Source organism: Pseudarthrobacter sp. SORGH_AS 212, from assembly GCF_030818145.1.
Lineage (GTDB): Bacteria > Actinomycetota > Actinomycetes > Actinomycetales > Micrococcaceae > Arthrobacter.
In genome coordinates this window covers 1,318,266-1,374,262 of sequence record NZ_JAUTAA010000001.1, presented here as the reverse complement: position 1 = coordinate 1,374,262, position 55,997 = coordinate 1,318,266, and the positions used below count along the sequence as shown (strand labels likewise).

Genomic DNA, 55,997 nt, shown 5'->3' with positions numbered 1-55,997 from the left:
GTGGAGAGGGTGTCGAAGTAGCCGGTGCCGACTTCGCGCTGGTGCTTGGTTGCGGTGTAGCCGCGGGATTCGGAGGCGAATTCCTTCTCCTGGAGTTCGACGTAGGCGCTCATGCCTTCCCGGGCGTAGCCGTGGGCAAGATCGAACATCGAGTAGTTCAGGGCGTGGAATCCGGCCAGGGTGATGAACTGGAACGTGAAGCCCATGGCGCCGAGTTCGCGCTGGAACTTTGCGATGGTGGCGTCGTCCAGGTGCTTGCGCCAGTTGAAGGACGGCGAGCAGTTGTAGGAGAGCATCTGGTCCGGGAACTCGGCCTTGACGGACTCGGCGAACTTGCGGGCCAGTTCCAGGTCCGGGGTGCCCGTCTCCATCCAGATGAGGTCGGAGTACGGGGCGTAGGCCTTGGCCCGGGCGATGCAGGGTTCGATGCCGTTGCGGACCTTGTAGAAGCCCTCGGCGGTGCGCTCCCCGGTGATGAACTCCTGGTCCCGCTCGTCCACGTCCGAGGTGATCAGGGTGGCTGCCTCAGCATCAGTGCGGGCGATGACGACGGTGGGGGTACCGGCGACGTCGGCCGCCAGGCGGGCCGCGTTGAGGGTGCGGACGTGCTGCTGGGTGGGGATGAGTACCTTGCCGCCGAGGTGTCCGCACTTCTTCTCGGAGGCGAGCTGGTCTTCCCAGTGCACGCCGGAGGCGCCGGCCTGGATCATGGATTTCATCAGCTCGTAGGCGTTCAGCGGGCCGCCGAAACCGGCTTCGGCGTCGGCAACAATCGGGACCAGCCAGTCCTCAACGGTCTGGATGCCCTCGGAGAATTCGATCTGGTCCGCCCGGAGCAGGGCGTTGTTGATACGGCGGACCACTGTGGGGACGGAGTTGGCCGGGTAGAGGGACTGGTCCGGGTAGGTGTGGCCGGAATTGTTGGCATCGGCGGCCACCTGCCAACCGGAAAGGTAGATGGCGCGGAGGCCGGCCTTGACCTGCTGCACTGCCTGGTTGCCGGTGAGGGCACCCAGGGCGTTGGTGTAGCCGCCGGTCTTGTGTTCTTCGGTGAGCTGCTTCCACAGCTTCTCCGCACCGCGGCGGGCCAGCGTCTGCTCTTCGGTGACGCGGCCGCGGAGGCGGACGACGTCGGAGGCTGAGTAGTCCCGGGTCACACCTTCCCAGCGGGGGTTGGCGGACCACTCGAGCTCAAGTGCGGCGGCCTGCTGGTCGGGCGTCTGCGAGGTGGGCTCAAATGCTGCAGTCATCGTTGATCTCCTTGATTGAGCTCCGGATGGGGTAGGTGGGAACCGCGTCATTGAGGTTCCCACCGGCTTTCCGGTGCGGTGTTTCTTTCCGTGTGAACTACTTTTCAGCACTTTCAACCCCCTTTCTAGATGAAACCTATGGAAAGAAATGCACTTCTTCACGTATTCTTCAGAAATGTCGCCTTCAAGTTGGAACAGGGACGTTTCCCAGCCGCCGTCAGCCGCCGCAGCGGGACTCGATGTCATTGCGCTGGGCCGCCGCGTCCGCCATCTGCGTAAACAAGCCGGGCTCACGCTCGATGGCCTGAGCGCCGCCGTCGGGACCGCCCCCAGTCAGCTCAGCCTGATCGAAAACGGCAAGCGTGAGCCCAAACTGACCCTTCTGCAGCACCTGGCCGCGGCACTGAACGTCAGCATCGACCAGCTCCTTGGTGCCGAACCGCCCAGCCGGCGGGCGGCCCTGGAAATCGAGCTGGAACGGTACCAGCGCGGACCGCTGTACGAATCCCTCAACCTGCCGAAAATCCGCATCAGTTCGCGGCTTCCGCTGGATGTGCTCGAGGCCCAGGTGGGGCTCCTGCACGAGCTGGAGCGGAAGATGAACGAGCAGGTGGCCACCCCGGAAGAAGCCCGGCGCGCCAACGGTGAGCTGCGTGCCATGATGCGCGAGCGCGGCAACTACTTCCCGGAGTACGAGGCCGAAGCGCAGAAGGTCCTCAAGGAGGTGGGCTACACCGCCGGCCCGCTGAGCCAGCACGTCATCGCGGACATCGCCGCGCACCTTGGATTCGCCCTGTACCACGTGGGCGATTTGCCGCATTCCACCCGGTCCGTGACCGATTTGAAGAACCGCAGAATTTACCTGACCCAAAGCCAGCGGCAGGACCACGACCCCCGGTCCGTGCTGCTCCAGGCGCTGGGACACTACGTTCTGGGCCACGAAACGCCCCGCAACTATGGCGACTTCCTGGCCCAGCGGGTGGCGACCAACTATTTCGCCGCGGCGCTGCTTCTTCCCGAGCAGGCCACCGTGGAATTTCTGCAAAACGCCAAAGCCGCCAAGGAAATCGCGGTGGAGGACATCCGGGATGCGTTCGCCGTTTCCTACGAGACCGCGGCGCACCGGTTCACCAACCTGGCCACCAGGCACCTGGGTATCACCACGCATTTCCAGAAGACGCACCAGAGCGGGATCATCTACAAGGCCTACGAGAACGATGGCGTGAACTTCCCCCAGGACCACACCGGCGCCATTGAAGGGCAGCCGTCGTGCAAGGCCTGGACATCCCGTGCCGTGTTCGACGTTCCGGACAAGTTCAGCGCCTATAGCCAGTACACGGACACGCCGTCGGGTACGTACTGGTGCACCGCGCGGACCGAGCGGTCGGCCACGGGTGAGTTCTCGCTCAGCATCGGGGTGCCCTACCAGCACGTGAAATGGTTCCGCGGGCGTGAGACGACAGCCCGGGCCACTTCCAATTGTCCCGACCCGAACTGCTGCAAGCGTCCGCCGGCAGCCCTGACTTCGGAGTGGGCCGGGAACGCCTGGCCCTCTGCGCGGGCCCATTCGCACCTGCTGGCGGCCATGCCGCCCGGCGCTTTCCCCGGCGTCGACGAGACCGAGGTGTACAGCTTCCTGCAGGCCCACTCGGGGAGCTAATCAGCGTGGGCAGCCGCGACGACGGCAGCCGTCGGCGCCCCGTTGGGTGTCGCGCGCATGTCCAAACTGATGATTTCCAACAGGATGCCCTGCACAGTCCGATACGATTCCGGGTTACCGGACCACTGGCCGGAATCGTGGAGGAAGTGCAGGAAAAGCATCAGTGAATAGGTGGCCACGACGCCGTCATGGACGGTATGGATAATGAGGGCGGCCAATCTTTCAGCCACCTCAGCCGGTTTGAGGGCAGTGATGGAACGGTTCTCACCAATTTCGGGGTAGAAGCGGAAGAAGAGAATCAGGCTCGCCAGCACTTCTTCGACATCTGTGCGGAATGGATGCTGGACATACCAACAGATGAAGGCCGGAGCCAGGGATTCCAACTCCCGGATATTTCCGGGTGCCGGGCTAGTCACCCTGGGAATGGCGGCCTTGAAAGGGTCTCCAGGCTGGTTCCTTTGAGACTTGGTTTGTGCCGCCCGCCGGCGCTGATTCCTGCCCACAGATCCCCGCTTTGCTTGCTGTTCAGGTGTACCCAAACAGTAGGAAGGACGCGGTCCGGCCTGCTATCACCGGAAGCGCGTATGTGGATAAGACCCCGGAGCCCTGATCCAACGCCCGCTCAGCAGTGGTGGGTTTGCCCGCGACGCGCGCTCACTTTCCTGGGGAGAGTGAGCGGGCGTTTGGGTGGGAGCCGCCGTAAATGAGCGGGCGTTGCTAGCCGTGGAGGGCGCGGTACGCCGCGGCGGCGGCCGGGTGCAGGGGGATGCCGGCGGTGTTGATCAGCGTTTCCGGGCTGAGGAACTGCACTCCCAGGCTGGACTGTGGAATCAGTTCGCCGGCGTGGTTGACCAGCAGTTGCACGGTCCGCTCGACGGTGCCGGCGTCCAGGTCGGCGCGGCACAGCAACAGGTTGGCTGTCCCCACCGTCCAGACGGCGGGCACACCCGGGTAGCTTTCCGCGGGGATGAACACGCGGTCGTACTGGGCACCGTGCCGGGCGCGCAGCTCCGGCAACAGGGACGAGAGGTCCAGCAGCGCCAGCGGCACCTCCCGCTGCGCGGCGGAGATGGCGGCCGTGGGCACGCCGCCGGACCAGAACAGGGCGTCCACGGTACCGGCCTTCAGGGCCGCGAGGCCGTCGTTCAGGCCCAGGCTTACGACGGCGACGCTGCCTTGCGCCGCCGGCCCGGCCTCCGCCGAGGTGCCAAGGCCCGCTGCCGCGAGCAGCCGCGGTGTGGTGAGCGACGTCCCCGAACCCGGCTGGCCCACTGCCACGGTCCGCCCGGACAGCTGTGACAGCGAAGTGATGCCGCTGCCTTTCCGCACCACGCAGTGGACGTAGTTTTCGTAGACCTTCCCCAGCGCGGCCAGCGGCGCGGCGCCCTCGGCAGCCGTGGTTCCCGGCTCCACAGCAGGGCCGGCAACCGCATCGGCCAGGGACACGGCAAGCGTGGCCCTTCCATCCCGCAACTGCGCCAGGTTGTCCAGGCTGCCGCCGGTGGCAACGGCTACAGCCTTTCCGGCTATGTCATGGCGTTCCAGGGAAGCGGCCAGCAGAGTGGAGAACTCAAGGTAGAAGCCACCTGCCTCCCCGCCCGCCACGGTCAGCAGCCCGGGCCGGTTCCCGCTGCAGGCGGACAGCACAGACGGGACGAGGGCCGTTGCTGCCAGGCCTGCCCCGGCTTTCAGGAGGGACCGCCTGGGCAGGACGGCCCCGGTAAGGCCGGACGCCCTGACCTCAGCCACGTCCATCCCCGCCTTCGGAGCGGTCCTCCAGCACCGGAACAGGAAATTCGAGCCGGGCTGACAGGCCGTGCGGTGCCGCCGTTCCCAGGACCAGGCGGCCACCGTTGGCCGCCGCCAGTTCACCCACGATCGTCATGCCCAGGCCTGTTCCCCGGACCGAGGCGTGCTGGGGCGCCCGCCAAAACCTCGTGGACGCCTGGGCGAGGTCCTGTTCGGAAAGCCCCGGGCCGTCGTCGTAAATTTCCACTGTGACCGTGGAAAGCTCAGCCCGGACGGAAGCAGTGACGGTGGCTCCCGGGGCGTACTTGACCGCGTTGCCCACGAGTTCGCCCACCATCTGGGCGAGCTCGGCCGGCTCGCACGCCACCAGGACGGGGGCCTGCGGCGGGGGAGCGAGGACCAGCCGCATACCGGCGCGGCCCGCAGCGGGGGCAGCCCGCTCCATTTCCTCCTGCAGGACGGGGTAGGGGTCGATCGGCGCAGCAACGGGCCTGGCCTCCGGGCTGTTGAAGGCCCTGACGGCGTCTTCACTGGCCCGGTGCTCGGCGGCGGCCAGCTTCAACACGTCGTCCAGGATCTCCTCCACCCGCTCCAGCTCGGCCACCGCGCTGGCGGCGACGTCGTGTTCCCGTTCGGTCTTCAGTTCAAGCTGGAGTACGTCCAGCCGCAGCCGCAGCGCGCCGATGGGGTTCCGCAGCTGGTGCGACGTATCGGCGATCAACTGGCGCTGCGACTCGATGCTGTCGCTGACCGTACGCGCCATGGCAGTGAAGGACCGGCTCAGTTCGCGCAGCTCCGGCGGACCGTCCTCAGGCAGCCGCCCGGACCGGCCCGTGCGGCCCAGCTCGGTCACCGCGGAATTCAGCCGCAGGACGGGACGCAGCACCCACCCGGTGACACGGGCGGCGGCAAGCAGCAGGACCGCAGCGAGGGCGACGGCGGCCGCCCCCACCACAAGCCAGCGCTGCTGCAGCTTCGCCCTGGCGGCATCGAGGTTGACGTCCATGGCCACGCCGCCCAGCACCTGGTTGGCGCTGCCGAAGGGGCGGAAGATCACCTGAGGGCCGGAACCGAGCGGCTCCAGCGGTGCCAGTGCGGTGCCGTTGACGTTCAGCCGGGCCAGGGACAGCGCATCCTGCACGTCGGCACGGGCTTCACTGAGCCCTCCCGAGCTGAGCGTCTCCTGCTGCAGCCGGACCACGATGCCCTCGGCATAGAGGGCGGAGTACGTGTCCATCTCGCGCTGCAGCCGCGCGGTATCGCCGTCGCCGGCCGCATCGAAGGCCACCTGCGCCAGCCGGTTCAGGGACGCCACCCGGTTGATCTGGACCTCCTGCGTCAGCTCCCGAGCCGCCGAGGACAGGATGGTCCCGGACACCAGGAACACCACCACCAGGCACAGCACGCTGAGGACGCCAAGGACCCGCAACCTCATGCGGGATCTGCCTCCACCCGGTAGCCCACGCCCCGGACGTTGATGATGAAACCGGGTTTCTGCAGTTTGGCCCGCAACCCGGTCAGGTGCACATCCAGGGACCGGGACGAAGCGAGGAAAGCATCACCCCACAGGGCATCAAGGATCTGCTCCCGGGTCACCACGGAGCCGGCGTGCCGGGCCAGGAGGGACAGGAGTTCGAATTCCGTGGCCGTCAGCGGGAGGACCGCGCCGTCCCTGGATGCGATGCGGCGGCCCAGGTCAATGTCGAGATCGCCCAGGACGATGGTGTCCGGCACGCTTCCTGTGCGGCGTCCGGCCCGCCGGGTGACGGCCTCGATCCGTGCCAGCAGTTCCACGAGTTTCACGGGTTTGACCAGGTAGTCGTCGGCGCCGGAGCGAAGTCCGAGCACCACGCTGCGTTCGTCGTCGCGGGCGGTGAGGATGAGGATGGGGCAGTCGGTGATCTGGCGGAGCTTGCGGAGGACGTCCAGGCCGTCCATGTCCGGCAGCCCGAGGTCCAGGAGGATCACCTCGAAGTCCCGGTGGACCAGCAGGGCGTCAGCTCCCCGCGCCACCCTCGTGGTCCGGTGGCCCGCCGTCGCAACACCCGCCGCCAGCGCACCTGCCATGGCGTCGTCGTCCTCGACGATGAGCACTTCCATGGCCATGTTCCTTCTCTTTGGGGACGGGCGCGGGGCGGGACAAGGGTCGGGTGCGGGGACTAGTCTGCCTTTGGAGATTACCGCCTCACGGGGAACCGGCGCTTGGGAACCGGGAAATGCCTATTCCTAAGGAAGTGTTAGGAAACCCGCTTCCGCGTTGGCTGTGCCGTGGATCACCCATAGTTTGGTGGAGGTCCTCCGCGCTTTCGGGAGACCGTCACACCAAGGAAGGTTCATGATGAGCACCGAACAAGCAGCGCCGCTGACGGGGGCGGCCCAGTCCGAGGCGGCACAGACCCGCCGGGCCGTGGGCAACATCCTCAAGGGCTCCGCCGGAAACCTGGTGGAGTGGTACGACGTCTACATCTACACGGCGTTCCTGGCCTACTTCCAGCCGCACTTCTTCAATTCCAAGGACCCGCTGCAGGGCGCCCTCGAAGGCATGGCCGTCTTCGCCGTTACCTTCCTCATGCGGCCCATCGGCAGCTGGTTCTTCGGCCGTTTCGCCGACCGCCGGGGCCGGAAAGCCGCCCTGACGCTGAGCGTGACCATGATGTCCGCCGGTTCCTTCTTCATCGCCATCTTGCCCACCAAGGACGTTATCGGCGTTTGGGCCCTGGTCCTGCTGGTCCTGGCGCGCCTGGTGCAGGGCTTCTCCGTGGGCGGCGAATACGGCACCAGTGCCACCTACATGTCCGAGGCCGCCACCGCCAAGCGCCGCGGCTTCTTCTCCAGCTTCCAGTACGTCACCCTGATCGGCGGCCAGATGCTGGCCCTGCTGGTCCTGGTGGTCCTGCAGAACGCCCTGGGCAAGGACGCCCTGACCGAGTGGGGCTGGCGCATTCCGTTCGCCATCGGCGGCGTGGCTGCACTGGTGGTCCTGTGGCTGCGGCGCTCCATGGAGGAAACCGTCTCCGCCAGCCAGGTGGAAGCGGCCGCAAACGCCAAGGCATCCGGCGAGGCGCAGCCCGGCACGCTCAAGCTGCTCTTCACCAAGCACTGGAGGGCGCTGCTGATCTGCATCGGCGTCACCCTGGGTGGCACCGTGGCGTTCTACACGTACACCAACTTCATCCTCAGCTTCATGAACAACACCAGCGGCATTCCCAAGGAAACCACCTCGGTCATTAACTTCTGGGCCCTGTTTATCTTCATGCTGCTGCAGCCCGTCTACGGCATTATCTCGGACAAGATCGGCCGCAAGCCGCTGCTGCTCTGGTTCGGCATCACGGGCGTGCTGTTCACCTGGCCGCTGATGTCCGCGCTCGCCGGCACCAAGGACCCGATGGTCGCGTTCCTGCTGATGATGGGCGGCCTGCTGATTGTGGGCGGCTACACGTCCATCAACGCCCTGGTGAAGGCCGAACTGTTCCCCGCCTCGATCCGGGCCCTCGGCGTGGGGCTGGGCTACGCGCTCGCCAACTCGATGTTCGGCGGCACCGTCCCGCTGATCGGCGCAGCCCTGCAGAAGGCCGGCCAGGTGGAACTGCTCTTCACCTACGTCACGGTGGCCATCGGCGTATCGCTGCTGGTCTACATCTTCGCGCTCAAGAACAAGAAGTCGACGCACCTGGACCAGGAGCAGGGCCATGCCTGGGACGCCGGCACAGCAGCCAGCGCGGACGACGACGACGATCGCCTGGCTGCCGCCAAGCGCTGAGCTTCCGCAGGACGCACCGGCGCCCGTTCCCCGCTGAGGGGAACGGGCGCCGTCGCCGTTAAGCGTCGGTGCGGTCCTTGCCCCGGTGCCGGCAGGCGGAGGTGCCAGGGGCTGCCCGGGGAGGGGCCCGTCGTCGTGCGCTGTCCGGTGCTGCCGGGTGCGCCTAGCTGCGCCCGCTGCGGCGCCCGGCCAGGGAAGCGTGCGCCCGCATCATGCGGGGAACCACCAGGTAAACGGCCGTGGGAACCACCACCAGCGTGAGGGCCAGGGCCTTGAATACCGGGTGCCACCCCTCGGTCAGCGGAGCCGAGGCCATCATGCCGACGGCTACCAGCGGGAAAATCGCCAGCCAGGTAATGAGAGCCCGGACATGGACGGACGGCAGGGCCGGCGGCGAAGCCGGTGCCGACGATGCGGGGGTCAGAAGGGCGGGGCCGGGAGCGGTCTCCATGGAAATCTCCAACTAGATAGTTGCTTTTGTTGTGAACCGAGAATATGCGCGCCGGACAGTAATTGCAACTACCTGGTTGGAATTGCGTAGAATGGAGTCATGGCCTGGAACACCGAACGCACCAAGGAGCTGCTGCTGGCGGCTGCCACCGAGGAATTCAGTGCGAACGGACTGGCCGGTGCGCGGGTGGACCGCATAGCCGCCGCGGCCGGGGTCAACAAGGAGCGCATCTACCAGTACTTCGGCAAGAAGGATGAGCTGTTCGACGCCGTCCTCGCCGCCGAAATGATCCGCGTCATGACAGAGGTCCCCATCCAGGGCCACGGTCCTGAAGCCTTCGGCGACTACGCCGGCAGGCTCTTTGACCGGCACACCACGGACGGCGTGCTGCCGCGGCTGGTGTTCTGGGAAGGGCTGGAGCGGGGCAGGGAAACCGTCAGCAGGGCTACCCGCACGGACCACTGCGCCATCAAGGTGGGGCAGGTGATGGAGGTGCTCCCCGGTGTGGGCCGAGAAGACGCAGCCGACCTGCTGATCACCGTGGTCACCCTCTGCGACGGGTGGCCGGTCCTGCCCCAGATCGACGCGCTCCTGGCGGGCAACGGCCGGGACCGGGCCGCCCGCCGTCGGGCGTTCATCGTGCGGACCGCAACGCTGATGGCCGGCGCCCTGCTGGAGGACGCAACAGCAGGCCGCCCCGCCGTGCAGGCGGTGGCGGCAGCCGCGGACTGATGCGTGCAGAACTCCATGGCCCGGGCCTGAAGGCTGGGTAAAGCCCGCTGAAGCGGAATCCGGCCGTCACTGTGCTGCACGGGTGGGCGGCGCCACATAACAGGGACTGTGGAGCCGTGCGGACTATATTGGGGCGTGTCAGCACACCACCACCAACGCGGGAGTCTGCACCCATGGCCAAGGAACTTGCCACCCAACTCGTTGAACAACTCCAGGCTGCCGGCGTGCAGCGGATCTACGGGATTGTGGGGGACAGCCTCAACCCCATAGTGGACGCCGTCCGGCAAACCGGCGGTTCGGCCGAGGGCGGCATCGACTGGGTCCACGTCCGGCACGAGGAGGCCGCCGCCTTCGCCGCCGCCGCAGAGGCACAGCTCACGGGCCGCCTCGCCGTCTGCGCCGGTTCCTGCGGCCCCGGCAACCTGCACCTGATCAACGGGCTGTACGATGCCAACCGCAGCGGCGCCCCGGTGCTGGCCATCGCCTCCCACATCCCCAGCAAGCAGATCGGCAGCAGCTTCTTCCAGGAAACCCACCCGGACCGGCTCTTCAACGAATGCTCGGTCTACTCGGAACTGGTCAGCACCGCCGAGCAGGCGCCCCGCGTCATGCACAGCGCCATCCAGCATGCGCTGGGACTGGGCGGAGTCGCCGTCGTGACCCTTCCCGGTGACATCGCAGGGCTCGAAGCCAGCGCGCCGACGCCGCTGCCCGCCACCTTCCGTCCCGCCAGCCTCGTCCCGGACCCTGCCAGCGTCCAGGCCCTGGCGGACGCCATCAACGACGCCGGCAAGGTCGCCATCTTCGCGGGCGCCGGCGTCGAGGGTGCCCACAGTGAACTGATGGCGCTCGCGGAACTCGCGAAGGCGCCCATCGGCCACTCCCTCCGCGGCAAAGACTTTGTCCAGTACGACAACCCGTTCGATATCGGCATGACCGGGCTGCTGGGCTACGGCGCCGCCGCCGAGGGCATCGAAGACGCCGACCTCCTGGTCCTCCTCGGCACCGACTTTCCGTACGACCAGTTCCTGCCGGACACCCGGACTGCACAGGTGGACCGGGTGGCGCACCGGCTGGGGCGGCGGACCGACGTCGACGTCGCAGTCCACGGCGACGTGCTGCCAACCCTGCACGCCCTGCTGCCCCTGGTGAAGGCAAAGAAGAGCCGCCGGTTCCTGGACCAGATGCTCAAGAAGCACGACCGGCTGATGAACAAGGCCGTGGGCGCCTACACCCGCAAGGTGGAGAAGAAGCAGCCCATCCACCCGGAATACGCGGCCTCCCTGCTGGACCAGATAGCCGCGGAGGATGCGATCTTCACCGCGGATACGGGCATGTGCAACGTCTGGACGGCGCGGTACATCAACCCGCTGGGCACGCGGCGGCTGATCGGGTCCTTCCTGCACGGCTCCATGGCCAACGCCCTGCCGCACGCCATCGGCGCGCAGCTGGCGTACCCCGGCCGGCAGGTCATCTCCGTGTCCGGTGACGGCGGGCTGTCAATGCTGCTCGGCGAGCTGATCACCGCCGCCGCCTACAAGCTGCCCGTCAACGTGGTGGTGTTCAACAACTCCACCCTGGGCATGGTCAAGCTTGAAATGCTGGTGGACGGGCTCCCCGATTTCGGGGTGGATGTGCCGGACGCCAACTACGCCGCCGTAGCCCAGGCGCTGGGCTTCCATGCAGTCCGCGTCACGGACCCCGCGCAGATCGAGGCAGCATACCGCGAGGCGTTCGCGCACCCGGGGCCGTCGCTGGTGGAACTCATCACCGATCCCAAGGCGCTGTCCATTCCGCCCAAGATCTCCGGGTCGCAGGTCATCGGGTTTGCCACGGCCATGTCCAAAGTGGTCCTGAACAGGGGAGCGGGCGAAGCCGTCAGCATGGCCCGCAGCAACCTGCGGAACATCCCCCGGCGCTGACCCTATCCGGACGCCCCACCAGATGAGGGGCTTAACGCCTGAACGCTCCTGCAACCGGTACAGGAGCGTTCAGGCGTTTTGGCGGTGTGTTGTGCCTGGCTAGCGGGCGCCGCCCTGCCACAGGGCATCGAATGGTGCCCCGGAGGCCACGCGGTTGCGGATGCCCTCGGTCACGAAGGCCTTGGCTGTGCGCGCCGCCTCCAGCGGGGAGGCGCCCTTGGCCAGTTCGGCGGTCACGGCGGCCGCGAGCGAGCAGCCCGCGCCGGATACGGCCACCTCGCCCACCTTCGGGGCGCTGAGGACCTCGAGGGTTTCGCCGTCAAAGAAGACGTCGACGGCGTCAGAGCCTTCCAGCCGAACCCCGCCCTTGGCCAGGACCGCCGCGCCGCTGAGTTCGTGGATGCGGACAGCGGCAGCCTTGAGGGACTCGACGTCGGTGATCTCCAGGCCGCTCAGGGATTCTGCCTCGAAGTGGTTGGGGGTCACGAAGGTGGCCAGCGGCAGGATTTCGGCCTTCAGGGCCTGGTCCGTGTCCAGGGCGTGGCCGGGCTCCTGGCCCTTGCAGATCAGCACCGGGTCCAGCACCACGTTGCCGAAGCCGTTAGCCTTCAGGGAACCGGCCACCGTGCTGATGGTTGCCGGGCTGCCGAGCATGCCGATCTTCACGGTGTCCAGCACGGAGGGGGCGCCCGACGCCGGTCCGTACGCCGCCGCCGTCGCCTCCAGCTGGTCGGCAATCACCTGCTGGTCCACCGGGACGAAGCGATGGTTCCAGTTGTCCTTCGGGTCGAAGGACACGATGCAGGTCAGGTTGGCGATGCCGAAGACGCCCAGTTCCTGGAAGGTCTTCAGGTCGGCCTGTGCCCCGGCACCACCGGTGGCTTCGGACCCTGCGATGGTGAGGACGACGGCCGGAGTGGTGGCGGACGGCGATGCGCCGGTGGAAACGGAAGTCATCCCACCATCCTGCCATCCGGCGTCGTGCGTTGCCTTGTGTTGCTGAACAGGCGACCCCCAGCTTCCGTGTTCAGGCCGACAACGGCGCCTGGTGCCCCTCGGGATCCACGCGGACCAACCGCCAAACAGCCAGGCGGCCGATGGCCACGGCGCCGCCCATCATCAATGCCGTGGACAGCATGAAGCCGGCGCTGGAACCGGACCATGGTCTCAACGCGGCGAGACCCGTGCCAATGAGTGCGCCAAGGCCACCAAACGCGGCAACATGCAGCCACTGGTTCCGCACAGGCTGGAGCAGGATTCCCAGCGGCGCCCCCGCGCAGAATGCGAGGACCGCCGCCGGTACGGCTCCCCAGACGAGCGTCGCCAGGAACATGGGCAGGAACCAGTCCCTGCCGCTCGTGAAAGCGAGGACGATGGCCAGGCAGAGTAGGCTCACCAGCGCGCCTGCGGCCAAGACGATGTACCCAGGACCACGTGGCGCGGCCTGCTCACACCCGTCCCTTGGCAACCTGCTGGAGGGCCCCGCCCAGTTCCGGCTGGCGGTAGATGAACCCGGCGGACAGGAGCTTCTGCGGCAGGACCCACCTGCTCTTGAGCACCAGTTCCGTTTCGGTGCGGATCAGTACGGCGCCCGCGCGCAGGAGCCAGGCAGGAGTGGACACGCCAAAGCGCTTCCCGTAGGCACGGCGGACCAGCCGCATCAGCTCGTGGTTGCTCACCACGTCCGGCGAGGCCACGTTGACCGGGCCGGTGATGTCCGTCCGGGCATGCAGGAACCGCATGCACCGGTACAGGTCCTCCACGTGGATCCAGCTGAATTTCTGGTTGCCGTCGCCCATGTGCCCGCCCAGGCCCAGCCTGGCGAGGTTGGCGAACGGCCGCAGCGCCCCGCCGCCCGGGCCGAGGACAATAGAGATCCGCAGCGGAATCTTCCGGGTTTCCGGCGTGGCCGCAGCATCCAGGGCAGTCTCCCAGGCGCGGGCCACGTCCACGGAGAATCCGGTGCCCGGCTCGCCGTCGTTCTCTGATTGCGGCCGGTCCCGGGCGTCCCGGTAGATGGTCCCGGTGCTGGCGTTCAGCCACGTCGACGGCGGTTCCTGGCACCGGGCGATGGCGCGGCCCAGTGCCTCGGTGGTCCGGACCCGTGACTCAAGAATCGAGGTACGGTTACGGGCGCTGTACCGGCAGTTCACCGAGCGTCCGGCGAGGTTGACCAGGAGGTCGGCGCCGTTGAGGACCCTGGTGAGGGCGTCGTCGTCGTTCCAGCTTGCCGAGGAACTTCCCGCTCCCTTGCGCCCGATGGTCCGCACGGCCCAGCCGTCCTGCTCGAAACGCGACCGGACGTATCTGCCGATGAAACCCGAAGCGCCGGCGAGTACCACCGTCTTGGTGCTGCGCATTTTTCCCCCTTGTTGGTTTTCCACGATGTGTTGCCGCCTGCCTAACTGCGGACGCTGCGGCTGAGGTTGAGGACGTCGTCCAGGACCTTGCCTACGCCGGGAACGCGGGCCAGCCCCAGTCCCCGGGCGATCAGCGGCGCGGCTCCATCGACCAGCCGCCTGGTGCGCTGCTGCCCTTCAGAAGTGTCGTAGACCCAAAACAGCGTGACCCCCATGTAGCAGAGCCACAGCAGTTCGGGCAGATCGCTGCGCAGCTTTTTGGGGACCGCTGGCCGGGCACCGTCCACCGCCTGCCGGAAAATCTCCAGCGAGGCTTCCCGGGCGGGGGTTGATGCCGTAGAGAAGGGGTTGACGGGGGAGGTAGGGCGGATGGCCGTGGCCACGAAGTCCGCGCCGAACCGGTGGTAGGGGGCCATGACGTCCAGGCCTGCGTGCAGGACGGCTTTGAGCCGCTCTGCCAGCCCGCCCGTGGTGGCCAGCGCTCCGGCCGCGCGCTCGGCGTGCTCCGCCTGGACCTGAACGTAGAGCTCGTGGACCAGGCTGTCCTTGGATTCGAAGTAGTAGTAGGCATTGCCTGCAGAGACGCCGGCCTCGGCTGCGATGGCACGCATGGTGGTCTTCTCGAAGCCGATTTCCCGGAACATCCGCAAGGCCACTTCTGCCAGCTTCTGCCGGGTCTGCTCACTCTTCGCAGCCAACTGATTCCCCCAAATTTGAACGTGTTCAAGAACAAGTATGGCACATCTTTTGAACGTGTTCAGTTTCTGCTGTGCCCCCTCGTACGTCCTTGGACGGGGGCGGTGGGAGAATGGACTGACTCCAGTGCTAATACAGCCGGCGGCCCGGTTCCGCGGCCGCCGAGCGAACCACTCCGAACGGATCTCCTCCATGCCTGCTGCCCCAGGACACAACGCCGCGCCCCGAACCACCTCGCCGGAATCTCCTGCGAAATTCGCCTCGATCGGTTCGCCGTATTTCGGCATCATGCTGGCCGTTATGGCGGTGGTGCTCATCCTGTCAAACATCGGCGCATCGAAGGGTGTGGCGATCGGCCCCATCGTGACGGACGGCGGCTTCTTCCTGTTCCCGCTCGCCTACATCCTGGGTGACGTCATCAGCGAGGTGTACGGCTTCAAGGTGGCGCGCAAGGCCATCCTCACCACCTTCGCACTGTCCGTCTTCGCGTCCCTCTGCTACTGGGTGATCATCGCCCTGCCCGGGTTCGACGACGAGTACGGCATCGCCAAGCAGTCCGCACTGGAGGTGGCACTGGGCCCCGTGCCACAGATCGTGCTGGCCTCGCTCCTGGCATTCCTCGCCGGCCAGACCATCAACTCGTGGATCCTGGTGAAGATGAAGACACGTACGGGCGAGAAGTCGCTGTGGGCCCGGCTGATGGGGTCCTCCGGGGCCGGCGAGTTCGTGGACACACTGATCTTCTGCAGCATTGCCGCGTCCGTCATCGGCATCACCGATGCCGGCATGTTCCTGAACTACGTGGTGGCGGGATTCCTCTACAAGACCCTGGTGGAGTTCCTCTTCGTCCCTGTAACGGCGCTGGTCATCGGGTGGGTGAAAAAGCGCGAACCGAGTTACGGGGCTGCCGTCTCCTAAGGACAGCTTGATTCTGCGGCCTCTTGGCCCGCCGACTCGACGGTTCCATGCCTGGTCGATGTTTCGAAGCCACGCGTAGGCAGGAAATCGTCGAAACGGGCGTAGTGGTCAGGGTTCGCAGTTTCTGGCAAACGCGCGAAGTACGCGATGCTTGAACTCCGCCTCACGAAAGAGATGTTTCCACTCGATACGCAGTACGATCCAGCCGTCTTCGGTGAGTGCCTTTTCCCGCTGTCTTTCGTTGTAGATCACCTCGTCAGTCGGATGGAAGTCGAAGTACTTGGACTTGCCGTCGAATTCGAGTGCCACCTTGCGGGCAGGCCATGCGAAGTCCAAGCGATAGGTTCCGCTGGCCGTGTACACCGAAAACTGAAGGTCCGGCGTGGGAAGTTTCAGCCTGTGGATGAGTTCGCGGGTGAGACTTTCGCCGGCTGACTCGGAGCGCGGATCCACCAGGTCAAGAGCCGTTCTGAGTGCCAGTACTCCGTTGCGGCCTGCCAGTGCAGCGCATCTCTCCCGAAGGAGCGGGACGTCTGCACCGAGCCTGGCGGCGTGATCCACCAGAATTACCGCCTGCCTGACGTTGAACATCATGCAGCAGTCCACCACTGTCCGTTCCAGCGAGCTGCAAGGCAGGCCGTCAACAAGCGAAAGTTCACGTCGCTTAATTGCCCCTGTGTGGGCAGCAACGCCACATCCGTGGGAGATCCCGGAAGGGCGGCCCGGCTGCGTCAGGTGAACTGTTTCATCGACGTTCCAGAGATGGAGCCGGCGTAGGGCAGCCGCCGAGGTGTGGCTGTAGACAAAATTTCCTGCCGACGTCGTCAGAGTTCCGTGTGCGTGGCCGTAAACGCGTTGGCGCCTGCGATCTGGCTCCGTCAAACCGTTCCACCACTCACCGCGGGCGTAGCAGCCGCGGCGAATTCTGACCAACTGCCCGCTGCGCACCAGCGAGGAGATTGCCCGGGCGTTCAAACCCTGTTCCAGCAATTCGGCGGTCCGCCAGAAATTTGCCTGGCCAAAAACAGGAATCCCCTTCATGGTTCAAGGGTTGCCGGAATGCCTCTCGCCGCCCAGTGATGGATACGGCTATGTGGACAACGCCGATTCGACGATTGGCTGCGCGTCCGATGTAGACACACGTCGAGTGCGCAGGGAATCGTCGAGACGGGTAGACACTGGCACGCAACGGCGGGAGGCCGCCTCACTGCCCTCAGGAGTAGTAGTTCGCCAGGGTTTCGGCCTTGAAGTCGAAGAAGGTGCCGGACTCGATGGCCAGGCGGGCGTCGTCCACCATCTTCACCACGAACCGCTCATTGTGGATGGAGATCAGTGTGGCCGACACCATTTCCTTGGCCTTGAACAGGTGGTGGATGTACGCCCGCGAGTAGTTCTGGCAGGTGTAGCAGTCACAGCCGTCCTGCAGCGGGCCGAAATCGCGCTTGTACTTGGCGCCGGAGAGGTTGTACCGGCCGGTGGGGTGGTAGAACGCGGAGTTGCGGGCAACGCGGGTGGGGGAGACGCAGTCGAAGGTGTCCGCGCCGTTCTCGATGGCCGTAAAGATGTCATCCGGCTCCGAGATGCCCAGCAGGTGGCGTGGCTTGTCCTCGGGAAGTTCCTCGTTGCACCACCGAACGATGGTGCCCAGGTTTTCCTTCTCCAGCGCCCCGCCGATCCCAAACCCGTCAAACGGCATGGCGCCGAGGTCGCGGCAGGCCTTCCGGCGCAGATCTTCGTACTGGGCTCCCTGGATCACGCCGAACAGCGCCTGGTACGGCTTGCCCACCCGCTCGCCGGTCAGCCGGAAGTGTTCGGCGATGCACCGCTCGGCCCACAGCCGGGTGCGCTCCAGCGACTCCTCCTGGTAGCCCCGGGAGTTCTGCAGTGTGGTCAGCTCGTCGAAGGCAAACATGATGTCCGCGCCGATCTGGTGCTGGACCTGCATGGAAATCTCGGGGGAGAAGCGGTGCCGGTCCCCGTTCAGGTGGGACTTGAACCAGACGCCGTCATCATCAATATGTGCGAGGCGTTCCTTGCCGGGGGCCACAGCATCGTCCGGGCCGGAGGCATCAACGGATTTCATGTCGATGACCTTCTTGAACCCCGAACCCAGGCTCATCACCTGGAACCCGCCGGAATCGGTGAAGGTGGGGCCGGCCCAGTTCATGAAGGCGCCCAGCCCGCCGGCCTCGTCCAGGATGTCCGCGCCCGGCTGCAGGTAGAGGTGGTAGGCGTTGGCCAAAAGAGCCTGCGCGCCAAGATCGGCCATGGACTCAGGCAGGACGGCTTTGACGGTGGCCTTGGTCCCGACGGCGATGAACGCCGGAGTGCGGATCTCTCCGTGCGGGGTGGTGATGGTGCCGGTGCGGCCCAGGAATTCCCCGCCGTTCTCCGAGACCTGGGCGGCCGACGGCGGGCAGGATTCACCCAGGCGGGTCCCCACCGTGAACGAGAATGCGGACTGCTCCGCGGGAAGCGCGGGATCAGACGTTGTTGCGGGGGCGGGGTTGGCTGGCACCGTACCAGTGTGCCAGCAAACCGGCCGGCACCAACAAAGCGGGCCCCGCCGGCAACCGCGCGGTCAGCCGAACACCTATCACCGGTAATCGCCCCGGCGCCCGAACGCCTATCCCCGTCAACCAGAGCGTCAGCTAGCGCCCTGTCAGCTGACCGGCTCCGACCCGGGATACTGGGCCTGCCGCCACGAATCCCAGGAGGACCGGATGGCGTCCACCTTCGCCGCCCCCAGATCGTACGTGGAGGCAATCACCATGGACCCTCCGTCGGGCCGCAGCTCTTCGATAACCGGCTGGTCCGTCACCACCAGGAGCCCCTCGCCGTGCGCGGCGTAGTGGTGGACGGTGAGCCCCACCTGGTGGTTGCTGCGGTACCAGACCTTTCCGGAGATCTCCTCGCCCGTGCCCAACGTGAGGCTGTAGTCCTCACCCGGAGCCGGGACGTCGGTGAGCCCGAGCTTTTCAATCGCGGAGCCCGGGCCGCCCGGAAGCTGCAGGAACAGCGTGTGCCGCGTGCCATTGGGGTGGCGCTCCAGCGCGAAGCGGAGCTGCTGCAGGAACGTGAGCCACCCCTGGGTGATGTCCTCGTCCCAGGCAGCCCATTCGGAGTTGTGGTCCAGCGCCCCGCGGGTGACGTTGACCCGGGTCCCGCCGGCCACGGGATGCAGCTCGAACGTGTCGCCGCCGTGCACGGTCAGGCTGGTGTGGTCCGCTGCTTCCTGCACATTGTCGGCAAAGTAGATTTCCTTGATTTCGGCGTCAAGGTCGTCGGCCTGCCAGCCATGCCACTGGGCCACCCGGGACGGTTCACGCAGCATGTTCCAGACCTGCGGCGCATCGGCGTTGATCACTACGCTGAGATTGTTCGTCATAGCCCCGAATCTACAACTCTGTCCTGTGCCCGGGTAGGGCTAATTTGTTCAGGCGCGGACGGCCTCAAGTTCGTTGCCGATCCGGCGCTCCAGCTCGGACATGCCGATGGTTTCCGACCCGCCGTGCGCCCGCAGGAACAGCAGTGACTCCAGCCGCAGCAGCCGCCACTCACGCTCGGCATCATGGTTGGAATTGTCGATGGAACGGAAGATTTCCTTGTCGTACAGGTTGGGCTCGTTGAGCGAGCGCTGCCGTACCTTGGCCGCCATCCGGGCCTTGAACGGATCCGTTTCCTGGCTTTCCGGGGTGCGGATGAGTTTCTCGTACACCGCCGCGCGTTCGTCCTGGCCGTCCTGCCGGCAGATGTAGCTGGCCAGCGCCAGGGATGCCTCCACGGACGCCCAGCGCCCGGGGTTTCCGTCGTAGGGCAGGACCGTGAGGAGGTCTGCGATGGACAGCGCGCCCTCCGCGTCCTTCAGCGTGACGAACAGTTCGTGCGCGAGGTCCGTGAGGTCCTTCAGGCAGCTGCCGGACTTGAAGTTCACGCCCTTGGAGAGGCGGTCCGTCAGCAGCAGGACGCCCACGGCATCAGGGTGCGCTTCAGCTGCGGCTTCCACGACGGATTCGGGGGTGCCGTCCGGCGTGGGGATCAACGCAAGCTCCTCTTCGCCGGGCCCGTTGGCTGCGGGCGGAGCCGCCGGCAGGGGAGGCACGACGACGGCGGGCACCTGGGCGTTGGCTGCGGACTCACCGCCGGGCTGCTCCTGCCGGGGTTCCGTGCCTGCCGCGGCATCGGCTGGGCGCGTGGCCTCCGGCACTGGTGCTGTCCCCTCCGGGGCGAGTGCCCGCGGAAGGTGCGTGACGGCGTCGTCTGCTGCGTCAACGAGGGTGACCGTGCTGCCGGCGGCGATGCGGAGGGTTCCCCCGCCGGTCAGGCTGGCGAGCACCAGGGCAGGCACGCCAAAGTCATCCCGTTGCAGCTCCAGCTGGTGGATTTCCGCCGTCCGTTCACCGTCGGGCAGGAGGATGTGGCTGCCGGTGGTCAGTGATCCAGCCTGCTGCCCGCGATGTTGCCGGGCCGGTGTTTCGGTCATGGGAGTCCTTAAGTTCTCTTGCGGTCCGCCCTACAGTCTACAAAGGCGGGTGCCTGAAACCGGGGACCCCCACGTCCCCTCGGGATGTCAGGAGCCGACGCCCGCGAAAGCCAGTGCCTGCCGGATGAGGCCGCCGCGGCCGCCGCTGAACTCGAGCTGGACACCCGGGCTGAGGACTTCGTCAGGGGTCATCCAGGTCAGTTCCAGGGCGTCCTGGCGGGGTTCGCATTCGCCGGTGACCGGGATGACGTAGGCCAGGGACACGGCGTGTTGCCGCTCATCGGTGAAACCGGTCTGGGACGGCGCCGGGAAGTATTCGGCCACGGTGAACGGCACCGGGCTGATGGGCAGCTGCGGGAACGCCAGGGGGCCCAGGTCCTTTTCCATGTGGCGCAGCAGTGCGGCGCGGATGGTTTCACGGTAGATCACCCGGCCGGACACCAGGGACCGGACCATGGTGCCGTCATCGTCGGCCTGCAGCAGCGTGCCCACTTCGTTGACGTAACCCAGCGGGTCCAGCCTGACCGGGACCGCTTCCACATAAACCATGGGCAGCCGGCCCCGCGCCTCAAAAAGGTCTTCTTCGGAGAGCCAGCCGGGATTCGGGTCAGGGGTGCGCACGTTCATGGTTAAGTTCTACCCCATGGGGCGGCGCTCGGAGATCCACACCGTGGCGGGCACGCTGGCGGCGAACACGGTGGCGTCCGGGTTGGCCACGTGCAGTGTGCTGCCGAACGCTTCCTCCGTCACGCCCACCTGGAACCCTGCGGAGGCGAGCCGTTCCCGCACCGGTTCCAGGCCGCCGTCGTACTCGAAACCCAGCCCTGAGCGGGATGGGCCGGAGGCCGGCCGGACCATCAGGACTCCGCCGTTCTTGGCGGTGAAGTCTGCGGTTTCGTCGTCATCCGGCACGGGCCGCGGGCGGGCGCCGACGTGGCGCAACGTCCGGGCGGCGCCGTCGGCGTCCTGGGTGAACCACACTGCGACGACGGCCAGCGCCTGATCGGCGTCGGCGCCCGGGGCTCCGTTCCCGGCAAGGTCCGCGAGGAAGCTGAAACCGTCCGGCCCGGTGATCCGGCAGGCGTCACCGTGGTCCACGGTGACCAGTTCGGCGGGTGTGGTGCCGTCCTCCGCTGCGGACTCGTTGGTGCGCCGTGCGAATTCCGCAAGATCGCCCACTTCCACCGCAAGGGTGGTGGTGCCGTCCAGCGGATCTCCCTCCGGGACGCTGTGTACGGCCAGCCGCCCGGCCGCGGAGTCGAAGACGCGGAAGCCGCCGTCCCCTTCGGTCAGGACCAGTCCCAACGCGGTGAGGAACCGTTCCCAGTCGTCGATGCCGGAGGTGAAGTGCAGGGGGCGGACGCGGAGCATTGGGAGTCCTTAAGCTCGGAATCGGGACTATACGCCCATGATGGCACAGGGCCGCCTGGGCCGTGCCGGCGGACGTGACTGTTGGGCTGGTGCATCCGTGGTGGTCCCGACCTTGTGATGTCGGAGGGCAGGGGCACAATAGGGCCATGGCTGTTGAACTCGACGAACTGCTGGTGCCTGATGCGGCTGCTTGGCGCGCCTGGCTTGAGGAGAATCACCGGAGCAGTCCGGGGGTCTGGCTGGTGCTGCATAAGAAGGGCGGCACGGTGACGGAACTCGACTACGCCGCGGCGCTGGACGAGGCCCTGTGCTTTGGCTGGATCGACGGGCAGGGAAGGCGGCGCGACGACGAAACTTCCTTCCAGCGCATGACCCGGCGGGGTCCGCGGAGCCCCTGGTCGGCGCGGAATGTTGGCCACATTGCCCGGTTGGAGGAAGCGGGCAGGATGACCGAGGCCGGCAGGGAGGCTGTGGAGTCTGCCAAAGCGGATGGCCGCTGGGACAAGGCCTACGGCGGGCAGGCCACGGCTGAAGTTCCCGAGGACCTGGCCGCCGCCATTGCTGCGGTTCCGGCGGCGCAGGCGATGTTCGATGTCCTGACCAGGACGAACCGTTTTGCTCTGATCTACCGGACCAACTCGGTGAAGCAGGCCGCCACCCGCGAGCGGAAGATCGCGGGTTTCGTCGACATGCTGGCCCGCGGCGAGGCACCGTACCCGCAGAAGAAGCGCCCCGGCGACGCTCCGCAGCCCTAAGCGGGCCGCAGATCCATGTCCTTGGCTGCGCTGGTGCCAAAACGATACGCCACTGACGTGCGGCGATGGCTGCGCAGTTGGGTTCTGGGCAGCGAACCGGTAAATTTGATGGCTAACTTGCGCTGGTGCCGTTCCCCGACCCCGGGGGACGGCACTTGCGCGTTCAGCGACGGATTGAAGCCATGCCCCCAAAATCCCCCCGCACCACCCTCACTGCGCTCGCCACGGCGCTGAAGCGCCGCCCCTTCCTGTGGGCCGCGGTGGCGGTGGCGGCCGTCGTCGTGGTGGTTCTTTCCCTGGTCCTGGCCGGGCAGGCGCGGACCGGTCCGGAGGCTACGGCCGGGCGGGTCCTGGGCGGGGTGGCGGCCGCCCAGGAAGCGTCAAAAGACCGGTCCGGCAGGTACGCCTCGCTGTGGCTCAAGGGCAATGACCGGACGCTGTTCGAGCGGGGGGAGGAGGTCCCGGCGGACGGCGCCGATGATGTCCGGAGCATCGAGTGCGGGACGGGCTGGCTGGCCGCGGCACGGGTGGAGGGCCAGGTCTACCTGCGGAGCAGTGCGTCGGACACGGTGTCCGGAGATGCCGGCGGTGTCCCGCTGCCGGACTGCATCAGCACGGAGGCCCGCGATGCCCTCCTCGCGGACCTGGGCAACGGCAGGGCTTTCCCCGCGCCGGCCGCCGCCGCGCTGGCGGCCCCGGCGAAGGATCCCGGCTACCGGCCCGCCTACCACCTCACCCCGGACCAGCGCTGGATGAACGACCCCCAGCGGCCGTTCCTCAAGGACGGGCTCTGGCACTACTACTACCTCTACAACGCCGACTACCCGGAAGGGAACGGCACCGAGTGGTTCCACGCCACCAGCACCGACCTGGTGCACTGGAAGAACGAGGGCGTGGCCATCGGGAAGTTCCGCAACGGACTGGGCGACATCGAGACAGGCTCCGCGGTGGTGGACGCAGAGGGGACCGCAGGGTTCGGCCGGGGCGCCGTAATCGCCGTCCTCACGCAGCAGGATGCCGGCGTGCAGCGCCAGTCGCTGTTCTACTCAACGGACAACGGTTACAGCTTCAAGAGCTACGACGGCAATCCCGTCATGGACAACCCCGGCGCCGAGCACTGGCGCGACCCGCGGATCGTCTGGGACGACGCGAACAGCCAGTGGCTCATGCTGCTCGCCGAGGGCCACAAGATCGGCTTCTACACCTCGCCGGACCTGAAGAAGTGGACCTACGTTTCCGCGTTCGAGCAGGACGGGATGGGCATCCTGGAATGCCCGGATTTGTTCCAGATGGACGTGGACGGCGACCCCGCCAAACGCACCTGGGTCCTCGCCGCCGGCGCCAACGGGGCAGAGGAAGGCCGCACCACCGGCCTGGCGTACTGGACCGGCAGCTTTGACGGTGAGGCCTTCACGCCGGAGGGGGGCCACCAGTGGCTCGACGACGGCGCGGACTTCTACGCCGCCGTCACCTGGGACGATCCCCGCCTGACGGACGGCCAGCGCAAGGCCTCCCGGCATGCCATCGGCTGGATGAACAACTGGGCCTACGCCCGGAACCTGCCCACTGACGGCTGGTTCGGTGCGGCGTCCGTGGTGCGGGACATCCGTTTGAATTCCGACGGCGGCCGCCCGGCATTGGTCTCGGCACCCACCCCCGCGCTGCGGTCGCTGGAGGGGGAGGCCAGCGAGGTGCCGGCAGGGAACCTGGCCGGCGGGAAGGCACTGCCGGTACCGGAGAGCGGTGCCTTCAAGGTGGACATTGAGCTGGAAAGGCCCGCCAACGGAGCGGGGGAAGCCCGGATCCTCCTGCAAAGCGCCGGCAAGACCTACGCCACCGTGGGCTACGACTTCAGGGCAGGCCAGGCGTTCGTGGCCCGCGACGGGGATGCTCTCGCCACCGCCGACACCGGGGTGGACGGGGCGTACAGCCAGGTCCGGACCGCAGGCGGCGGTTCGCCAGGGGCTGCGTCCGCGGCGGGCTCAGGCGGTGACACGGTGCGCCTGGCCGTGTACGTGGACCGGTCATCTGTAGAGGTTTTTGCGGACAGGGGCCGGCAGACGCTGACGTCCCTGGTGTTCCCGCCGGCTGGCGCCAAAGAGGTCCGGCTCGCGGCGGACGGCGGCGACGTGACCCTGCGGAAGGGCGCCGTCACGCCGCTGGCCTCGATCCGCTAGGACGTCACGGGGGCAGCGCCGCCTGCTGCCGGGCCCTGCTCGGCGGGAAACGCCACGCCTTCGCCCACGACGCGGAGGCAGAGTTCCATGCCCGGCCGGGCGATGGAGGCATTCCAGTGGCGGATGGTGATGATTTCGCCGCCGCCGGGATAGCGGTGGTCGGGGCGCCCGGCCAGTTCGGGCGGCACGGCCAGCTTCAGCCGGACGGTGGTTTCCGGGCCGAAGTAGTCCGTGTCCACCACCACGCCGCGGATGTCGCCGTCCTCGGCGATCCGGATCTGCTCAGGCCGGAGCATGAGCTGGACAGGGCCCTGGGCCGGGGGCCGGCGGACGGGGATGCCGCCCAGCGAGCACGTGGCCAGCGAACCCTCCATCCAGGCGTCCAGGATGACGGCATCCCCCAGGAACTCCGCGGTGGCCCGGTCCGCAGGGCGGGTGTACACCACGAACGGGTTGCCGATCTGGGCCAGCTTTCCGCCGCGCATGACGGCCACCTGGTCCGCGAAGGACAGTGCTTCGGCCTGGTCGTGCGTGACCAGGATGGTGGTGACCCCGGCCTCGGCCAGGACCTTTGCCACCGCCCGGCGGGTGGCGACGCGCAGACCGGCGTCGAGCGCGGAGAACGGTTCGTCCAGCAGCATCAGTTCCGGTTCGCGGGCCAGCGCCCGGGCCAGGGCGACGCGCTGCTGCTGGCCGCCGGAGAGCTGGTGGGGCCGGCGCTTGGCCATGGCCGGATCCAGCGACACCATCTCCAGGAGGTCGCTGACGCGGCCCGCCACGGCGCGGCGGCCGCCGGACAGTTTGGCGGTGTCCAGTCCAAAGGCTATGTTCTGCCCCACCGTGAGGTGCGGGAAGAGGGCGCCGTCCTGCGCCACGTAGCCGATGTGGCGCTTGTGGGCCGGGACCCAGACGCCGTCGCCGGCCACGGTGTTGCCGTTCAGGGCGATGCGGCCGGCCAGCGGGTGCTCAAACCCGGCAATGAGCCGCAGCAGCGTGGTCTTGCCGGATCCGGAGGGGCCCACAATGGCGGTGGTGCCGCCCTTGGACACCGCCAGGTTGACGCCCTTCAGGACCTCCTGCGGGCCGAAGTTCTTGGTGACACCGGTGATCTGCAGGTGCGGGTTGGTGCTGGCCGCCACCGACGGGGAGACCCGGGGCTCCGGCAACCTCGATGTGGATGGTGCTGTCACTGTCCGGCTACTTTCTTGGACTGTTGGAAGAGGAGGTAGGTCATCGGTGCGGAGAGCAGGATCATCAGCAGCGCGTAGGGGGCGGCGCCGGCGTAGTCGATCTCGCTGCTCTTGCTCCAGAATTCGGTGGCGAGGGTGCGGGTGCCGTTGGGTGACAGCAGCAGCGTGGCCGTCAGCTCATTGGCGATGGCCAGGAACACCAGGGCTGCACCGCCGGCGGCCGCGGGTGCCGTGAGCCGGAGGGTTACCCGGATGAACGACGCCAGCGGCGGCTTGCCCAGGGACTGCGCGGCCTCGTCCAGTTCCTTGGGCGCCTGGGCCAGGCCTGCGCGGAGGCTGACCAGGGCGCGCGGCAGGAACAGCAGCACGTAGGCGGCCACCAGCACGCCAGCGGTCTGGTACACGCCCGGAACCAGCCGGATGCTGACGGTCACGAAGGCCAGGCCCACCACGATGCCAGGCAGGGAGCTGGTGATGTAGTTGGACAGCTCAAGGGACTTGCTGAACCAACCGGGATGCCGGACCGCAAGGTAGGCCATGGGGAAGGCGACCACGATGGTGGCGGCCGCGCCGGCCAGGCCGTAGCCCAGGGTGGCCAGGAGGGCGGGGAGGAACTCGTCGGCAGCCCACGACGGGGCCCCGCCGAGTGCGGTCCAGCGCAGGACGAAGAACAGCGGAAGTCCCAAAGCCAGTGCCGTCAGGGCCAGGAGGAACAGCTGGGACGGCAGCTGGTAAACGTGCAGGGGCAGCCGCAGTGCCCGGGCCTGGGCGCCCGGCCCGATCCGGGCGTACCGGGCGGTGCCGCGGCTCCGGACTTCGGCCACGAGCAGGAGCAGGCAGAAGAACACCAGGACACTGGCCAGCATGTTTCCGGCGGCGCCGTTGAAGGTGGACTGGTACTGCACCATGATCGCGGTGGTGAAGGTATCGAACCGGATCATCGCGAAGGCGCCGTATTCGGCCAGCAGGTGCAGTGAAACCAGCAGCGCGCCGCCGGTCATCGCGATGCGGAGCTGGGGGAGCACCACCCGGAAGAAGGTGGCCCAGTTCCCCAGGCCCAGGGCAGCGGCGGACTGTTCGATGGCCGGGTCCAGCCGGCTCAGGGACGCCGCTGCCGGAATGTAGACCAGGGGGAAATAGGAGAGCGTGGCGATCAGGACGCCGGACCACAGCCCGCCCATCGAGGGCACCGCCGAGACCCAGGCGTAGCTGTTGACGAACGCCGGGATGGCCAGCGGTGCTGCCAGGAGCACCGCCCAGATCCGGTGGCCGCGAAGGCTGGTGCGCTCCACGAGCCAGGCGCCGGCCACCCCCAGCAGCAGGCACAGAGGAACCGTGATGATGGTCAGCAACAGCGTGTTCAGCAGCAGCTCCATCACGCGCGGCCGGAAGATCAGCCCGACGGCGGTGTCCCATCCGGTTGCCACCGTCATGTAGGCCACGTACCCCAGGGGAACGAGGGAGAACAGGGCGATCAGCACCGCCACGATGGACACTGCTGAAACGCCGAAAGGCGGGCGGGGGCGCTTGCCCCGGCCCGCCGTCGTCGTGCTCCCGCCCGAAGGGGGAGCCGATAGATCGGTGGTCACGGAATTAGAGGAGTCCTGCCTTGGTCATCAGGTCGGTGACCTTCTCGGAGTTGAGCTTCGCGGCGTCCACCGCGGGGGCCTGCAGGTCCTTGATGGGGACCAGCTTGTCGTTGGCGGGAACGTCGGAGGCGATGGCGTACTCGAAGGACGTGCCGTTCTTCAGGACCTCCTGGCCCTTCTTCCCGGTGACGAACTTCAGGAACTCCTGCGCAGCCGCAGCGTTCTTGGACGACTTCAGCACGCCGCCGCCGGAAACGGACAGGAACGCGCCAGGGTCCTGGTTCTTGAAGTAGTACGGCGTGACGTTCTTGGAGTTCTCGCCGGTCTTCGCCTGGTCGCCGTAGTAGTAGTAGTGGTAGATCAGGGCGGCATCCACTTCACCGGCGTTGACGGCCTTCATGGCGGTGCTGTTGCCCTTGTAGGCCTTGAAGTTCTCCTTCATGCCCTGCAGCCATTCCTCGGTGGCGTCCTCGCCCTTGAGTTCCAGCAGTGCCGAGACGATGGCCTGGAAGTCCGCGCCGGTGGGGGAAGCGGCCCACTTGCCCTTCCATTCCGGCTTGGCCAGGTCAAGCATCGATTTGGGGAGCTGGTCCTCGGAGATCTTGGCCTTGTCGTAGACCAGGACGGTGGAGCGGGCCGCGATGCCGGTCCACTTGCCCGTGGAGGGCTGGAATTCCGTGGGGACCTGCTCCAGGGTGGTCTTGTCCACATCGGCGAACAGGTCGGCGTTTTCCACCTGCGTCATGGCCGGGGAGTTCTCCGTGAGGAAGACATCGGCGGGGGAGGCCTGTCCCTCCTGGATGATCTGGTTGGACAGCTCGGTGTCCGACCCCTGGCGCATGGTCACCTTGATGCCGGTCTCAGCCGTGAAGGCGTCAACCCATTCCTTGGTGAGGCTTTCGTGCTGGGCGTTGTACACGGTGATTTCGCCTGATGCCCCGGCGGCGCTGCCGGATGCGGAGGACGTAGCTGCAGGAGTGGTGCTGCCGCCACAGGCAGTCAGGCCGAGGACAGCGGACGCGGCAAGGGAGATGCCGGCCAGGGCGCGGTTGCGGATCTTCATTGAGGAGCTGCTTTCTGGGAAATGTCAGGGGGACCGGTGGTGCCGGTCCGTGTGGGCCTTGGGGAAGGGCCCCCGCAAAACTGTAGGGTAGGCAATCCTAAGCAGCTACAGGGAAAGCGCTTAAGGTGACCAGCATCACAATAATTACGGAAGTGTGGCGTGACATAATTCTAGGGCGCGGTGAGCAGCGCAGCGGCCTCGATAGCCATCCAGGCCTGCAGCTGGGTGGAAAGTTCGACGGCGGCGCCCGCCGGGTAGGTGTGGGCGGCGGGCGTGTTGGCGTGCAGGGAAAAGACGCTTGCATCCGGCACCGCCCGGGATGGTTCGCCACTCTCCACGGCGCGGCGGCCGTTCCAGAATGCCTGTGCCGTGTCGGTGACAAGCCGGGCTGCGGTGCGGCGGGTCCCTGCGGGGAGCCGGGTGTCCCTTGCGGCCAGCGCCAGGTACCGGCACAGGATGCCGGTGAAAAGGCCGCCGTCGCCTGTTCCTTCGCAGCGGAGCACGCTGCCCTGTCCTGCCGTGGGGGCGGTGACGGTCAGCATCCGCTCCACCCCGTCCACCACCGAGGCCGCCCTGGCGAGGTTTGCGTCTCCGCCCAGTTCGAGCAGCGCGCCCAGGACCGGCCCCTGGTTGTAGGTGTATACGGTGCGCTCCACCAGCACTTCCCCTGCCGTGCCGGCGCGCGCGCCATCGAGGTACAGGTGCTGATCCGCGTCGAACAGTGTGGCGTCCAGCCAGTCGATCAGCGCCTGCGCCTTGGCGGGCTCGCCGGTGCGGGCGTAGTACAGCGCCACAGGGCCGTTGGCAGGCGTGTTCTTGAAGTCCCGCTTCTTGCTCCAGAACACGCCGCCGCCCAGGTCGTCGGTTCCGGCGGCATCAAACTGCAGGGTCAGGGAGCGGCGGACGCGCGCGTTGCGGCCGCGTCCCGGCCGCCGGGTCTCTTCGGCGAGACGGTCGAGACGGTGGGTGGCAAGGGCCAGCCACGCCATGTCGTCATAGTAGTTGTTGACCACGGTGAAGGCGTTCCGCAGCCGGATGCCCGTCACCAGCCGGGATGCCAGGTGACCGGCGCTTGGACTGGCGGGCCCGTTGAACCGGGCCGCCGGGGTGGCGCCGCTTCCCAGTTCCCGCCGGCCGGTGTCCACCAGGCAGTCGACGTAGTGTGCCTGCCACCAGTAGTGCCAGGGGTTGAGCAGCGCCGTACCTTCGGCGAGGGTGCGCAGCTTCCCGCGCCAGCCGTGCGCCTGCCGGCCGCCCTGCCAGGTCACTGCCGCCAGGTGCGTATTCGGCAGGAAGAGCAGCCTGCGGCCGAACAGTGCGGTGACGGACTGTGCTGCATGGTTGGCGCGCTGCTGCCAGTCGGGCGTGGAGGCATCACTGGACGTCATGGGCCCAGCCTAGCCATGCTGCCGGTCCCTGCGCTGATTGTCCGGACCCGGGAAGTCCGGAGCGTGCAGTGCGGCGGCATTTCAGTTAACATTGACTAACTGATACGTCGCGGTCCGCCTGCGCTTTCGGGGGCCACATCAAGGAGGATGCATGGATGTCAGAGGCAGTGCAGCACTGATCACCGGAGGTGCGTCGGGCCTGGGGGCTGCCACGGCCCGGGCGCTGTTCCAGGCCGGAGCGTCGGTGGTGCTGGTGGACCTCCCGTCCTCGGCCGGCGCGGAGCTGGCGCAGGAACTGAACGCGTCAGCGGAAACGCACGCATCCGGCCAGTCCGCAGTCTTCGCCCCCGTGGACGTGACCAGCGAGGCTGAGGTGCGCGCCGCCGTCGCGACCGCCGCCGGGCTGGGGCCGCTGCGGATCGTGGTGAACTGTGCGGGCATCGCCACCCCCGGCAAGGTTTTGGGCCGCGACGGCGTGCTGCCGCTCGAAGCGTTCAACCGGGTGGTCCAGGTGAACCTGATCGGGACCTTCAATGTGCTGCGCCTGGCCGCCGAGGCAATGGTGGCCACGGAGCCGGCCAGCACGGAGCTGGGCGGTCCCGAGCGGGGCGTCATCATCAACACCGCCTCCGTGGCCGCCTTCGAAGGGCAGATCGGGCAACCCGCCTATGCCGCGTCCAAGGGTGCGGTAGCGGCCATGACGCTGCCCGTCGCCCGTGAACTGGCGCGCTCGCTGGTCCGGGTGGTCACCATCGCGCCCGGCATCTTTGAAACGCCCATGATGGCGGGCCTGCCGCAGGAAGCCCAGGACTCGCTGGGGGCGCAGGTACCGCACCCGTCCAGGCTGGGCAGGCCCGGCGAGTACGCCAACCTGGTGCTGCACATCGTGGACAACGCCATGCTGAACGGCGAGACCATCCGCCTTGACGGCGCCATCCGGATGGGGCCCAAATGAGCGCCGCCGGGCGTTCGGCCGCCGCAGGGCTTCCGGACGCAGACTTCTTCGCCGTCGAATCCCTGCTCAGCCAGGCGGAACGGAACAAGCTCGCCGAACTCCGGGACTTCCTCGCCGCCGAGATCGCCCCGCACGCCGGGGACTGGTGGAACAGTGCCGAGTTTCCCGCCCATATCCTGCCCAAGCTCGCCGCCCTGGAGCTGAGCACCCCCTCCCAGCGCGGCTACAGCCACCTGTTCGCGGGGCTGGTGATTGCCGAAATGACCCGGGTGGACACCTCGATCGCCACGTTCTTCCTGGTCCACCATGACCTGTTCGTCCAGTCCCTGCACGCCTTCGGATCGGCGGCCCAGAAGGAACGGCTCCTCGCCGACGCCTCGGACCTCCGCATCACCGGCGCGTTCGCCCTCACAGAGCCGCTGCATGGCTCGGACGTAGCCGGCGGCATGGAAACCACGGCACGTCGGATCTCCTCCGCCACAGGGGAGGACGACGACGGCGGTGACGCCTGGGTGCTTAATGGAGCCAAGCGGTGGATCGGCAACGGGACGTTCTGTGACTACATGCTCGTGTGGGCGCGCGACGAAACGGCCGGGTCGGACAACCCTGCCGGGTCGGTGCGGGGTTTCATCGTGGACGCCACACTGCCGGGCATCACCCGCAGCCGGATCGAGAACAAGATCGCGCTGCGCACGGTGCAGAACGCGGACATCGTTTTCAAGGACGTCAGGGTGGCCGAGGCCGACCGGTTCACGCCGGTCAGCAGCTTCGACGACACCAAGGAGCTCCTGCGCAGTTCACGGATCATGGTGGCCTGGCAGGCCGTGGGGCAGCAGCTGGCGGCGTTCGACGTCGCACGGCAGTACGCCGTGGAGCGCCGGCAGTTCGGCCGGCCGCTGGCCCACTTCCAGCTGATCCAGCAGCAGCTGGTGACCATGCTGGGCAACGCCGTGGCCAGCATGGGGATGCTGGTCCAGCTGGCCAGGCTGCAGGAGGAAGGCTCGGCGGACATGGCCCAGGTGGCGCTGGCCAAGTCCTACGCCAGCGCCCGGATGCGGGAAACCGTGGCGCTGGGCCGCTCCATCCTGGGCGGGAACGGCATTGTTACCGAATACCGGATGGCCAAGATCTTCGCCGACGCCGAGGCCATCTACACCTATGAAGGGTCCTACGAGATCAACACCCTCATTGTGGGGCGGGCCATCACCGGGATCTCAGCGATCGCCTGAGCCCGGCCCCGGGTGGGGGCGAGGGTGGGCCCTGTGGTTGACCCTGGCGAAACCCTACGCCGGGTACGGCTCCTTCTCGCCCGCCTCCACCCGGATGTCCAGGCTGTTGTTCCGGACCGGCATGGGGCAGGTGCCGTAGGGCGTGAAGGCGCTGGGATAGTTGATGGCCCGGTTGAAATCGAGGACCACCGTGAAGCTGCCGTCCGGATTCGGCCGGGGCCGGGGCGCCGAGACCTTCCGCCACTCATCTGTCGTATAGCCGTTCGTCTCGTCATGGAACGTGACCGTCAATGCCCCGAGCTTCTCCTCCTCGGCCTGCAGCCGGAACTCGTGGGGACTGCCGGGAAGCCGGAACACCACCTCGCCCACGGTCCGGTGCACGCCGTCCACCAGGGGGTTGGCGGTGCTGATTGGGACATCAACCGGGGCAGGGTACGGCTCGAAGCGGGCCGTCACTTCCCACTCCGGGTTGTAGGGGTAAGTGGGCACGCCGTCGAATTCGGTGAACACCGGCGACTCAGCGTCCCGGGTGCGGATAGCATACCGCCCTCCGCGCATGGCCAGTTCCACCACCGTCCGGTCACCGGCGGGGCCGCCGAACTGCACCCACGTCAGGGATTCCTCATCGGCGAGGACCGCGGTGATGGTGCCGTCCACCGTTTCGCCCGTCTCCACCAGCGTTAGCCCGTCGGAAGGCACTGCGGTGAGTACCGCCGTCGTGCGTTCCCTTGTGCCGGCGCCTTCCGCGGACCCGTTACCCTGCGTGGACCACATACCGGGAACGAGTTCGACGGCGGCAGGGGAGTCCTCCAGCCATTGAAAGGAGGTGAGCGTGAGCCAGCCGTGGCCGGCCGCCAGGGCCTTGTCCCGGTTGGCGCGGAAACGCTGCCAGCGCTCGAGTTTGGCGGCTGGCGCGGTGGTCCCTGCGGGTGTGGTGGTGCTCATGATTCCTTCCAATCTCGTCTGCCCGCTACAACCGGCACCTGCCCCGGTTCATTCCGGGGCATCCGCAGCGGCTGCCTGCCCTTGCGGCGCCAGCCAGCGAAGGTACGCTCGTGAATCAAGAGGCACGGATCCGGCGAGCAGGAGAAATCATGAAGATCGCAGTCTTTGGAACCGGCACTGTGGGCCGGACGCTCGCCGCAGCCTTCAGCTCCCTGGGGCATGAAGTGGTGATGGGAACCAGGGATCCTGCGGAGACTGCCCGCCGTACTGAGCCTGGCCCCATGGGCGGGCAGCCATTCAACGAGTGGCAGGCGGCGCATCAAAGCATCCGGCTGGAGACGTTCGGCGCAGCAGCGGAAGAAGGCGAAATGGTGGTCAATGCCACCAATGGTGCTGCGTCGCTCGCGGCCCTTGCTGCCGCCGGGGGTGCCAACCTGGCCGGGAAGGTCCTGCTGGACGTTTCCAACCCGCTCGACTTTTCGCAGGGAATGCCGCCGGTCCTGAACCCGGTCAACACCGAAAGCCTGGGGGAACGGATCCAGCGGGCCTTCCCGGACGCGAGGGTGGTCAAGACCCTCAACACCATGAACGCAGGACTGATGGTTGACCCGGGACGGCTGGCGGACGGCGACCATTCCGTGTTCGTCGCAGGCGATGACAGCCAGGCCAAAGTCCAAGTCACAGGGCTGCTGCAGGCGCTGGGCCACCGGGACATCATCGACCTTGGCGATATCACGTCCGCCCGCGGGGCGGAGATGGTGCTTCCGCTGTGGCTGCGCCTCTTCGGGGCCCTGGGCACCCCGGATTTCAACTTCAAGGTGGTGCGGGAGGGTGACACAGTCTGAGACACATTCTGCCTTCGCCGTGCCAAAGGGGTAGCATCTTCTGCTAGTAACGTGGCTCACAGTATCCAGCGCAGTGTACGAGCCAAGTCCGAAACCCTCGAAAGATTGCTTCCATGGCTCACACTGCAGCACACCCCGAATCCGATCTTGCCTCCGAACTGAGGGCAGATGTCCGCCGGGTCTCCACCCTGCTGGGAGAATCCCTGGTCCGCCAGCACGGGCCCGAACTCCTTGACCTCGTAGAGCAGGTCCGCCTCCTCACCAAGGAATCCAAGGAGGCTGCCCGTGGCGGCGCAGACGCCACAGGCCCGTGGAGCGCGCACGACGTCGTCGCCCAGGTCCGCGAACTGCTGGGCTCCCTGCCGATTGAGCAGGCAACGGACCTGGTGCGCGCCTTCGCGTTCTATTTCCACCTGGCCAACGCCGCCGAACAGGTCCACCGTGTCCGCGGCCTGCGCACCCGCGCAGAGAAGGATGGCTGGCTCGCCAAGACGGTAGCCGAGATCGCCGGCCAGGCCGGACCCGAGGTGCTGCAGGAAGTGGTCAACGGACTCGACGTCCGCCCCATCTTCACGGCGCACCCCACCGAGGCCTCCCGCCGCTCGGTGCTGGACAAGATCCGCAAGCTCTCCGACGTCCTGGCCCAGCCCACCACCGAGGGCACCACTGCGCGCCGCCGCCAGGACCGCCAGCTGGCCGAAATCATCGACCAGATGTGGCAGACCGACGAACTCCGGCAGGTCCGGCCCACACCGGTGGACGAGGCCCGGAACGCCATCTATTACCTGGGCGGCATCCTCACTGATGCCATGCCTGAAATGCTGTCCGAGCTGTCCGAACTCCTCAGCGAGCACGGCGTCACCCTGGCCGCGCAGGACGCGCCGGTGAAGTTCGGCTCCTGGATCGGCGGTGACCGTGACGGAAACCCCAACGTGACGGCAGCTGTAACCCGCGAGATCCTCCAGATCCAGAACCAGAACGCCATCCGCATCAGCATCGGCATGATCGATGAGCTGATCTCCATCCTCTCCAATTCCACGGCGCTCGCCGGCGCGGACCAGGTGCTGCTGGACTCCATTGACGCCGACCTGAAGAAGCTGCCCGGCCTGGACAAGCGTGTCCTGGAATTGAATGCCCAGGAGCCCTACCGGCTGAAGCTGACCTGCATTAAGGCCAAGCTGATCAACACCGGCAAGCGCGTCGTAGCGAACTCGAACCACGAGCACGGCCGCGACTACAGCAGCACGGACGAGCTCCTGGCAGACCTCGACCTGCTGGAGCTGTCGCTCCGCAACCACTCGGCGTCGCTGGCTGCAGACGGCGCCCTGGCCCGGGTCCGCCGCGCCATCGCGTCCTTCGGCCTGCACCTGGCCACCCTCGACATCCGTGAGCACGCTGACCACCACCACGATGCCGTCGGGCAGCTCATGGACCGCATCGGCGGCCCCGGGCTGCACTACGCCGAACTGAGCCGCAAGGAACGCTTCGAGGTGCTGGGTTCCGAGCTCGCGTCCCGCCGCCCGCTGTCCGGCCACCCGATCAAGCTCGACGGCGCCGCTGACGGCACGTACGACGTCTTCCGGGAGATCCGCCGGGCCCTGCGCATGTACGGCCCGGACGTCATCGAGACCTACATCATCTCCATGACCCGCGGCGCGGATGACGTCCTGGCCGCCGCCGTCATTGCCCGCGAGGCCGGCCTGGTCAACCTCTTCGGCGAGAAGCCCTACGCCAAGCTGGGCTTCGCTCCGCTGCTGGAAACCGTGGAGGAACTCCGCGCCTCCGCCGAGATCATCGACCAGCTCCTCTCCGACCCCTCCTACCGCGAACTGGTGCGGCTGCGCGGGGACGTCCAGGAAGTCATGCTGGGCTACTCGGACTCCAACAAGGAATCCGGCGTGATGACCAGCCAGTGGGAAATCCACAAGACCCAGCGCAAGCTGCGTGACATCGCCGCAAAGCACGGCGTCCGCGTCCGCCTGTTCCACGGCCGCGGCGGATCCGTAGGGCGCGGCGGCGGGCCCACCTACGATGCCATTCTGGCCCAGCCCAACGGCGTCCTGGAAGGCGAAATCAAGTTCACCGAGCAGGGCGAGGTCATCTCCGACAAGTACTCGCTGCCTGAGCTTGCCCGCGAAAACCTGGAGCTTTCGCTGGCCGCCGTGCTCCAGGGCTCGGCGCTGCACCGCGACCCCCGGACCTCCGACGACCAGCGCGAACGCTACGCGCACGTCATGGAAACCATTTCCGACGCCGCCTTCGAGCGGTACCGCAGCCTGATCGACCACCCGGACCTGCCGGCGTACTTCATGGCGTCCACCCCGGTGGAGCAGCTCGGCTCGCTGAACATCGGCTCCCGACCGTCCAAGCGCCCCGATTCCGGTGCGGGCCTTGGCGGGCTGCGCGCCATCCCGTGGGTGTTCGGCTGGACCCAGTCCCGGCAGATCGTCCCGGGCTGGTTCGGCGTGGGGTCAGGCCTCAAAGCCGCCCGCGAAGCCGGTAACTCGGAGCAGCTGGTGGAGATGATCGGGCAGTGGCACTTCTTCCGCTCCGTGCTCTCCAACGTGGAGATGACGCTCGCCAAGACGGACCTGGATATCGCCGGCTACTACGTGGACACCCTCGTCCCCAAAGAGCTGCACCACATTTTCCGTGCCATCCGTGAAGAATACGAACTCACGGTGGCCGAGGTGCAGAACCTTACCGGCGAGCACGTGCTCCTGGACGCCCAGCCCACGCTCAAGCGCTCCCTCGAGGTCCGCGACCAGTACCTGGATCCCATCAGCTACCTCCAGGTGGAACTGCTCCGCCGTGTCCGTGCGGAAGCCGGCGAGGGCATGAGCAACGGCGAGATCGACGAACGCCTCCAGCGGGCCATGCTCATCACCGTGAACGGTGTGGCAGCCGGGCTCCGCAACACCGGCTAACCCACACGCGCGCTCACTTGTGGTGCCTATCTCCGGAACCCCCGCTCACTCTCTTAAGAAAAGTGAGCGGGGGTTTGGGTTTTAAGGCCGGGATATGAGCGCGCGTTTCGATAAGGTTGAAGGCATGCCTTCGTTCCAGACCCGCTTAAAGATCACCGGGCTCCGGCCGGGCAACGCCCCCGAATCCGTGATGGACGCCGCCGTCGAGGCACTGGGAACCCGCCACCACGTCGAGTCGCACCAGCTGCAGATTGCCGGCGGGGTGCCGCTGCTCAACCTGCGCTTCCTGGTGGAGGCGACCGAATACAGCGGCGAGAACCGGCAGGCGGTGGAATCGGCAGCCATGATGCGGGATGCCGTCGAACGCGTTGCGCTGACAGGTTCCCTGAGCGTGCTGCGGCGCAGCCGGGGCAAGTGGCTGCCCGTCTGAAGCTGTGCGGCTGGACCGGCAGAATGCCAGCCCCGGTTCAGCCCAGCGGGCCGGGCTCCTCCACGGGGGAGCGGTTGCCGCGGCGGCGGGTCACGATGATACCGACGACGGCGCCCACCACCAGGCCGAGCACCACGCCAATGAGGGAACTCGCCCAGAACGGCAGCTTCGTTGCCGAGCCCGTGAAGTAGCCGAGCCCCACTAACCAGCAGGCCCACAGCACCGCCCCGAGGCCCGCGCACAGGCTGAAGCCCCGGACCGAAACATTGGCAATGCCGGCGGCGGCGGAGGTCGCAAGCCGCCCGCCCGGAATGAACCTGGCGCCGATGATGGCCCCGTAGGTGGAGGACCTGCCGGCCTTCGCAAGGGCGACGTGGATGCCCTGATGCACCCGCCGGCCCCATTTCCAGCGGTCAAGGACATGGCTCAGGCGGCGGCGGAACAGCTGGAACACCACGATGTCGCCTGTCCACGATGCAACGGCGGCGAGGGCGAGCACTAGGAAGATGTTGGCCCTGCCGTCAGCAGACAGAGCGCCGCCGGTGATGACCACCATTTCGGACGGGATGGGCGGAAAGATGGCATCGCCAAGGACCACGGGGATGATCCAGAAATAGATCGCCTCCCCCCAGCTGTCAGCGCTCCCGAAGTCCATTGCCACAAGGTACCGCACTTTCGCGGCCGGGCTGCCGGGGTCAGGCCGCAGGATTCCTGAAGTTTTCCGGCGCCGTCCGCGAACGCGGGCGGACGGTTTCGCTGAGCTGAAGGCTGCTCCGGTATTCCACCGGACTGCCCGAGATCGGATCCACGAACCGGATGCCGCGGGCCAGCAGCTGCAGGGGCTTGCCGTAGTCATCCGGGGCCTTGTCCAGGAGCTCGGGATAGAAGGCGTCATTGACGATTCCGAGTCCCAGTGAGGCCATGTGGACGCGCAGCTGGTGGGTCTTGCCCGTGTGCGGTTCCAGGCGGTACCTGGCGAGGCGGGTGGCGCTGCCCGGCACCGCCGCCATGCTGCCGTCGGCACCCGCGGAGGCGCCGCCGTCGAGCATTTCCAGCTGTTCAATCCGCGTCTCCGCGTTCGGCTCGCCCTCTACCACCTCCGCCAGCAGGTAGCTGCGGGACTTGGTCATCCGGTTGCGGACCACCACGGGAAAGTCGACGGCGGGGTGGCCCGGCGCGGGGTGAGCGGCCGAAACGCACTCGTACTCCTTCTGCACCTGGCGCTTCTCGAACAGCACCTGGTACTTGCCGCGCGTCTGCGGGTTGGTGGAGAACAGCAGGACGCCGGCGGTCATGCGGTCCAGCCGGTGCATGGGGATCAGGTCCGGCAGGTCCAGCTGGTTCCGCAGCCGCACCAGGGCTGATTCCTGGATGTAGGTACCGCCGGGGGTGGTGGGCAGGAAGTGTGGCTTGTCGACCACCAGCAGGTGTTCGTCCTGGTGCAGGATGCTCAGGTCCACGGGAATCCGGGTTTCCGGGGGAAGCGTGCGGTAGTACCAGATGAAGGTGTGGTCTTCGAGCCTGGTGTTCCGGCTCAGGGGTACGCCGCCCTCGCCCACGATCTCGCCGGCGTCGAACCTGTCCTCGATGCCCTGCGGATCGATGTGGCCCCAGCGGTGCATCATGTAGTCCATGGCGGTGTCCCACGGGCCCTCTTCGGGGAGCCGCAAACGGGTGGCGTTGACGCCGTCGCGCACGGGCAGGGGGGATTGCATCACCGGTCCATTCTACTGGGGCACTTTCGGCGGACCGCGTGTGCTACCGACGACAAAAAAGTTCTTGACAAAAAAAGTCGTCGGTTGGCACATTTAATCCATGTTGGACATTGCAGTGATCGAGGACCCCGCGGCGGCCGAAGCCTCGCTGGACCCCATCCGCTCCACCATCCTCCGCGAACTGGCGGAGCCCGCCTCCGCCACCCAGCTGGCGGTCCGGATGGGGCTGCCGCGGCAGAAGGTGAACTACCACCTCAAATCGCTGGAGCGGCACGGTTTGGTGGAACTGGTGGAGGAACGGCGCAAGGGCAACGTCACCGAGCGTGTCCTCCAGGCCACGGCGGCCTCCTACCTGATCTCACCCGCGGCCCTGGCTTCCGTGTCGCCTGATCCGCGGCGCTTTGCCGACAGGTTCTCGGCGTTCTGGCTCCTGGCGCTCGCGGGCCGGATGGTCCAGGAGGTGGGGAAGCTGATCGCCGGAGCCGCGACGGCCCGGCAAAAGCTTGCCACCTTTGCCATCGACGGCGAGATCACCTTCCGCACAGCGGCGGAGCGTGCCGCCTTCGCCGAGGAGCTGGGCGTCGCCATCACGCAGCTGGTGGATAAGTACCATGACGCCGGTACCTCTTCCCGCGGACGGCGCCACCGCCTGGTGGTGGCACTGCATCCCGTCCTCAAGCCGTCCCCCGAAAGTTCACGCGAACCCGCACCCAAGGAGCAAGGCCATGACTGACAACCGCAACTTCGAAATCGTCTACGACACCGAGCTTCCCGGTACGCCGGAGCGGGTCTGGGAGGCTGTCACCGCAGGGACTCCCGCCTGGATGTTCCCCACGGACCAGTGGCCTGCCGTGAAAACGGTGGAGGAGTACCCCGCGCACCTGGTGTCCCGGATGGATGGGCCGGACGGCTGGTTCAACCAGCTCGAGCACGTCCTGGAACCGCTGGACGGCGGCCGGGCGCGCCTGCACTACGTCCACAGCGGGATCTTCGCGGACAACTGGGACGAGCAGTACGACGGCGCCAGCCGCCACACCGAGTTCTACCTGCACACCCTGGGCCAGTACCTCCAGCACTTCGACGGCAAACCTGTGGTGTTCACGGACATCCAGGGGCCCGCCGGCTCCCAGGTGGCGGACGGCTTTGCACGGCTCCGCCGGGCGCTGGGCGTTGAGTCGGCGGTGCAGGGCAGCCCCGTGGACGTCGAGCTCGACGGCGTGGGCCGGCTTGCTGGCGAGGTGGACTTCTCCAACGAGCACTTCCTCGGCCTTCGCACGGCGGATGCCCTCTACCGGTTCTTCGGCCGCAACGCCTGGGGTGCCCCCGTGGGCATGACGGTGCACGATTTCAGCGGCGCCGGCGATTCGGAGACCACGGCCAAGGCCTGGAGCGGGTTCCTGGAGCGCGTCTACGCCTAGCCTGGCTGGGCCGTTGCCCGCCATTGCCGCATCAGGTGCCGAGATCCCTGGAACAATGCGGGGACGCTGTTCCGCCGCTACGGCGATTTGGCACCGTTCCGGCGATTTCGGCGATCTCTTCGGCTGCCGTCAGGCGATGGCGACGGCGGGGGCCTGCGTCAGTGAGCGCCGCAGCTGGGGTGCGGCGTCGAGCCTGTCCTGGGCGGCCCGCAGGGCCAGCACGGCGGCCTCGAGTTTGCCGGGCGGGAGGGTGAAGGGGAGCCGAAGGTACCGCTCGAACGCGCCGCCGATCCCAAACCGGGGCCCGGCGGCCAGCCTGATCCCGTGCTCCGGGGCGATCACGGTCAGTGCCGTACTGACGGGGGCCGGCAGCCTGCACCATACTGACAGGCCGCCGGAAGGTGACGCTGTTTGCCAGGCCGGCAGATGCTCCCGCAGCAATGCCAGCAGCGCGGCGCGGTTGCCCCGAAGGGTTTCCAGCAGGGCCGGCAACGGCTCGTCCAGGGCCCGCACCAGGTGCGCTGCGGCCAGCTGTTCCATGACCGGTCCGCCCAGGTCCAGGACGCTCCGGGCCGCAGTGAACCGCTGGATCATCGGTTCACTGGCACGGATCCAGCCCGTGCGCAGGCCGCCCCAGTGGGACTTGCTGAGCGATCCCACGGAAACCACAGCACTGCTGAAGCCGGCCAGGGGAGTGGACTGGACGCCGTCGAGGTTCAACTCCCGCAGTGTTTCGTCCGCGATCAGTATGGTCCCCGCTGTGGCAGCGGCCGCTACCAGCCGGCGGCGCTGGGCATCGGGCATCATCATGCCTGTGGGGTTGTGGAAATCGGGAACGAGGTAGGCGATCTTGGGACGCTGCTGCGCCAGGGCGGCTTCCAGTGCCGGCAGGTCCCAGCCGGACTCCGCGAACCCGACCGGCACGGGCCTGCAGCGGGCGGCACGGATGGCGTCCAGCGCGTTGGGGTAGCTGGGGTGTTCCACCAGGACCTTGTCCTGGCGGTCGGCCAGAGTGCGGATGATGATGGTCAGCGCGTGCTGCGCCCCGGACGTCACCATGATCTGCCCGGGGCCGGTGGGAACGCCGGCCGCCGTATACCTGTCGGCAATGGCCTGGCGAAGCGGCAGGAGCCCCACGGCGTCGTACCCGAATCCCGGCAGCAGCGCCGGCAGTTCCGTCATCGCCGCGGAGAAGGCCCGGTGCACCACCTCGCCGCTGGCCGGCAATGCCGAATAGGCCAGGTCGATGAGGCCTTCGGGCGCGGCCAGGCCGGGAGCCGTCAGTGCCGGCGTGGCGGACGTTTGCGGGCTGTAGAGGGCCGGGCCGAAGGCGGTCCGCTCCGGGATGCGTGTCCTGCCCCGGCTGCCCTGTCCGCTGCTGAGGAACCCCTGTTCACGCAGTGCCGCGTAGGCGGCCGTGACAGTGGTCCGGCTGACGCCCAGCGCGGTACACAGGGCGCGCTCACTGGGGAGTGCCGTGTCGAGCGGGACGCGGCCGTCCAGGATCAGGAGCCGGAGTACGTCGGCCAGTTCCCTGTAGGCGGGGGCGCTACCGTGGTGCCAGATGCCGAGCATGCGGCCGAGCGCTGCTGCGCCAAGGGAGGGAGCCATGTAGCCAGTATCTCAAACTGGCTATGTAAATCAATGCCAGTTGGATGGGAGGGTGGACTAATGATGCTCCGCAGAATCGTTCAGCTTTTCACCGGCCTTGCCATGTACGGCATTTCCCTGGCCCTCTTCATCCGCGCCGGGCTGGGCCTGGACCCCTGGGACGTGTTCCACCAGGGCGTGGCAAACCGGACCGGTTTGAGTATCGGCGTCGTGGTCATCATTGTCAGTTTCCTGGTGCTCCTGCTGTGGATTCCGCTGCGCCAGCGGCCCGGCTTCGGCACCCTCTGCAACGCCATCCTGGTGGGTGTCTTCGCCGACGTCGGCCTCGCGCTGATTCCCTCCCTGTCCAACCTCGCCGGACAGGTGGGCATGCTGGCGGGCGCCATCCTCCTGAACGGCATCGCCTCGGCCTGCTACATCGGGGCCAGGTTCGGCCCGGGGGCCCGTGACGGCCTGATGACCGGACTCGCGCGCCGCACAGGGTGGTCCGTGCGGATGTCCCGCACCCTCATCGAGGTGGCAGTCCTCGCGGCAGGCTGGCTGCTGGGCGGGTCAGTTGGCGTAGGAACGGTGCTCTATGCGCTTGCGATCGGGCCGCTGGTACAGCTGCTGCTGCCCTGGTTCATGGTTCCGGCCGGCGCTCCGAAAGTGGCCCGGGCGGCGCGTTCGGACGGGAAGCCCGACGGCGGCCCGGAAGCCGTGGGTGAGCCCAGCTATTCCGGGACGGGCTGGCACTTCGGGCAAAAGTAGATGTCTCGTTCCTCTTCACCGTTCAGTTTCCCCAGCAGTCCACGCCGCACCGGTGTACCGCACTTGAGGCACGGGTGCTGGTCCCGGCGGTACACCCAGTAGCCGGGCCTCCCGGCCATCCTGCCCACCGGCATGCCGCGGGCGTTGAGGATGGTGACGCGGCGGCCGGGGCCCAGGTTTGCTTCCAGGAGCTGCTTGGCGTCCGTCATCAAGGTGCGCAGGTCCGCCACCGCCGACACGGGGGTGGCCGGATGCACTCCGGAAAGGAAGCAGGCCTCGCAGCGGTAGATGTTCCCGATGCCGGCAAGGTTGCTCTGGTCCAGGATGGCCACGCCGATGGGAACGTCCGGCCGTGCCCGGAGCCGGCGTTCGGCCTCGTCCAGGTCCCAGTCCGGGCCCAGGAGGTCCGGCCCAAGGAACCCGACGATGGAGTCCTCGTTCGCTGTCGCCACCACTTCCAGGATGCCCAGGGAGAAGCCGACGGCGTCCGCGGCAGCAGTTCGCAGCACGCACCGCGCTGTGAAGCCGGGTTTCCGCCACCTGCCGCCTGGTGGGTAGACCTGCCACGTGCCTTCCATCTTCAGATGGGAGTGAATGGTGAGGGCCTTGTCCCCTGGCCCCTTCACCCGCATGAGCAGGTGCTTGCCCCGCGGTACAACCTCGGTCACCGTCCATCCTGAGAGGTTCAGCGTGGCGAACCGCGGTACCCGGAAGTCCGATGCGGTCAGTGTCTGGCCGGCCAGCGCCTCGTGCAACTGCCGGGCGGCCCGCCACACGGAATCTCCCTCAGGCACGGATCCTCAGACCTTTGGGGGTGGAATAGGCGCCGGCAGCGCTGAGGGCAGCGGCAATGGGGGTGTCGAGGATCCCCTGGCCGTTCACTTTTTCCATGATCAGCTTGTCCACGGCTCCGCGGGTGACCACTCCCACCAGTGCGGCGCCGGCGGCGTCAAGGATGGCGGGGTCGTCGGAGAACGCCAGCAGTGTCTTGCCGCCCCGTTCCACGTAGAGAACCAGGGCGCCGTCCACCAGCACCACCAGGGCACCGGCTTTGCGGCCCGGCCTGTGGCCGGTGCCGGCATCGTCCCGCAGGGCCGGCCAGGGCAGTGCCGCGCCGTAGGGATTCGCAGGATCCGTGGCGGCCAGGGCAAGGGCCACGGGCTCGGGTTTGGCGATCTGCGTATCCTCCGCGTAGGAGCGCAGCCGGTCCACCGTTGCGGGGACAGCAAACTGCGCCGCACCGAGGTGTTCAATGAAGTACCCGCGGCGGCAACGTCCGGCTTCCTCGAGCCTGGCCAGGACCTTGTACATCAGGCCGAAGCCGCCCAGGATCTGCTCTGCCATGACCGAACCCCGGGTCACCACCCCATACCTGTCGAGCAGGAGCTCGGCCGTAGCCCGGGCATGGATGGTGGCATCCAGTTCCGGCTGCGGAAGGGCGGACCAGCGGCCGGCAGCGGTTGGGGGAGTAGCGGCTGCACCCTGGGAACCGTACCGCCCGCCGGCCAGGCCCGCCGAGCCCATCAGCCCGGTACCGTGGGAGCGGCCCAGCCTGTTCAGCCGTGGAGCCCTGGACCGGGGAGCCTTCGCCACCTGCCGGTGGGCCGTATGGCCGCCCGCGATCAGCGACCGGACGGGTGCGAAGGTGTCACCGGTGATCCGTCCCGCCCAGGCGAGATCCCAGAGGGCGGACACCACTTCCTGGTCGCTGAGCACCGAGTCCATGCCTCCCGCAACCTCCGTGAGCTGGCGGAAGAAGTATCCGCCGCCGTTGTTCCGGAGATGGTCGAGGAGCCGCAGGCCGGCATCACCCGGTTCGTAGTCCGGTGCAGGGTTCAGCGTCAGCTCCGCTGAGTCGGCCAGGTGCAGGCTGATCCAGCCGTCATTTCCCGGTAATGCACCGGCTCCGGACCAGAGGACTTCGCCGGCCGCCATGAGCTCGTCCAGCATGGCGGGCTGGTAGTTGGACACCCTGCCAGCCAGGATCAGGGGTTCCCAGGCCGACGCCGGGATGGGGACGCCGGACAGCTGGTCGATTGCGGTGACGATGCCGTCCAGTCCCCGCAGCGCCGGCTGCCCCCGCCCGCCGCCCGGGACCCGGACGTTTTGCCAGGCAGGGAGGAATCGTCCGTAAGCGGCGGCGTCCACGGGTTCCACTTCGGCGCGCAGTGCGGCCAGGGACCGCCGCCGGAGCTTCCGCAGCACTTCGGCGTCACACCATTCGCTGACGGCCGCGTGCACGGTTTCGCGCAGGATCTCTCCCTGCCGTCCGTCCCCGTCCCGCAGTCCGCCGTCCTCCGCTCCGGTTGGCGCGGACTCCGGACCGGCTGCGGCGGGCGTTGCGTGGGGCCGGAATTCGCCTTCAACCACGCGGCCGTCGTCGGCAAGGCGTTTGAGGGCAGTGCCCACCACGGCGACGCCCAATCCCAGCCGGGCGGCGGCTTCAGCAGCAGTGAAGGGCCCGTGGGTGCGGGCATAGCGGGACACGAGGTCGCCCAGCGGGTCCGCCACGGGCTCGATGAACGCCAGCGGCACGCCCATGGGCAAAGGAACGCCGATGGCATCACGAAGGCGGGCCGCGTCCTCCACGGCAGCGAAGCGTTCCGCCCCGCCGATGTTGACCTTGATGGCGCGGTTGGCCCGTTGCAGCGCCACAAGGTGGGCGGTGGCCTCCTCAACAGTGGCTGAGGCGGTGTGGAGCGGCGCGGTTTCAACAGGCTCAAGGACGGGGTCGTCGGCAGAGTCTGTGTCGGCCTGGGCGTCCGCGGTCCCGGCGGCCCCAGCCGCCGGGGTTTCGCCGGGCTCCCCGGCCGTTGCGGGCTCAATCCCTGCTGCCGGCTCCAGCCGGGCGGCGGCTTCGTCCGGGTCCAGCGGGCCAAGGAGCCGCAGGAGGTCGGCCACACCCTCAAGTCCCCGCACCCTGCGGTCCGGCACCAGCCGCTGGAGTTCGCGTTCGGTGGCGTCGATGACCTTGGCATCCAGGAGCTCGCGCAGCTCCACCCGGCCCAAAAGCTCGTTCAGGAGGGTGGAGTCCAAAGCAAGCGCAGCGGCGCGCCGTTCCGCCAGCGGGGAATCGCCCTCGTACAGGAACTGGGCAACGTAGCCGAAGAGCAGGGACTTGGCGAACGGTGATGGCTGCTGTGTAGTGGTCTGCACCACCCGCAGTTCGCGGCGTTCGACGGCGGCTGCAATGTCCTTCAGCGCCGGAAGGTCGTAGACGTCCTGGAGGCATTCGCGGACTGTCTCCAGAACGATGGGGAACGTGGGGTATTTCCGTGCCACATCCAGCAGCTGGGCTGACCGCTGCCGCTGCTGCCACAGGGGTTGGCGCTTGCCGGGGGTCTGCCGCGGCAGCAACAGGGCACGGGCAGCGCACTCGCGGAACCGTGAAGCGAACAGGGCACTGCCGCCCACCTCGGCCGTGACGATCTGCTCCAGTTCCTCGGGGTCGAAAAGGAACAGCTCGGCGCCCGGGGGCTCATCCTCCATCATCGGCACCCGCAGCACAATGCCGTCGTCGGCGGCCATGGCAGAGCCGTCCAGGCCGTACCGCTGGTGGAGCCGCTGGCCCACGGCCAGGGCCCACGGTGCATGGACCGGCATGCCGAAGGGGCTGTGCAGGATCACGCGCCAGTCGCCGAGTTCGTCGTGGAACCGTTCCACCACCAGTGTGGTGTCACTGGGGACCACCTCGGTGGCCTGTTTCTGTTCGGAGAGGTACTGGATGAGGTTGTTGGCGGCGAAGGCGTCCAGCCCGCTGGCTTGGCAGCGTTCGGCGGCTGGTCCGGCGTCGGAGGCTGACAGCTCACGCACGAAGGCGCCGAGGGCGCGGCCCAGGTCCACCGGCCGGCCCAGTGAATCACCCTTCCAGAAAGGCAGCTTGCCGGGCTGCCCAAAAGCCGGGGAAACCAGCACACGGTCATGCGTGATGTCCTCGATCTTCCAGCTGGTGGCACCGAGCGCGAAGACATCGCCCACGCGGGATTCGTACACCATTTCCTCGTCCAGTTCGCCAACGCGCCGGCCACCTTTGGGGGCCGGAGCCGGCTTGCCGTCCTCCGAGGGGGAGGCCGAGCCTTCCATCTCAGTGCCGATGATGTAGACGCCGAACAGGCCGCGGTCCGGGATGGTTCCGCCGGAGGTCACGGCGAGCCGCTGGGCACCGGGCCTTCCTTCGATGGTGCCTTCATTGCGGTCCCAGATGATCCGTGGCCGCAGTTCGGCGAATTCGTCGGACGGGTAGCGGCCGGCCAGCAGGTCCAGGGTGGCCTCGAACGCGGAGCGGGGGAGCGAAGCGAAAGGGGCGGACCGGCGGACTGTTGCAAACCATTCCTCGACGTCGATGCTGCCCAGGGCGGTGGCGGCCACCGTCTGCTGCGCCAGGATGTCCAGGGGGTTGGCGGGGATGCTGAGCCGTTCGATTTTGCCGTCCAGCATGCGTTCCACGGTGATGGCCGTGTGCACCAGGTCCGCCCGGTGCTTGGGGAACAGGACGCCCTGCGAGATTTCGCCCACCTGGTGCCCGGCGCGCCCCACGCGCTGGAGACCGCTGGCCACCGATGGCGGTGACTCCACCTGGACCACCAGGTCCACCGCGCCCATGTCGATGCCGAGTTCCAGCGAGGATGTGGCAACCACGCACCGCAGCCGTCCGGATTTGAGGTCGTCCTCGATGAGCGCGCGCTGGTCCTTGGACACCGAGCCATGGTGTGCGCGGGCCAGCACCGGGTCGGCCCCCGCGGAGCTCCCGGCCTGTGCCATCATGTGGGCGGGAGTCGCAGTGGAGGCAGGCAGGGCCGACGCCGGCGCGGAGCCACCGCCCGGCGCGCCGAACGCCTCCGCGCCGTCCGGCAGGGGGCCGTCCCAGCCAGCGCCTGCGGCCATGAGCTGGCGTTCGGCATAGATTTCGTTGAGGCGCGCCGTCAGCCGTTCAGACAGCCGGCGGGAGTTGGCAAAGACGATGGTGGACTGGTTGGCCAGCACCAGGTCAACGATTTTTTCCTCCACATGGGGCCAGATGGACGCCTGCGGCTGCAGCCCGGAGGCGGGGCCGGAGTCGAACGCTCCCGCTGCACCTTGGAGATCGGACATGTCCTCCACCGGTACCGACACCGTAAGGTCCCAGTTCTTCTTGGACGGCGGGGCCACGATTTCGACGGGAGCGGTGCCGGCAAGGAACTGGGCCACGAGTTCCTTGGGCTCCACGGTGGCGGAAAGTCCGATCCGCTGTGCGGGTTTGGGCAGCAGCGCGTCCAGGCGCTCCAGTGAAACAGCCAGGTGGGCTCCGCGCTTAGTGCCGGCAACGGCGTGGACTTCATCGATGATGATGGTGTCCACCTCGGTGAGTGTCTCCCTGGCCCGGGATGTGAGCATGAGGAAGAGAGACTCGGGCGTGGTGATGAGGATGTCCGGCGGGTTGCTCAGCAGTGCCCGCCGGTCCGCCGTGGTGGTGTCTCCGGACCGGACGCCCACGGTGATCAGCGGGGCGGGCAGTCCCAGCCGCTTGGCTGTCTGCGTGATGCCGATCAGCGGGGAACGCAGGTTCCGTTCCACGTCCACGCCCAGTGCCTTCAGCGGCGAAATGTACAGCACCTTGGTTTTACGCTTGGGCGCACGGGGCTTGCGGGCTTTCGCCGGGGTTTTGGTTCCTTTGGCGCCGGCCACAGCGGCGGGTTCGGCAGCTTCCGCAGGGATTTCCGTTTCTGTCGCGGGCACTGCCGAAAGGAGCCGGTCCAGTGCCCACAGGAATGCGGCAAGGGTTTTGCCGGACCCGGTGGGTGCCACCACCAGGGCATGCGAGCCCGATGAGATGGCGTTCCAGGCGCCGTCCTGGGCGGGGGTGGGTTCGGTGAAGGCGCCCATGAACCAGTCGCGGGTGGGCCGGGTAAATTGGCCCATTGGCGCTGTGGCCACGGCGCCCCGGCCGTCCGTGGAAGGCTCTTCCTGGTTCATTCCTCCATCATGCCCCACCCCACCGACAGAACGGCCGGCGTCCGGGGAGAGGCTCTTGAATGCCCGGCGTCGCGCAGATACCACGAACCGTCCCGCGGTGGCGGCGGCGCCCTGCCTCATCCGCGGCCCGCAGGCCGATCTGTGATGGGTCCGTTATGGGCCCCCGCCTATCCGGAAACAACTTGATAAGTATACTTATCGTATCGGGGTTGAGTCTGGAGTTCACGCACATCCCCGCGATGACGTGCACGTATACGACTGAAAGCAGGACAGATCATGACCAGCATGAGTTCCACCGGTCGCACCGCAGGCCGGACCAACATCCAAAAAGCAACCCTGGCAGTTGGCGCCGTCTTCCTCCTGGTGGGGGTTCTGGGCTTCATCCCGGGCATCACGTCCAACTACGAGAGCCTCGGCTTTGCCGGGCACGGTTCCGAGGCGTTGCTACTGGGCATCTTCCAGGTGTCCATCCTGCACAACATCGTGCACCTGCTCTTCGGCGTCGCGGGAATCGCCATGGCCGGCAGCGCCGCGCAGTCCAGGAACTACCTGATCGGCGGCGGCGCCATTTACCTGGTCCTGTGGCTCTATGGCCTGCTGATCGGCCAGGATTCGGCAGCCAACTTTGTTCCGGTCAACACCGCTGACAACTGGCTGCACTTCGTCCTTGGCGTTGCCATGATCGGCCTGGGCGTGGCCCTTTCCCGCGGGACAGCACGGACCAGGCGCACCACGGCCTGAGTACCACCAGAGACAAAAGCAGGCGGTCCGGCAGATGCCGGGACCGCCTGCTTTTGCGTGGCGTGGAGCAGTCGCCTCAGGCGGGCTGGAAAGCGCCGATGGTCAGCAGTTTGATCTCTGCGTTGTTGCAGGCAGTGGTGGGCTGGGCCAGGAAAAGGGACGCGGTGTCCTCCGGCGGGTAGATCCGGTAGCCGGCCGCCTCAACCGGTGAGCAATCCGTGTAATTGCCTGCCTGGGTGTAGCGCAGCTGGGCCCAGCCGGTTTGACCCGGTTCCAGCAGGACATCCGTGACGGGAACGGACTCGTCCCGGTCGGCCGCCGCACCGATGGGGCCGCCTGCCGCGTCCGCTGCGAGGGACACGCCGGGGAAGCCCTTGAGGATGCAGGGTTCGCTGCCGGTATTGGTGAGGTTGAGCTTCATGTAGACGCTTCCTGCGGCGCCCCCTCCGGTGGCGTCGGTGGCGGCGGACAGCCCGGCTGCCTTGCACAGTCCGGGCCCTGCCGGCGTGGTGGTGGCAGGGGCGGCGGACGACGGCGGCGCGGCCGTTGTAGCCGGGGGTGCGGACTGCGAAGGGCTGGCGGAGCCCGTCCCCGGCCCGGCCGGGGTGGTGGTCGTTTGGCTCTGCGGCTGGCCGAGACCGCATGATGCAAGCAGCAGGACAGCCGCCACGCCGGCCGTCGACAAGGTTATCCCCTGGAGTGTTTTCTGAGACCTCATGCCACCACCTTCGCGGCAGTCCGGGGCGGCGTCAACGATGCCACGTGGTCCCAAGGCAATTTGATGCCCGGATCGTGATGATCCGGGCATCAAACCGGGGCTACTTGGTGCTGTCGGCCGCCTTCCGGCGTGCGCCGCTCCGAAGCAGCGCGAGCCCGCCGAGTACCAGCCCGGCCACGCCGGCCCCGAGGCCGGCCCAGCTGCGGGCATCGGCGCCGCTGTCCGTCACGGACGCTGCCTGTTCCGTGTGGGTTGCCGCGGCCGCGGTGGCACCGTGCCCGTCGGACGCGGCGGCCTCGGTGATGGTGATGGACGGGGCCGGCGCCTTCAGTGAGTGCGGGTCCTGGCCGTCCTTGGCGATTTCAGACCAGTCCGTCTGGCCGGCCTCGCACGTCTGCAGCGTGGGGAAATTCAGGGTGGTGCCGGCGGCATCGGGAAGCTTGACGGACAGGACCAGCGTGTCACGGAGCTCGTGCGCCAAGGGCGTCTTGGCCGTGTAGACAATCTGGCTGGTCCGCTTCGTGATGGAACTGCCGTCGGCGAGCTTTTTCGGCTCGGCGAGCTGTTCGGTCACCTTCTCCGCTGTCCAGTTGGGATTCACGGTGGGCTGGGCATCGTTGAGCTCTGCCGGCAGGGTAATGGCCACCTTGGTGGTGGCGGATTCCTCGCAGCCGTGGGGGATGGCGAAGGTCAGCAGCGCATAGGAGTTGGCTGAGGTCTTGTCCGGCGTCACGCCCACATGGGCGGACGCGGCTCCGGCGCCTGCCAGGATCAGCGCGGCGGTGCCGGCTGCGGCTGCGGCTGCGGTCAGGGTACGGCGAAGTGTTGAGGAATTCATGGGTTGCCTTTCTGGCGCACGCCACACGTGGCGTGCAAAAGTTTCTGGGAATGCCCGGGCCGGTGTGCGGTGCCGGTGCGGGTCAGGAGGAAAGCGCGACGGCGGAAGGCGGGCCGCGTCGGCTGTCCTGCCGCAGGTTCCGCCAGGGGCGGAGCGGAGCGGCGGTTGGGGGAAGTGCTGCGGGAACTGGCCCGGCGTCGTTGAACGCCAGGGGCGCGGGAAGGCCGGCGAGGGGCCTCAGCCAGCCGGCCAGGGCCCAGAGCGCTGCTTCGCCCTTGGCCAGCAGAAGGGCACATCCGAGGGTTGCCAGCGCGTGCGCGGCCAGCATGAGGGAACCCGACGACGGGTCTGCGGGGCCGCCCACATGCCCGGCCATGGCCAGCAGCTCCGGCGGGAGCGCCGGCACGCCGTGCTGGTGGCCTGCATAGGCTGCCACGGGAACGGAAGGCTGTGAGGGCACGCTGAACGTGGCGAACAGTTCGTGCAGCGCCAGTTGCCCGCCGCCCATCAGACCGGCCATGGCCGGGAAGGAGAGCTTGAGCCTGGTGGCGGCGGTGCTGGCGAGACCCGTAAGCGCCAGGATGGCGAGGAGGATCCCCGGAACGGGAAGCTGACCGCCGCCGGCCACGTGGGCGCCGGCGGCGAGGGTCAGGATGCCGGTTGCAAGGGCCGAGGCGCGGAGGAGGTGGAAGGGTGTGCGGTGTGCCGGCACTGACTCTCCCCTCCCCGTGCGGTGGTGCGGACAACGGCAGGAAACAGCGGCTGTTCCTGCCCGTGCGATTCTACCGGGGAACCGGGGACGTTATGGTGCCGGGCTGACGGTATGTGGATACCCGCAGCGGACAGCTGTGAGGGGCAAGCGTGTCAGGACCCGGCCAGCAGTTCCGCCAAGACATCCGCAGCGCTCTGGTGCCGGATGAGCCGTGCAGACTGCCCCGCCCACAGGGACATGAGATCCGTGTTTCCGGCAGCGGCGGCCGTCGGACGGAACCGGCCGGTCAGCCAGTTCTGGACGGGGAACGGAGCGATGGCCGGAGGCGACAGTTCCGAGGTAACCCGGTTGGGGATTCCGCGTGCCAGCCGGCCGCTCAGCGCGCGGGTCAGGACCGTGTTCCCTGCGGCCGGGCTGTGCAGCAACTCCCGGTAGGCGGGCGCGGCGGCCGATTCGCTGGTGGCCAGGAAAGCGGTACCAACCTGGACACCGTCGGCTCCCAGCGCCCGGGCGGCGGCGAACCCGCGGCGGTCTGCTATGCCGCCCGCAGCGATGACGGGGATGCTGACGGCATCGGCCACCTGGGGGACCAGGGAGAACGTGCCCACCAGGGATTCCTCGGCAGGGCGGAGGAAGGACACACGGTGGCCGCCGGACTCCATGCCGCTGGCCACCACGGCATCCACGCCGCCCGCCTCAAGGGCCAGGGCTTCTTCCACGGTGGTGGCGGTGCCGGCCACTTTGATGCCGCGCCGGTGCGCTTCTTCCACAATTTCCGGTGCGGGGACGCCAAAGACGAAACTGACGACGGCGGGGGCAGCCTCCAGGGTTGCTTCCACCTGCTCGCCGTAATCGGCCATATAGCGCGCCGGCATGTCCGGCAGTTCGAGGCCAAGCTCCTCGAAATACGGCTGGAGGGCGCGGACATAGCTGTCGAACTCCGTCCGGGGCAGCTCCGTCGTTTCGCTGCCCGTGGGCACCCACAGATTAAGGGCGAACGGCTTGGCCGTGGCGGCACGTAGCTGCGCCGCCGTCTTAAGGATCGCGGCGCCGTCGTACCCGTACAGGCCGTACGAACCCAGCCCGCCGCCGTCGGACACCGCCGCGGTCAGCGCCACGGAAGACACGCCGCCGAAGGGGCCGAGCACCACCGGTACGTCAATGCCGAGTACGTCCGTGAGCCTGCTGCGGCGTGAAGCGGCGTGGTCCTGATAGGGCATGGCATTCTCCTGACGGATCCGGTGGCTTGCGGCTGCTTCGACCAGTCTTGCAGGGCCGGGCTGCGCTCCCAAGTCCCGGCCCGGTCCCGCTGCGTTCGTGTGAAGAAAAGTGCCGGCCACGTCCGCGCCGCCCGGCGATAGACTGCATTTCATCAGTGCAGGCGATCTAAGGAGAAGTTCATGGACTACACCGGAAGCCAGTCAGAAAAGGTTGTTCCGGCTGGTGAACTTGGCCGCAGCCACATCGGCCAGACCATCACCTTCCAGCCCAATGAGTTCACCGTGGTGTTTGGAAAACTTGCCGGGATCGCGCGGACGGAAGCGATGGTTTACCTGTCACTGCAGGGAGTCGGAAACGGCACGCACCTGAAGGACGAGTACGACCTTCCGGCCACGCATGACGTGTATGTGCCGGTGGATGTCATCAGCAACGCGGAATCCACCATCAAGGACCTCTTCGGCAAAGTCCAGGAGAACCTCCGCGGCGGCGGCCACAGGGGCGGCGAGGACCGCACCGACAAGCTGTAGCCGTACTTGCGGTTGGTGGCTCCAGCCAGCCGGAGCCACCGACCGGCCACAGTTCAGCAGCGGGCGATAGGAGCGGGCCATGCCCCTTTATCTCTCAAGATTCAGTTACACCCCGGAGACGTGGTCACGGTTGACGCGGAATCCGGAAGACCGCCGGAAAGCAGCCCAGGCCTACATCGAATCCGTGGGCGGCAAGCTCCATGGTTTTTGGTACGGCTTCGGCGCCCATGACGGCTACAACCTGTGGGAGGCCCCGGATAACGTTTCCATGGCCGCGGTAGCACTGGCCATCAGCGGAGGAGGCGCGCTGAGCTCCTTCGAAACCACGGTGCTCCTCACGGTCGAGGAAACGATGGAAGCCCTCAAAGTGGCCGCGGAGATCTCCTACCGGCCGCCCGGCAACCCGGCCTGACGCCACCGGGCCCCGCGGTCCCGGAGCATCGGCGCGGGTTGCGGTGGCATGTGGTTACGACTTTGCTCCGGGGGTGAGCCATGGCTTCATTGTTTGCTGTTCGCGGCCTCAGCCCTGCGAAAGCAGGACCACATCAGTGGCGGCCTGAAGGTACGGGGCCGGATCGGAGGCGTAGGCACTGATTGCTAGGCTCCTCGGATGGGGCAAGGGCTGCGGGCAGGACATGGTAACGGTCACTGGGACGGCGGACTGCTGGGCACCGAACAGTCGGCCCTGGTCGCATCGTGGCTGGGTTCGCCGAAGCTCCGCGCTGATCTGTCCTGGGGGCTGACGGACACAAAGGTTCTCCACGTTCAGGCGCCCGCCGGGCAGTTCATCATCAAGGCCGGGGGACCGGATAACCACCACCTCGGCCGCGAGCTGGCGGCCCATCGGGCCTATACCCGCCCGCTGGTGGAGTGCGGACGGGCAGGCCGCCTGCTCCACGCCGATCCCGGCGCCAACCTGCTGGTCATGGAATACCTTGAGGGCCACCTGGTGGAGGGCGCGGAAGCCGAACTGGCCCCGCCCACGTATGCCCAGGCCGGTGAGTTGCTGAAGCTGTTCCACCGCCAGGAGTTCCGCATCGATGACCGTTATGAACTCCAGGCCACAGCGAAGTCACTTGCGTGGCTGCACCGTGCCCATCGGATTGATCCCGCCCTCGAGCGGGAAGCCAGGCGGCGCCTGGCGGAGTACCGGCCGCCGCCGGCCACGGTGGTTCCCACCCACGGCGACTGGCAGCCGAGGAACTGGCTCATCCACTCCGGCGAAGTCCGGGTCATCGACTTCGGCCGGTTTGATTTCCGCCCGGCCGCCACGGACCTGTGCCGGATGGCAGTGCAGCAATGGCGGGGACGGCCAGAGCTTGAGCAGGCGTTCCTGGACGGTTACGGTACGGATCCGAGGTCCCAGACCGTGTGGCGCATCCACCTGCTCCGGGAGGCGATCGGGACGGCCGTGTGGGCACATATCGTGGGCGACGAGGTGTTCGAACGCCAGGGCCAGCGCATGCTCCGGGAGGCCCTGCAACTCTTTTGACAGGGGTGTGCCCAGCCCGCATCGTGGGGCGGCCGGTGACGCACAAGATCTACCGGGACGCGCACCACCGGTCCCGGCTCGTGTTGCCCTTCACCAAGGGCGGCAGTCCTGCGGAGTAGGAGTGGAAAGCAACCGTGCGGGCCTCTCATATGCTGGGGGCATGGACCGTTCCACGCCCCCTCACCGTGATGGGAAGCCCCTCGACTCCCGGCCCCTCGCCGTCGCCATCCTGGATATCTCGTTCGAGGTACGGCGGAAGACCCATGAGGGGACGGGAGTCCTCCCGCTCTCCAGCGGAGTGCTCGACGTCATCCGCGTTATCGAGCGGCACCCAGGCATCACGGTGGCGGAAGTGGCGGCCCGCCTGGGCCGTCAGCTGAGCAACGTCAGTTCGCAGCTGCGGGAACTTGTGGCGCTGGGCCTGGTGACCCGCGAGCGCGACGCCTCGGATAAGAGGTACGTCGCCCTGCATCCGACGTCCGAGTCGGTGCGCATCAAGACCCTCCTTGAAGAAGCGTGGGCGGCCGCGCTGGCTACGGCCGGCGACCGGTTGGAAGAAGGGGACCGTGACCGCCTGGCCGCCGCGCTGCCAGCGCTGGAACGCCTGGCTGCGGTCCTGGCGGAGCCGGGCCGGGACTAAGGGTTTACAGGACGCTGCTTTGAACTCAGAACAACTAATACTTATACTTATGTAAGTATTACTACCTAGAGTTGGAGAACCTTGTGGCCACACAAACCGCGCAGCCCGCAGCGCCCAATCGGACCGCCCCCACCCGCGGCAAATGGTGGGCGCTGGTCTTCCTGGCCCTGGCGCAGTTCATGGTGGTCCTGGACGGCACCATCGTGAATTTGGCCCTTCCGCGCCTGCAGGCTGAGATGGGCATCAGCGACTCCACCCGCGCATGGGTGGTGACCGCCTACGCCCTGGCGCTCGGCGCATTCCTGCTCCTTGGCGGGCGCATTGCTGACTTCTGGGGCCGGAAACGCGCCTTCATGACCGCCTCCATCGGATTCGCCGTCGCCTCGCTCGCCGGCGGGCTCGCCCAAGCGCCGTGGGAGCTCATCGGAGCACGCGCCCTCCAGGGGCTGTTTGCGGCCCTGCTGGCGCCGGCAGCATTGGCGCTGCTCACCGTCTCCTTTCCGGGAGGCAAGGAGCGGGGAACGGCATTCGCCGTCTTCGGTTCCATCAGCGGGGTGGGGGCCGCCGCCGGCGTCCTGCTGGGTGGCTTCCTCACGGACTACGTTTCCTGGCGCTGGTGCTTCTTCGTCAACGTGCCCATCGCTGTGATCGCCCTGCTGGGCGTGTGGAGGAGGGTCCAGGAAAGCAAGGCCGAAGGATCAGCGAAGTACGACTGGCCTGGAGTGGTTCTGGCGGCACTGGGGCTCGGCGCCCTCGTCTTCGGGTTCACTAACGCCGAACATGGCTGGGCCTCGCCGGAAGCCTGGGGATTCATCCT

General features: G+C 67.5%; 51 protein-coding genes (2 of these 51 cut by a window edge). 21 read left to right on the top strand and 30 right to left on the bottom strand.

Annotated features, from left to right (window positions below):
* Positions 1–1,250: the 5' portion of an isocitrate lyase gene (gene aceA / locus QE394_RS06215; protein WP_056076797.1), read on the bottom strand. 67 nt of this gene lie to the left of the window's left edge; only the first 1,250 of its 1,317 coding nucleotides appear in the window; it begins with the start codon at positions 1,248–1,250; the stop codon falls past the left edge of the window.
* A 148-nt stretch (positions 1,251–1,398) separates the two neighbouring features.
* On the opposite strand from aceA, the gene QE394_RS06210 reads away from it, so the two are divergent.
* Positions 1,399–2,910, top strand: coding sequence for a helix-turn-helix domain-containing protein (locus QE394_RS06210; RefSeq protein WP_349034071.1), 1,512 nt, complete (start codon positions 1,399–1,401; stop codon positions 2,908–2,910).
* Here QE394_RS06210 and QE394_RS06205 read toward each other — a convergent pair.
* The 4 genes from QE394_RS06205 to QE394_RS06190 all read right to left on the bottom strand — a co-directional run bounded on the left by QE394_RS06205 (position 2,907) and on the right by QE394_RS06190 (position 6,759).
* A complete protein-coding gene (locus QE394_RS06205; RefSeq protein ID WP_349034070.1) occupies positions 2,907–3,293 on the bottom strand; it encodes a hypothetical protein in 387 nt (128 codons plus the stop codon). The two genes, QE394_RS06210 and QE394_RS06205, sit on opposite strands and share 4 nt — an antisense overlap.
* Positions 3,294–3,627: 334 nt before the next feature.
* Positions 3,628–4,665, bottom strand: a complete 1,038-nt coding sequence (locus QE394_RS06200) for a TAXI family TRAP transporter solute-binding subunit (protein WP_349034069.1) — start codon at positions 4,663–4,665, stop codon at positions 3,628–3,630.
* Positions 4,652–6,094, bottom strand: a complete 1,443-nt coding sequence (locus tag QE394_RS06195; RefSeq protein WP_349034068.1) for a HAMP domain-containing sensor histidine kinase — start codon at positions 6,092–6,094, stop codon at positions 4,652–4,654. Before QE394_RS06195 ends, QE394_RS06200 begins: the two co-directional genes overlap by 14 nt.
* A complete protein-coding gene (locus tag QE394_RS06190) occupies positions 6,091–6,759 on the bottom strand; it encodes a response regulator transcription factor (protein WP_056076785.1) in 669 nt (222 codons plus the stop codon). Before QE394_RS06190 ends, QE394_RS06195 begins: the two co-directional genes overlap by 4 nt.
* 238 nt (positions 6,760–6,997) lie before the next feature.
* Between QE394_RS06190 and QE394_RS06185 the strand changes: the two genes are divergently transcribed.
* On the top strand, positions 6,998–8,419 hold the full coding sequence (locus tag QE394_RS06185) for an MFS transporter (protein ID WP_056077062.1): 1,422 nt from the start codon (positions 6,998–7,000) through the stop codon (positions 8,417–8,419).
* A 163-nt stretch (positions 8,420–8,582) separates the two neighbouring features.
* Here the strand turns inward: QE394_RS06185 and QE394_RS06180 are convergent, their stop codons facing one another.
* On the bottom strand, positions 8,583–8,870 hold the full coding sequence (locus tag QE394_RS06180) for a hypothetical protein (protein ID WP_349034067.1): 288 nt from the start codon (positions 8,868–8,870) through the stop codon (positions 8,583–8,585).
* Positions 8,871–8,969: 99 nt separating this feature from the next.
* Here QE394_RS06180 and QE394_RS06175 point away from each other — a divergent pair, with 99 nt between their 5' ends.
* A complete protein-coding gene (locus QE394_RS06175) occupies positions 8,970–9,602 on the top strand; it encodes a TetR family transcriptional regulator (protein WP_261619975.1) in 633 nt (210 codons plus the stop codon).
* 173 nt (positions 9,603–9,775) lie between these two features.
* Positions 9,776–11,524: a pyruvate dehydrogenase gene (locus tag QE394_RS06170; RefSeq protein WP_056076779.1), complete on the top strand. Its 1,749-nt coding sequence runs from the start codon at positions 9,776–9,778 to the stop codon at positions 11,522–11,524.
* Between the two features lie 99 nt (positions 11,525–11,623).
* Here the strand turns inward: QE394_RS06170 and QE394_RS06165 are convergent, their stop codons facing one another.
* The 4 genes from QE394_RS06165 to QE394_RS06150 form a co-directional block, all read right to left on the bottom strand.
* Entirely contained in the window at positions 11,624–12,481 is an 858-nt protein-coding gene (locus QE394_RS06165) for a hydroxymethylpyrimidine/phosphomethylpyrimidine kinase (protein ID WP_349034066.1), read from the bottom strand.
* A 70-nt stretch (positions 12,482–12,551) separates the two neighbouring features.
* Positions 12,552–12,920 (bottom strand): hypothetical protein, encoded by a 369-nt coding sequence (locus tag QE394_RS06160; RefSeq protein ID WP_349034065.1) that lies wholly within the window; start codon positions 12,918–12,920, stop codon positions 12,552–12,554.
* 52 nt (positions 12,921–12,972) lie between these two features.
* Positions 12,973–13,884 (bottom strand): TIGR01777 family oxidoreductase, encoded by a 912-nt coding sequence (locus QE394_RS06155; RefSeq protein ID WP_349034064.1) that lies wholly within the window; start codon positions 13,882–13,884, stop codon positions 12,973–12,975.
* Positions 13,885–13,925: 41 nt separating this feature from the next.
* Positions 13,926–14,582, bottom strand: a complete 657-nt coding sequence (locus QE394_RS06150; RefSeq protein ID WP_349034063.1) for a TetR family transcriptional regulator — start codon at positions 14,580–14,582, stop codon at positions 13,926–13,928.
* A 190-nt stretch (positions 14,583–14,772) separates the two neighbouring features.
* Between QE394_RS06150 and QE394_RS06145 the strand changes: the two genes are divergently transcribed.
* The gene (locus QE394_RS06145) at positions 14,773–15,498 is read left to right on the top strand and encodes a queuosine precursor transporter (protein WP_349034062.1); all 726 of its coding nucleotides are present in this window, start codon (positions 14,773–14,775) and stop codon (positions 15,496–15,498) included.
* Positions 15,499–15,606: 108 nt separating this feature from the next.
* Here QE394_RS06145 and QE394_RS06140 read toward each other — a convergent pair whose 3' ends face one another.
* The 6 genes from QE394_RS06140 to QE394_RS06115 form a co-directional block, all read right to left on the bottom strand.
* Complete coding sequence (locus QE394_RS06140; RefSeq protein ID WP_349034061.1) at positions 15,607–16,539, bottom strand: type IV toxin-antitoxin system AbiEi family antitoxin domain-containing protein; 933 nt, start codon at positions 16,537–16,539, stop codon at positions 15,607–15,609.
* A 172-nt stretch (positions 16,540–16,711) separates the two neighbouring features.
* On the bottom strand, positions 16,712–18,016 hold the full coding sequence (gene tgt / locus QE394_RS06135; RefSeq protein WP_056076766.1) for a tRNA guanosine(34) transglycosylase Tgt: 1,305 nt from the start codon (positions 18,014–18,016) through the stop codon (positions 16,712–16,714).
* Between the two features lie 144 nt (positions 18,017–18,160).
* A complete protein-coding gene (locus QE394_RS06130; RefSeq protein WP_268159356.1) occupies positions 18,161–18,886 on the bottom strand; it encodes an SRPBCC domain-containing protein in 726 nt (241 codons plus the stop codon).
* Positions 18,887–18,934: 48 nt separating this feature from the next.
* A complete protein-coding gene (locus tag QE394_RS06125; protein WP_056076762.1) occupies positions 18,935–19,981 on the bottom strand; it encodes a DUF6707 family protein in 1,047 nt (348 codons plus the stop codon).
* 87 nt (positions 19,982–20,068) lie between these two features.
* Positions 20,069–20,608, bottom strand: a complete 540-nt coding sequence (locus QE394_RS06120) for an NUDIX hydrolase family protein (protein ID WP_056076759.1) — start codon at positions 20,606–20,608, stop codon at positions 20,069–20,071.
* Positions 20,609–20,617: 9 nt separating this feature from the next.
* Positions 20,618–21,352, bottom strand: coding sequence for a VOC family protein (locus tag QE394_RS06115; RefSeq protein ID WP_349034060.1), 735 nt, complete (start codon positions 21,350–21,352; stop codon positions 20,618–20,620).
* Between the two features lie 146 nt (positions 21,353–21,498).
* Here QE394_RS06115 and QE394_RS06110 point away from each other — a divergent pair, with 146 nt between their 5' ends.
* Together QE394_RS06110 and QE394_RS06105 are read left to right on the top strand one after the other, a co-directional pair.
* Positions 21,499–22,107, top strand: a complete 609-nt coding sequence (locus QE394_RS06110; protein ID WP_056076755.1) for a YdeI/OmpD-associated family protein — start codon at positions 21,499–21,501, stop codon at positions 22,105–22,107.
* 182 nt (positions 22,108–22,289) lie between these two features.
* Positions 22,290–24,284, top strand: coding sequence for a glycoside hydrolase family 32 protein (locus QE394_RS06105; RefSeq protein WP_349034059.1), 1,995 nt, complete (start codon positions 22,290–22,292; stop codon positions 24,282–24,284).
* Here the strand turns inward: QE394_RS06105 and QE394_RS06100 are convergent.
* From QE394_RS06100 to QE394_RS06085, 4 genes are all read right to left on the bottom strand, one after another.
* On the bottom strand, positions 24,281–25,474 hold the full coding sequence (locus QE394_RS06100; RefSeq protein ID WP_200937711.1) for an ABC transporter ATP-binding protein: 1,194 nt from the start codon (positions 25,472–25,474) through the stop codon (positions 24,281–24,283). The genes QE394_RS06105 and QE394_RS06100 overlap by 4 nt on opposite strands.
* Positions 25,471–27,063 (bottom strand): iron ABC transporter permease, encoded by a 1,593-nt coding sequence (locus QE394_RS06095; RefSeq protein ID WP_200937709.1) that lies wholly within the window; start codon positions 27,061–27,063, stop codon positions 25,471–25,473. The genes QE394_RS06100 and QE394_RS06095 overlap by 4 nt, the downstream gene beginning before the upstream one ends.
* Positions 27,064–27,067: 4 nt before the next feature.
* Positions 27,068–28,126 carry an iron ABC transporter substrate-binding protein gene (locus QE394_RS06090; RefSeq protein ID WP_056076748.1) on the bottom strand — a complete coding sequence of 353 codons (1,059 nt, stop codon included), beginning with the start codon at positions 28,124–28,126 and terminating at the stop codon, positions 27,068–27,070.
* A 170-nt stretch (positions 28,127–28,296) separates the two neighbouring features.
* Positions 28,297–29,514 carry a glycoside hydrolase family 76 protein gene (locus tag QE394_RS06085; protein ID WP_349034058.1) on the bottom strand — a complete coding sequence of 406 codons (1,218 nt, stop codon included), beginning with the start codon at positions 29,512–29,514 and terminating at the stop codon, positions 28,297–28,299.
* 151 nt (positions 29,515–29,665) lie between these two features.
* Here QE394_RS06085 and QE394_RS06080 point away from each other — a divergent pair, with 151 nt between their 5' ends.
* Both QE394_RS06080 and QE394_RS06075 read left to right on the top strand, forming a co-directional pair.
* Positions 29,666–30,469, top strand: coding sequence for an SDR family NAD(P)-dependent oxidoreductase (locus QE394_RS06080; protein ID WP_349034057.1), 804 nt, complete (start codon positions 29,666–29,668; stop codon positions 30,467–30,469).
* Complete coding sequence (locus QE394_RS06075) at positions 30,466–31,698, top strand: acyl-CoA dehydrogenase family protein (RefSeq protein WP_056076742.1); 1,233 nt, start codon at positions 30,466–30,468, stop codon at positions 31,696–31,698. Before QE394_RS06080 ends, QE394_RS06075 begins: the two co-directional genes overlap by 4 nt.
* Positions 31,699–31,752: 54 nt before the next feature.
* Here QE394_RS06075 and QE394_RS06070 read toward each other — a convergent pair whose 3' ends face one another.
* Positions 31,753–32,643 (bottom strand): DUF1684 domain-containing protein, encoded by an 891-nt coding sequence (locus QE394_RS06070; RefSeq protein ID WP_056076740.1) that lies wholly within the window; start codon positions 32,641–32,643, stop codon positions 31,753–31,755.
* A gap of 149 nt (positions 32,644–32,792) precedes the next feature.
* Between QE394_RS06070 and QE394_RS06065 the strand changes: the two genes are divergently transcribed.
* The 3 genes from QE394_RS06065 (at position 32,793) to QE394_RS06055 (ending at position 36,845) form a co-directional block, all read left to right on the top strand.
* Positions 32,793–33,488 carry an NAD(P)-binding domain-containing protein gene (locus QE394_RS06065; RefSeq protein ID WP_349034056.1) on the top strand — a complete coding sequence of 232 codons (696 nt, stop codon included), beginning with the start codon at positions 32,793–32,795 and terminating at the stop codon, positions 33,486–33,488.
* A 113-nt stretch (positions 33,489–33,601) separates the two neighbouring features.
* Positions 33,602–36,415, top strand: coding sequence for a phosphoenolpyruvate carboxylase (gene ppc / locus QE394_RS06060; protein ID WP_056076736.1), 2,814 nt, complete (start codon positions 33,602–33,604; stop codon positions 36,413–36,415).
* Positions 36,416–36,539: 124 nt separating this feature from the next.
* Complete coding sequence (locus QE394_RS06055; protein ID WP_056077060.1) at positions 36,540–36,845, top strand: hypothetical protein; 306 nt, start codon at positions 36,540–36,542, stop codon at positions 36,843–36,845.
* 37 nt (positions 36,846–36,882) lie between these two features.
* Here the strand turns inward: QE394_RS06055 and QE394_RS06050 are convergent, their stop codons facing one another.
* Positions 36,883–37,500, bottom strand: a complete 618-nt coding sequence (locus QE394_RS06050; protein ID WP_056076734.1) for a VTT domain-containing protein — start codon at positions 37,498–37,500, stop codon at positions 36,883–36,885.
* A 40-nt stretch (positions 37,501–37,540) separates the two neighbouring features.
* Positions 37,541–38,560 carry an RluA family pseudouridine synthase gene (locus QE394_RS06045; protein ID WP_349035379.1) on the bottom strand — a complete coding sequence of 340 codons (1,020 nt, stop codon included), beginning with the start codon at positions 38,558–38,560 and terminating at the stop codon, positions 37,541–37,543.
* Between the two features lie 100 nt (positions 38,561–38,660).
* Between QE394_RS06045 and QE394_RS06040 the strand changes: the two genes are divergently transcribed.
* Both QE394_RS06040 and QE394_RS06035 read left to right on the top strand, forming a co-directional pair.
* Positions 38,661–39,293: a helix-turn-helix domain-containing protein gene (locus QE394_RS06040; protein WP_349034055.1), complete on the top strand. Its 633-nt coding sequence runs from the start codon at positions 38,661–38,663 to the stop codon at positions 39,291–39,293.
* Positions 39,286–39,978 carry an SRPBCC domain-containing protein gene (locus QE394_RS06035; protein ID WP_349034054.1) on the top strand — a complete coding sequence of 231 codons (693 nt, stop codon included), beginning with the start codon at positions 39,286–39,288 and terminating at the stop codon, positions 39,976–39,978. Before QE394_RS06040 ends, QE394_RS06035 begins: the two co-directional genes overlap by 8 nt.
* Positions 39,979–40,107: 129 nt before the next feature.
* Here QE394_RS06035 and QE394_RS06030 read toward each other — a convergent pair whose 3' ends face one another.
* Complete coding sequence (locus QE394_RS06030; RefSeq protein ID WP_349034053.1) at positions 40,108–41,589, bottom strand: PLP-dependent aminotransferase family protein; 1,482 nt, start codon at positions 41,587–41,589, stop codon at positions 40,108–40,110.
* A 60-nt stretch (positions 41,590–41,649) separates the two neighbouring features.
* Between QE394_RS06030 and QE394_RS06025 the strand changes: the two genes are divergently transcribed.
* Positions 41,650–42,339, top strand: coding sequence for a hypothetical protein (locus QE394_RS06025; RefSeq protein WP_349034052.1), 690 nt, complete (start codon positions 41,650–41,652; stop codon positions 42,337–42,339).
* Here QE394_RS06025 and QE394_RS06020 read toward each other — a convergent pair.
* Together QE394_RS06020 and QE394_RS06015 are read right to left on the bottom strand one after the other, a co-directional pair.
* A complete protein-coding gene (locus QE394_RS06020; RefSeq protein ID WP_268159326.1) occupies positions 42,303–43,133 on the bottom strand; it encodes a DNA-formamidopyrimidine glycosylase family protein in 831 nt (276 codons plus the stop codon). The genes QE394_RS06025 and QE394_RS06020 overlap by 37 nt on opposite strands.
* Positions 43,126–48,291 (bottom strand): DEAD/DEAH box helicase, encoded by a 5,166-nt coding sequence (locus QE394_RS06015; RefSeq protein ID WP_349034051.1) that lies wholly within the window; start codon positions 48,289–48,291, stop codon positions 43,126–43,128. Before QE394_RS06015 ends, QE394_RS06020 begins: the two co-directional genes overlap by 8 nt.
* Before the next feature lie 285 nt (positions 48,292–48,576).
* Here QE394_RS06015 and QE394_RS06010 point away from each other — a divergent pair, with 285 nt between their 5' ends.
* Positions 48,577–49,032, top strand: a complete 456-nt coding sequence (locus QE394_RS06010; RefSeq protein WP_349034050.1) for a DUF4383 domain-containing protein — start codon at positions 48,577–48,579, stop codon at positions 49,030–49,032.
* A gap of 76 nt (positions 49,033–49,108) precedes the next feature.
* Here the strand turns inward: QE394_RS06010 and QE394_RS06005 are convergent, their stop codons facing one another.
* The 4 genes from QE394_RS06005 to QE394_RS05990 all read right to left on the bottom strand — a co-directional run bounded on the left by QE394_RS06005 (position 49,109) and on the right by QE394_RS05990 (position 52,520).
* Positions 49,109–49,750, bottom strand: coding sequence for a DUF4232 domain-containing protein (locus QE394_RS06005; RefSeq protein ID WP_200937707.1), 642 nt, complete (start codon positions 49,748–49,750; stop codon positions 49,109–49,111).
* 100 nt (positions 49,751–49,850) lie between these two features.
* The gene (locus QE394_RS06000) at positions 49,851–50,588 is read right to left on the bottom strand and encodes a YcnI family protein (protein WP_349034049.1); all 738 of its coding nucleotides are present in this window, start codon (positions 50,586–50,588) and stop codon (positions 49,851–49,853) included.
* 82 nt (positions 50,589–50,670) lie between these two features.
* Positions 50,671–51,300, bottom strand: coding sequence for a hypothetical protein (locus tag QE394_RS05995; RefSeq protein ID WP_349034048.1), 630 nt, complete (start codon positions 51,298–51,300; stop codon positions 50,671–50,673).
* Positions 51,301–51,452: 152 nt separating this feature from the next.
* The gene (locus tag QE394_RS05990) at positions 51,453–52,520 is read right to left on the bottom strand and encodes a nitronate monooxygenase (protein ID WP_349034047.1); all 1,068 of its coding nucleotides are present in this window, start codon (positions 52,518–52,520) and stop codon (positions 51,453–51,455) included.
* 180 nt (positions 52,521–52,700) lie between these two features.
* Here QE394_RS05990 and QE394_RS05985 point away from each other — a divergent pair, with 180 nt between their 5' ends.
* The 5 genes from QE394_RS05985 to QE394_RS05965 form a co-directional block, all read left to right on the top strand.
* Positions 52,701–53,048, top strand: a complete 348-nt coding sequence (locus QE394_RS05985; protein WP_091718143.1) for a hypothetical protein — start codon at positions 52,701–52,703, stop codon at positions 53,046–53,048.
* A gap of 79 nt (positions 53,049–53,127) precedes the next feature.
* Positions 53,128–53,460 carry a GYD domain-containing protein gene (locus tag QE394_RS05980; RefSeq protein WP_349034046.1) on the top strand — a complete coding sequence of 111 codons (333 nt, stop codon included), beginning with the start codon at positions 53,128–53,130 and terminating at the stop codon, positions 53,458–53,460.
* Positions 53,461–53,658: 198 nt separating this feature from the next.
* Positions 53,659–54,540, top strand: a complete 882-nt coding sequence (locus tag QE394_RS05975; protein WP_349034045.1) for an aminoglycoside phosphotransferase family protein — start codon at positions 53,659–53,661, stop codon at positions 54,538–54,540.
* Positions 54,541–54,700: 160 nt separating this feature from the next.
* Positions 54,701–55,180, top strand: coding sequence for a MarR family transcriptional regulator (locus tag QE394_RS05970; RefSeq protein WP_268159310.1), 480 nt, complete (start codon positions 54,701–54,703; stop codon positions 55,178–55,180).
* A gap of 83 nt (positions 55,181–55,263) precedes the next feature.
* Positions 55,264–55,997, top strand: partial view of an MFS transporter gene (locus tag QE394_RS05965; protein WP_349034044.1) — the 5' portion only. It continues 733 nt past the right edge of the window; only the first 734 of its 1,467 coding nucleotides appear in the window; its start codon is at positions 55,264–55,266; the stop codon falls past the right edge of the window.

Excerpts from the sequence above, each read along its gene's own strand:
- QE394_RS06130 (WP_268159356.1), bottom strand. The coding sequence starts at position 18,886 with ATGACGAACAATCTCAGCGTAGTGATCAACGCCGATGCGCCGCAGGTC.
- QE394_RS06080 (WP_349034057.1), top strand. The coding sequence starts at position 29,666 with ATGGATGTCAGAGGCAGTGCAGCACTGATCACCGGAGGTGCGTCGGGC.
- QE394_RS06075 (WP_056076742.1), top strand. The coding sequence starts at position 30,466 with ATGAGCGCCGCCGGGCGTTCGGCCGCCGCAGGGCTTCCGGACGCAGAC.
- QE394_RS06050 (WP_056076734.1), bottom strand. The coding sequence starts at position 37,500 with ATGGACTTCGGGAGCGCTGACAGCTGGGGGGAGGCGATCTATTTCTGG.
- QE394_RS06210 (WP_349034071.1), top strand. The coding sequence starts at position 1,399 with ATGCACTTCTTCACGTATTCTTCAGAAATGTCGCCTTCAAGTTGGAAC.
- QE394_RS06040 (WP_349034055.1), top strand. The coding sequence starts at position 38,661 with ATGTTGGACATTGCAGTGATCGAGGACCCCGCGGCGGCCGAAGCCTCG.
- QE394_RS06035 (WP_349034054.1), top strand. The coding sequence starts at position 39,286 with ATGACTGACAACCGCAACTTCGAAATCGTCTACGACACCGAGCTTCCC.
- QE394_RS06110 (WP_056076755.1), top strand. The coding sequence starts at position 21,499 with ATGGCTGTTGAACTCGACGAACTGCTGGTGCCTGATGCGGCTGCTTGG.
- QE394_RS06165 (WP_349034066.1), bottom strand. The coding sequence starts at position 12,481 with ATGACTTCCGTTTCCACCGGCGCATCGCCGTCCGCCACCACTCCGGCC.
- QE394_RS06065 (WP_349034056.1), top strand. The coding sequence starts at position 32,793 with ATGAAGATCGCAGTCTTTGGAACCGGCACTGTGGGCCGGACGCTCGCC.
- QE394_RS06045 (WP_349035379.1), bottom strand. The coding sequence starts at position 38,560 with ATGCAATCCCCCCTGCCCGTGCGCGACGGCGTCAACGCCACCCGTTTG.
- QE394_RS06155 (WP_349034064.1), bottom strand. The coding sequence starts at position 13,884 with ATGCGCAGCACCAAGACGGTGGTACTCGCCGGCGCTTCGGGTTTCATC.
- QE394_RS06015 (WP_349034051.1), bottom strand. The coding sequence starts at position 48,291 with ATGAACCAGGAAGAGCCTTCCACGGACGGCCGGGGCGCCGTGGCCACA.
- QE394_RS06085 (WP_349034058.1), bottom strand. The coding sequence starts at position 29,514 with ATGACGTCCAGTGATGCCTCCACGCCCGACTGGCAGCAGCGCGCCAAC.
- QE394_RS06055 (WP_056077060.1), top strand. The coding sequence starts at position 36,540 with ATGCCTTCGTTCCAGACCCGCTTAAAGATCACCGGGCTCCGGCCGGGC.
- QE394_RS06140 (WP_349034061.1), bottom strand. The coding sequence starts at position 16,539 with ATGAAGGGGATTCCTGTTTTTGGCCAGGCAAATTTCTGGCGGACCGCC.
- QE394_RS06125 (WP_056076762.1), bottom strand. The coding sequence starts at position 19,981 with ATGACCGAAACACCGGCCCGGCAACATCGCGGGCAGCAGGCTGGATCA.
- QE394_RS06180 (WP_349034067.1), bottom strand. The coding sequence starts at position 8,870 with ATGGAGACCGCTCCCGGCCCCGCCCTTCTGACCCCCGCATCGTCGGCA.
- QE394_RS06030 (WP_349034053.1), bottom strand. The coding sequence starts at position 41,589 with ATGGCTCCCTCCCTTGGCGCAGCAGCGCTCGGCCGCATGCTCGGCATC.
- QE394_RS06195 (WP_349034068.1), bottom strand. The coding sequence starts at position 6,094 with ATGAGGTTGCGGGTCCTTGGCGTCCTCAGCGTGCTGTGCCTGGTGGTG.
- QE394_RS05985 (WP_091718143.1), top strand. The coding sequence starts at position 52,701 with ATGGACTACACCGGAAGCCAGTCAGAAAAGGTTGTTCCGGCTGGTGAA.
- QE394_RS06070 (WP_056076740.1), bottom strand. The coding sequence starts at position 32,643 with ATGAGCACCACCACACCCGCAGGGACCACCGCGCCAGCCGCCAAACTC.
- QE394_RS06145 (WP_349034062.1), top strand. The coding sequence starts at position 14,773 with ATGCCTGCTGCCCCAGGACACAACGCCGCGCCCCGAACCACCTCGCCG.
- QE394_RS05990 (WP_349034047.1), bottom strand. The coding sequence starts at position 52,520 with ATGCCCTATCAGGACCACGCCGCTTCACGCCGCAGCAGGCTCACGGAC.
- QE394_RS06010 (WP_349034050.1), top strand. The coding sequence starts at position 48,577 with ATGAGTTCCACCGGTCGCACCGCAGGCCGGACCAACATCCAAAAAGCA.
- QE394_RS06120 (WP_056076759.1), bottom strand. The coding sequence starts at position 20,608 with ATGAACGTGCGCACCCCTGACCCGAATCCCGGCTGGCTCTCCGAAGAA.
- QE394_RS06005 (WP_200937707.1), bottom strand. The coding sequence starts at position 49,750 with ATGAGGTCTCAGAAAACACTCCAGGGGATAACCTTGTCGACGGCCGGC.
- QE394_RS06105 (WP_349034059.1), top strand. The coding sequence starts at position 22,290 with ATGCCCCCAAAATCCCCCCGCACCACCCTCACTGCGCTCGCCACGGCG.
- QE394_RS06190 (WP_056076785.1), bottom strand. The coding sequence starts at position 6,759 with ATGGAAGTGCTCATCGTCGAGGACGACGACGCCATGGCAGGTGCGCTG.
- QE394_RS05980 (WP_349034046.1), top strand. The coding sequence starts at position 53,128 with ATGCCCCTTTATCTCTCAAGATTCAGTTACACCCCGGAGACGTGGTCA.
- QE394_RS05970 (WP_268159310.1), top strand. The coding sequence starts at position 54,701 with ATGGACCGTTCCACGCCCCCTCACCGTGATGGGAAGCCCCTCGACTCC.
- ppc (WP_056076736.1), top strand. The coding sequence starts at position 33,602 with ATGGCTCACACTGCAGCACACCCCGAATCCGATCTTGCCTCCGAACTG.
- QE394_RS06000 (WP_349034049.1), bottom strand. The coding sequence starts at position 50,588 with ATGAATTCCTCAACACTTCGCCGTACCCTGACCGCAGCCGCAGCCGCA.
- QE394_RS06185 (WP_056077062.1), top strand. The coding sequence starts at position 6,998 with ATGAGCACCGAACAAGCAGCGCCGCTGACGGGGGCGGCCCAGTCCGAG.
- QE394_RS06175 (WP_261619975.1), top strand. The coding sequence starts at position 8,970 with ATGGCCTGGAACACCGAACGCACCAAGGAGCTGCTGCTGGCGGCTGCC.
- QE394_RS06115 (WP_349034060.1), bottom strand. The coding sequence starts at position 21,352 with ATGCTCCGCGTCCGCCCCCTGCACTTCACCTCCGGCATCGACGACTGG.
- QE394_RS06170 (WP_056076779.1), top strand. The coding sequence starts at position 9,776 with ATGGCCAAGGAACTTGCCACCCAACTCGTTGAACAACTCCAGGCTGCC.
- QE394_RS06025 (WP_349034052.1), top strand. The coding sequence starts at position 41,650 with ATGATGCTCCGCAGAATCGTTCAGCTTTTCACCGGCCTTGCCATGTAC.
- QE394_RS05975 (WP_349034045.1), top strand. The coding sequence starts at position 53,659 with ATGGGGCAAGGGCTGCGGGCAGGACATGGTAACGGTCACTGGGACGGC.
- QE394_RS06090 (WP_056076748.1), bottom strand. The coding sequence starts at position 28,126 with ATGAAGATCCGCAACCGCGCCCTGGCCGGCATCTCCCTTGCCGCGTCC.
- QE394_RS06200 (WP_349034069.1), bottom strand. The coding sequence starts at position 4,665 with ATGGACGTGGCTGAGGTCAGGGCGTCCGGCCTTACCGGGGCCGTCCTG.